Annotated in this window: 51 protein-coding genes (1 of these 51 running past the window's edge); 36 read left to right on the plus strand and 15 right to left on the minus strand. The window is 42.0% G+C overall.

What is annotated here, in order from left to right; genetic code table 11:
• The 6 genes from hutU to B2727_RS10840 form a co-directional block, all read left to right on the plus strand.
• The coding region (gene hutU / locus B2727_RS10815; RefSeq protein WP_291349011.1) for a urocanate hydratase at positions 1-1,657 on the plus strand (1,657 nt) is incomplete at its 5' end.
• Positions 1,658-1,741: 84 nt separating this feature from the next.
• Positions 1,742-3,280 carry a histidine ammonia-lyase gene (gene hutH / locus B2727_RS10820; protein ID WP_004806245.1) on the plus strand — a complete coding sequence of 513 codons (1,539 nt, stop codon included), beginning with the start codon at positions 1,742-1,744 and terminating at the stop codon, positions 3,278-3,280.
• 64 nt (positions 3,281-3,344) lie between these two features.
• Entirely contained in the window at positions 3,345-4,757 is a 1,413-nt protein-coding gene (locus B2727_RS10825) for an amino acid permease (RefSeq protein ID WP_004806247.1), read from the plus strand.
• Positions 4,758-4,808: 51 nt separating this feature from the next.
• Positions 4,809-6,014 carry an imidazolonepropionase gene (hutI, locus tag B2727_RS10830; protein ID WP_033134061.1) on the plus strand — a complete coding sequence of 402 codons (1,206 nt, stop codon included), beginning with the start codon at positions 4,809-4,811 and terminating at the stop codon, positions 6,012-6,014.
• Positions 6,015-6,048: 34 nt separating this feature from the next.
• Positions 6,049-6,969 carry a formimidoylglutamase gene (gene hutG, locus B2727_RS10835; RefSeq protein ID WP_005204519.1) on the plus strand — a complete coding sequence of 307 codons (921 nt, stop codon included), beginning with the start codon at positions 6,049-6,051 and terminating at the stop codon, positions 6,967-6,969.
• Between the two features lie 32 nt (positions 6,970-7,001).
• Positions 7,002-8,273 carry a Glu/Leu/Phe/Val family dehydrogenase gene (locus B2727_RS10840; protein WP_004654197.1) on the plus strand — a complete coding sequence of 424 codons (1,272 nt, stop codon included), beginning with the start codon at positions 7,002-7,004 and terminating at the stop codon, positions 8,271-8,273.
• A gap of 63 nt (positions 8,274-8,336) precedes the next feature.
• Here B2727_RS10840 and B2727_RS10845 read toward each other — a convergent pair whose 3' ends face one another.
• Together B2727_RS10845 and B2727_RS10850 are read right to left on the minus strand one after the other, a co-directional pair.
• A complete protein-coding gene (locus tag B2727_RS10845; RefSeq protein WP_033134060.1) occupies positions 8,337-9,164 on the minus strand; it encodes an SDR family oxidoreductase in 828 nt (275 codons plus the stop codon).
• A 37-nt stretch (positions 9,165-9,201) separates the two neighbouring features.
• Positions 9,202-9,918, minus strand: coding sequence for an enoyl-CoA hydratase/isomerase family protein (locus B2727_RS10850; RefSeq protein ID WP_033134059.1), 717 nt, complete (start codon positions 9,916-9,918; stop codon positions 9,202-9,204).
• Between the two features lie 119 nt (positions 9,919-10,037).
• Between B2727_RS10850 and B2727_RS10855 the strand changes: the two genes are divergently transcribed.
• Positions 10,038-11,120: a helix-turn-helix transcriptional regulator gene (locus B2727_RS10855; RefSeq protein ID WP_033134058.1), complete on the plus strand. Its 1,083-nt coding sequence runs from the start codon at positions 10,038-10,040 to the stop codon at positions 11,118-11,120.
• On the opposite strand, the gene B2727_RS10860 is transcribed toward B2727_RS10855, so the two are convergent.
• From B2727_RS10860 to B2727_RS10875, 4 genes are read right to left on the minus strand one after another with little or no spacing between them, the layout of a single operon-like run.
• Complete coding sequence (locus B2727_RS10860; protein WP_033134072.1) at positions 11,081-12,511, minus strand: PLP-dependent aminotransferase family protein; 1,431 nt, start codon at positions 12,509-12,511, stop codon at positions 11,081-11,083. The two genes, B2727_RS10855 and B2727_RS10860, sit on opposite strands and share 40 nt — an antisense overlap.
• Positions 12,512-12,571: 60 nt before the next feature.
• Positions 12,572-12,694, minus strand: coding sequence for a hypothetical protein (locus tag B2727_RS10865; protein ID WP_004654187.1), 123 nt, complete (start codon positions 12,692-12,694; stop codon positions 12,572-12,574).
• Between the two features lie 13 nt (positions 12,695-12,707).
• Positions 12,708-13,712, minus strand: a complete 1,005-nt coding sequence (cydB, locus tag B2727_RS10870) for a cytochrome d ubiquinol oxidase subunit II (protein WP_004806263.1) — start codon at positions 13,710-13,712, stop codon at positions 12,708-12,710.
• A complete protein-coding gene (locus tag B2727_RS10875) occupies positions 13,705-15,153 on the minus strand; it encodes a cytochrome ubiquinol oxidase subunit I (RefSeq protein WP_033134057.1) in 1,449 nt (482 codons plus the stop codon). Before B2727_RS10875 ends, cydB begins: the two co-directional genes overlap by 8 nt.
• A gap of 363 nt (positions 15,154-15,516) precedes the next feature.
• Between B2727_RS10875 and B2727_RS10880 the strand changes: the two genes are divergently transcribed.
• The 5 genes from B2727_RS10880 to B2727_RS10900 all read left to right on the plus strand — a co-directional run bounded on the left by B2727_RS10880 (position 15,517) and on the right by B2727_RS10900 (position 21,051).
• Positions 15,517-16,335, plus strand: coding sequence for a hypothetical protein (locus B2727_RS10880; RefSeq protein WP_201772400.1), 819 nt, complete (start codon positions 15,517-15,519; stop codon positions 16,333-16,335).
• A gap of 43 nt (positions 16,336-16,378) precedes the next feature.
• Complete coding sequence (locus B2727_RS10885) at positions 16,379-16,552, plus strand: cbb3-type cytochrome oxidase assembly protein (RefSeq protein ID WP_016164067.1); 174 nt, start codon at positions 16,379-16,381, stop codon at positions 16,550-16,552.
• A 228-nt stretch (positions 16,553-16,780) separates the two neighbouring features.
• A complete protein-coding gene (locus tag B2727_RS10890) occupies positions 16,781-19,189 on the plus strand; it encodes an FdhF/YdeP family oxidoreductase (protein ID WP_162180592.1) in 2,409 nt (802 codons plus the stop codon).
• Positions 19,190-19,237: 48 nt separating this feature from the next.
• Complete coding sequence (gene fdhD / locus B2727_RS10895; RefSeq protein ID WP_033134055.1) at positions 19,238-20,026, plus strand: formate dehydrogenase accessory sulfurtransferase FdhD; 789 nt, start codon at positions 19,238-19,240, stop codon at positions 20,024-20,026.
• A gap of 83 nt (positions 20,027-20,109) precedes the next feature.
• Positions 20,110-21,051 carry a Dyp-type peroxidase gene (locus B2727_RS10900; RefSeq protein WP_033134054.1) on the plus strand — a complete coding sequence of 314 codons (942 nt, stop codon included), beginning with the start codon at positions 20,110-20,112 and terminating at the stop codon, positions 21,049-21,051.
• 45 nt (positions 21,052-21,096) lie between these two features.
• On the opposite strand, the gene B2727_RS10905 is transcribed toward B2727_RS10900, so the two are convergent.
• The 4 genes from B2727_RS10905 to B2727_RS10920 form a co-directional block, all read right to left on the minus strand.
• On the minus strand, positions 21,097-21,492 hold the full coding sequence (locus B2727_RS10905; protein WP_033134053.1) for an acyl-CoA thioesterase: 396 nt from the start codon (positions 21,490-21,492) through the stop codon (positions 21,097-21,099).
• Positions 21,493-21,576: 84 nt separating this feature from the next.
• Positions 21,577-22,977 carry an AdeC/AdeK/OprM family multidrug efflux complex outer membrane factor gene (gene adeC, locus B2727_RS10910; protein WP_033134052.1) on the minus strand — a complete coding sequence of 467 codons (1,401 nt, stop codon included), beginning with the start codon at positions 22,975-22,977 and terminating at the stop codon, positions 21,577-21,579.
• A gap of 79 nt (positions 22,978-23,056) precedes the next feature.
• On the minus strand, positions 23,057-26,167 hold the full coding sequence (locus B2727_RS10915) for an efflux RND transporter permease subunit (RefSeq protein WP_033134051.1): 3,111 nt from the start codon (positions 26,165-26,167) through the stop codon (positions 23,057-23,059).
• Positions 26,167-27,312 carry an efflux RND transporter periplasmic adaptor subunit gene (locus B2727_RS10920; RefSeq protein ID WP_033134070.1) on the minus strand — a complete coding sequence of 382 codons (1,146 nt, stop codon included), beginning with the start codon at positions 27,310-27,312 and terminating at the stop codon, positions 26,167-26,169. The genes B2727_RS10915 and B2727_RS10920 overlap by 1 nt, the downstream gene beginning before the upstream one ends.
• A 143-nt stretch (positions 27,313-27,455) precedes the next feature.
• On the opposite strand from B2727_RS10920, the gene adeR reads away from it, so the two are divergent.
• Complete coding sequence (adeR, locus tag B2727_RS10925; protein WP_033134050.1) at positions 27,456-28,184, plus strand: efflux system response regulator transcription factor AdeR; 729 nt, start codon at positions 27,456-27,458, stop codon at positions 28,182-28,184.
• 29 nt (positions 28,185-28,213) lie between these two features.
• On the opposite strand, the gene B2727_RS10930 is transcribed toward adeR, so the two are convergent.
• Positions 28,214-28,480: a transporter suffix domain-containing protein gene (locus B2727_RS10930; RefSeq protein WP_033134049.1), complete on the minus strand. Its 267-nt coding sequence runs from the start codon at positions 28,478-28,480 to the stop codon at positions 28,214-28,216.
• Between the two features lie 146 nt (positions 28,481-28,626).
• Between B2727_RS10930 and adeS the strand changes: the two genes are divergently transcribed.
• The 16 genes from adeS (at position 28,627) to B2727_RS11010 (ending at position 45,995) form a co-directional block, all read left to right on the plus strand.
• Positions 28,627-29,697 (plus strand): two-component sensor histidine kinase AdeS, encoded by a 1,071-nt coding sequence (adeS, locus tag B2727_RS10935; RefSeq protein ID WP_033134048.1) that lies wholly within the window; start codon positions 28,627-28,629, stop codon positions 29,695-29,697.
• Between the two features lie 236 nt (positions 29,698-29,933).
• Positions 29,934-31,289, plus strand: a complete 1,356-nt coding sequence (locus B2727_RS10940) for an LLM class flavin-dependent oxidoreductase (RefSeq protein ID WP_033134047.1) — start codon at positions 29,934-29,936, stop codon at positions 31,287-31,289.
• Positions 31,290-31,378: 89 nt separating this feature from the next.
• On the plus strand, positions 31,379-32,428 hold the full coding sequence (locus B2727_RS10945; RefSeq protein ID WP_241345078.1) for an NADP(H)-dependent aldo-keto reductase: 1,050 nt from the start codon (positions 31,379-31,381) through the stop codon (positions 32,426-32,428).
• A gap of 432 nt (positions 32,429-32,860) precedes the next feature.
• Positions 32,861-34,384, plus strand: a complete 1,524-nt coding sequence (locus B2727_RS10950; RefSeq protein ID WP_050511477.1) for a hypothetical protein — start codon at positions 32,861-32,863, stop codon at positions 34,382-34,384.
• Positions 34,385-34,408: 24 nt separating this feature from the next.
• A complete protein-coding gene (locus tag B2727_RS10955; protein WP_033134045.1) occupies positions 34,409-35,476 on the plus strand; it encodes an ABC transporter substrate-binding protein in 1,068 nt (355 codons plus the stop codon).
• 77 nt (positions 35,477-35,553) lie between these two features.
• Positions 35,554-36,807 carry an MFS transporter gene (locus B2727_RS10960; RefSeq protein ID WP_033134044.1) on the plus strand — a complete coding sequence of 418 codons (1,254 nt, stop codon included), beginning with the start codon at positions 35,554-35,556 and terminating at the stop codon, positions 36,805-36,807.
• A gap of 1 nt (position 36,808) precedes the next feature.
• Complete coding sequence (locus B2727_RS10965; RefSeq protein WP_033134043.1) at positions 36,809-37,648, plus strand: ABC transporter permease; 840 nt, start codon at positions 36,809-36,811, stop codon at positions 37,646-37,648.
• Positions 37,649-37,661: 13 nt separating this feature from the next.
• Positions 37,662-38,450 carry an ABC transporter permease gene (locus tag B2727_RS10970; protein WP_033134042.1) on the plus strand — a complete coding sequence of 263 codons (789 nt, stop codon included), beginning with the start codon at positions 37,662-37,664 and terminating at the stop codon, positions 38,448-38,450.
• A gap of 12 nt (positions 38,451-38,462) precedes the next feature.
• Positions 38,463-39,548 (plus strand): ABC transporter substrate-binding protein, encoded by a 1,086-nt coding sequence (locus B2727_RS10975; RefSeq protein WP_033134041.1) that lies wholly within the window; start codon positions 38,463-38,465, stop codon positions 39,546-39,548.
• Positions 39,545-40,375: an ABC transporter ATP-binding protein gene (locus B2727_RS10980; RefSeq protein WP_033134040.1), complete on the plus strand. Its 831-nt coding sequence runs from the start codon at positions 39,545-39,547 to the stop codon at positions 40,373-40,375. Before B2727_RS10975 ends, B2727_RS10980 begins: the two co-directional genes overlap by 4 nt.
• Before the next feature lie 41 nt (positions 40,376-40,416).
• Positions 40,417-41,274, plus strand: coding sequence for an ABC transporter permease (locus B2727_RS10985; protein WP_005204470.1), 858 nt, complete (start codon positions 40,417-40,419; stop codon positions 41,272-41,274).
• Between the two features lie 16 nt (positions 41,275-41,290).
• Positions 41,291-42,313, plus strand: coding sequence for an ABC transporter substrate-binding protein (locus tag B2727_RS10990; protein WP_033134039.1), 1,023 nt, complete (start codon positions 41,291-41,293; stop codon positions 42,311-42,313).
• 138 nt (positions 42,314-42,451) lie between these two features.
• Positions 42,452-43,579, plus strand: a complete 1,128-nt coding sequence (locus B2727_RS10995) for a sigma-54 interaction domain-containing protein (protein WP_005187522.1) — start codon at positions 42,452-42,454, stop codon at positions 43,577-43,579.
• Between the two features lie 197 nt (positions 43,580-43,776).
• The gene (locus B2727_RS11000) at positions 43,777-43,992 is read left to right on the plus strand and encodes a TOBE domain-containing protein (RefSeq protein ID WP_004654121.1); all 216 of its coding nucleotides are present in this window, start codon (positions 43,777-43,779) and stop codon (positions 43,990-43,992) included.
• 70 nt (positions 43,993-44,062) lie between these two features.
• Positions 44,063-44,887: an ABC transporter ATP-binding protein gene (locus B2727_RS11005; protein WP_033134038.1), complete on the plus strand. Its 825-nt coding sequence runs from the start codon at positions 44,063-44,065 to the stop codon at positions 44,885-44,887.
• A 175-nt stretch (positions 44,888-45,062) separates the two neighbouring features.
• Positions 45,063-45,995 (plus strand): TauD/TfdA dioxygenase family protein, encoded by a 933-nt coding sequence (locus B2727_RS11010; RefSeq protein ID WP_033134037.1) that lies wholly within the window; start codon positions 45,063-45,065, stop codon positions 45,993-45,995.
• Positions 45,996-46,024: 29 nt separating this feature from the next.
• Here the strand turns inward: B2727_RS11010 and B2727_RS11015 are convergent, their stop codons facing one another.
• On the minus strand, positions 46,025-46,642 hold the full coding sequence (locus B2727_RS11015; protein WP_004806319.1) for a TetR/AcrR family transcriptional regulator: 618 nt from the start codon (positions 46,640-46,642) through the stop codon (positions 46,025-46,027).
• Between the two features lie 487 nt (positions 46,643-47,129).
• On the opposite strand from B2727_RS11015, the gene B2727_RS11020 reads away from it, so the two are divergent.
• From B2727_RS11020 to B2727_RS11040, 5 genes are all read left to right on the plus strand, one after another.
• Positions 47,130-48,089 carry a metal-dependent hydrolase gene (locus B2727_RS11020; protein ID WP_005187540.1) on the plus strand — a complete coding sequence of 320 codons (960 nt, stop codon included), beginning with the start codon at positions 47,130-47,132 and terminating at the stop codon, positions 48,087-48,089.
• A 204-nt stretch (positions 48,090-48,293) separates the two neighbouring features.
• The gene (locus B2727_RS11025) at positions 48,294-49,268 is read left to right on the plus strand and encodes a metal-dependent hydrolase (protein ID WP_004806323.1); all 975 of its coding nucleotides are present in this window, start codon (positions 48,294-48,296) and stop codon (positions 49,266-49,268) included.
• A gap of 38 nt (positions 49,269-49,306) precedes the next feature.
• The gene (locus B2727_RS11030) at positions 49,307-50,131 is read left to right on the plus strand and encodes an SDR family NAD(P)-dependent oxidoreductase (RefSeq protein ID WP_004806324.1); all 825 of its coding nucleotides are present in this window, start codon (positions 49,307-49,309) and stop codon (positions 50,129-50,131) included.
• 93 nt (positions 50,132-50,224) lie between these two features.
• On the plus strand, positions 50,225-51,745 hold the full coding sequence (locus tag B2727_RS11035; RefSeq protein WP_033134036.1) for a flavin-containing monooxygenase: 1,521 nt from the start codon (positions 50,225-50,227) through the stop codon (positions 51,743-51,745).
• Positions 51,746-51,840: 95 nt separating this feature from the next.
• Entirely contained in the window at positions 51,841-52,713 is an 873-nt protein-coding gene (locus B2727_RS11040) for a class I SAM-dependent methyltransferase (RefSeq protein WP_033134035.1), read from the plus strand.
• 74 nt (positions 52,714-52,787) lie between these two features.
• Here B2727_RS11040 and B2727_RS11045 read toward each other — a convergent pair whose 3' ends face one another.
• Positions 52,788-53,564 carry a M48 family metallopeptidase gene (locus tag B2727_RS11045; RefSeq protein WP_004806331.1) on the minus strand — a complete coding sequence of 259 codons (777 nt, stop codon included), beginning with the start codon at positions 53,562-53,564 and terminating at the stop codon, positions 52,788-52,790.
• 200 nt (positions 53,565-53,764) lie between these two features.
• Positions 53,765-54,472, minus strand: coding sequence for a cAMP-activated global transcriptional regulator CRP (gene crp / locus B2727_RS11050; RefSeq protein ID WP_033134034.1), 708 nt, complete (start codon positions 54,470-54,472; stop codon positions 53,765-53,767).
• Positions 54,473-54,620: 148 nt separating this feature from the next.
• Between crp and B2727_RS11055 the strand changes: the two genes are divergently transcribed.
• A complete protein-coding gene (locus tag B2727_RS11055) occupies positions 54,621-55,043 on the plus strand; it encodes an OsmC family protein (RefSeq protein ID WP_005313099.1) in 423 nt (140 codons plus the stop codon).
• A 72-nt stretch (positions 55,044-55,115) separates the two neighbouring features.
• On the opposite strand, the gene B2727_RS11060 is transcribed toward B2727_RS11055, so the two are convergent.
• Complete coding sequence (locus B2727_RS11060; protein WP_033134068.1) at positions 55,116-55,916, minus strand: M23 family metallopeptidase; 801 nt, start codon at positions 55,914-55,916, stop codon at positions 55,116-55,118.
• 263 nt (positions 55,917-56,179) lie between these two features.
• Between B2727_RS11060 and clpB the strand changes: the two genes are divergently transcribed.
• Positions 56,180-57,671, plus strand: partial view of an ATP-dependent chaperone ClpB gene (clpB, locus tag B2727_RS11065; protein WP_004806339.1) — the 5' portion only. 1,088 nt of this gene lie beyond the right edge of the window; the window shows 1,492 of its 2,580 coding nt (coding positions 1-1,492); its start codon is at positions 56,180-56,182; its stop codon lies beyond the right edge, outside the window.

The following is a 57,671-nucleotide window of genomic DNA, read 5'->3' on the forward strand; positions in this document are numbered from 1 at the left end:
ATTTCGTGATGTAGAAATTCGCGCACCACGTGGTACAAAGCTCAATGCAAAAAGCTGGTTAACAGAAGCACCGTTACGCATGCTGATGAACAACCTTGACCCTGATGTTGCAGAGAATCCAAAAGAGCTTGTTGTTTACGGTGGTATCGGTCGTGCTGCACGTAACTGGGAATGTTTTGACAAGATCGTTGAAACGCTAAAGAATTTAGAAACTGATGAAACCTTGTTGGTTCAATCTGGTAAGCCTGTGGGTGTGTTTAAAACCCATAAAGATGCACCGCGTGTTTTGATTGCAAACTCGAATCTTGTTCCACATTGGGGAACGTGGGAGCATTTCAATGAATTGGATGCGAAAGGTTTGGCAATGTATGGTCAGATGACAGCGGGTTCTTGGATTTATATTGGTAGCCAAGGCATTGTGCAAGGCACTTACGAAACGTTTGTAGAAGCAGGTCGCCAACACTATAACGGTGATTTGACAGGTCGTTGGGTCTTGACTGCTGGTTTAGGTGGTATGGGCGGTGCACAACCTTTAGCTGCAACATTGGCAGGCGCATGCTCACTCAATATCGAATGCCAACAAACCAGTATCGATTTCCGTTTACGTACGCGTTATGTCGATGAGCAAGCCACTGATTTAGATGATGCTTTGGCGCGTATTGAAAAATATACCAAAGAAGGTAAGGCTGTTTCGATTGCATTACATGGCAATGCAGCAGAAATCTTACCTGAATTAGTCCGTCGTGGCGTACATCCAGACATGGTGACTGACCAAACCAGCGCACATGACCCATTAAATGGTTATTTACCAATTGGCTGGACATGGGAAGAGTACCGTCAGCGCGCTAAAACTGAGCCAGAAGTTGTGGTTAAAGCAGCGAAACAGTCGATGGCGCAGCATGTTCAAGCGATGCTGGATTTCCAGAAAATGGGTGTTCCAACTTTTGACTATGGCAACAACATCCGTCAAATGGCACAAGATGAAGGCGTAGCAAATGCCTTTGATTTCCCTGGCTTCGTTCCTGCTTATATTCGTCCATTGTTCTGTCGTGGTGTTGGTCCATTCCGTTGGGCTGCACTTTCAGGTGATCCAGAAGATATCTATAAGACAGATGCCAAAGTAAAAGAACTCATTCCAGATGATGAACATTTACATCGCTGGTTAGATATGGCGCGTGAACGTATTAGCTTCCAAGGTTTACCAGCGCGTATTTGCTGGGTCGGCTTAGGTTTACGTGCAAAACTCGGTTTGGCATTTAATGAAATGGTTCGTAGTGGTGAACTTTCAGCACCTATCGTGATTGGTCGTGACCATCTGGATTCAGGTTCAGTGTCTAGTCCAAACCGTGAAACAGAATCAATGAAAGATGGTTCAGATGCCGTATCTGACTGGCCGTTATTGAATGCCTTGTTGAATACTGCTGGCGGTGCGACTTGGGTGTCATTACATCACGGCGGTGGTGTAGGTATGGGCTTCTCTCAACACTCAGGTGTGGTGATCGTATGTGATGGTACAGATGAGGCAGCAGCACGTATTGCACGTGTATTGACCAATGACCCTGCAACAGGGGTAATGCGTCATGCTGATGCAGGTTATGACATTGCGATTGATTGTGCCAAAGAGCAAGGCTTGAACTTGCCGATGATCACACAATAAACAGACAAGGACATTACGATGCTTTTTGCAATTGTGTAAGCGGCATCGTAAGCGAACAATAGAGTGCAAAACAGGACGCCAATAATGGAACTTCTAATTCAACCCGGCAAACTTAGCTTAGCAGATCTGCGCCACGCTTATTTAAATCCAATCAAAGTGAAACTCGATGACAGCGCTTCTGCTGGCATCAATGCGAGTGTTGCTTGTGTCGAACAAATCGTCAACGAAGGCCGTACTGCTTACGGGATCAATACGGGTTTTGGTTTACTTGCATCAACTAAAATTGCACCAGAAGACCTAGAGCAATTACAGCGTTCTTTGGTGCTATCACACGCTGCTGGCGTGGGCGAGCCGCTTGATGATGCGATGGTTCGTCTGATTATGTTGCTTAAAGCAAATAGTTTGGCACGTGGCTTTTCGGGGATTCGCCGTAAAGTAATTGATGCCATTTTGGCGTTGATCAATGCAGAAGTTTATCCGCATATTCCATTAAAAGGTTCTGTTGGTGCTTCAGGTGACTTGGCACCACTGGCACACATGTCTTTGGTGTTATTAGGCGAAAGCAAAGCGCGTTATAAAGGTGAATGGTTACCAGCGGTTGAAGCACTTAAAATTGCGGGTTTAGAGCCAATTTCTTTAGCTGCGAAAGAAGGTTTAGCACTTTTAAACGGGACACAAGTTTCTACAGCATACGCATTACGTGGTTTGTTTGAGGCAGAAGATTTATTTGCTGCTGCAACGGTGTGTGGTGGTTTAAGTGTTGAAGCCATGCTGGGTTCTCGGGCACCATTCGATGCACGTATTCATGAAGTTCGCGGTCAACGTGGTCAAATTGATGTTGCTGCTGCATATCGTGACTTACTGACTGAATCGAGTGAAATTTCTCATTCACATGAGGACTGTAGCAAGGTTCAAGACCCATACTCACTGCGTTGCCAACCTCAGGTGATGGGTGCTTGCTTGACTCAAATTCGTCAAGCCGCAGAAGTGTTAGCAATTGAATCAAATGCGGTATCTGATAACCCATTAGTCTTTGCTGCTGAAGGTGATGTAATTTCAGGTGGTAACTTCCATGCTGAACCAGTGGCTATGGCTGCGGATAACCTTGCATTGGCAATTGCCGAAATTGGTTCACTGTCTGAACGTCGTATTTCGATGATGATGGACCGTCATATGTCACAATTGCCGCCATTCTTGGTTGCCAATGGTGGGGTCAATTCAGGCTTCATGATTGCTCAAGTAACAGCCGCTGCGTTAGCAAGTGACAATAAAGCACTTGCACATCCTGCCAGTGTTGATAGTTTACCGACCTCTGCAAATCAGGAAGACCATGTTTCTATGGCGCCGAATGCGGGCAAACGTTTGTGGTATATGGCTGACAACGTTCGCGGCATTCTTGCAGTTGAGTGGTTAGGGGCATGTCAGGGTCTTGATTTCCGTGAAGGTTTGAAGAGTTCTCCAAAACTTGAGCGTGCGCGTAAAGTGCTGCGTGACCAAGTGCCTTATTACAGTGAAGATCGTTTCTTTGCGCCAGATATTGAGCAAGCGAGTGAATTGCTTGCAAGTGGCTGCTTGAACGAATTACTCATTCCACAGCTATTACCGAGTTTGTCTGAAGTGTGATCAATAAATCGGTCACATGGAGTGGCCGAATCTAACTAAATTTCCTCAAGGATTGGAGATTATAATGTCACAACACTCCACATTACAGCGGGGGTTAAACACCCGCCATATTCGTTTTTTGGCATTGGGTTCAGCCATTGGGACAGGACTCTTTTACGGTTCGGCAACAGCCATCAAAATGGCAGGTCCGTCTGTATTAATCGCATATATCGTTGCAGGGATTGCAATTTATATCGTGATGCGCGCATTGGGTGAGATGGCTGTACATAACCCAGTATCGGGTTCATTCAGTCACTATGCCTCACAATATATTGGTCCACTTGCAGGTTTTACCACAGGCTGGACCTACGTTTTTGAAATGATCATTGTGGCTTTGGCCGATGTCACCGCCTTCGGGATTTATATGGGGTTCTGGTACCCCGATGTGCCGCGCTGGATCTGGATTCTGTCGCTGATTATGTTCCTTGGGGCAATTAACCTGATTCATGTCAAAGTCTTTGGTGAACTGGAATTCTGGCTTTCAATTGTCAAAGTGACGGCGATTGTTGCGATGATTGTCGGTGGTTTAGGTTTAATGTTCTATGGCTTCCATGCGGATCATAGTGGTTTTACCACTGGCATTCAAAACTTATGGATTCACGATGGCTTTATGCCAAATGGTATTGCTGGTTTAGTTGCCTGTTTATCTGTGGTGGTATTCGCTTTTGGTGGGATTGAAATTATCGGGATTACCGCAGGTGAGTCGCAAGACCCGAAAACCTCGATTCCTAAAGCAATTAATGCGGTGCCAGTACGTATTCTGTTGTTCTATGTCATGACGATTTTTGTATTGATGTCGATTTTTCCATGGAATCAAATTGGTAGCCAAGGCAGTCCATTTGTACAGATCTTTGAAAATCTTGGGATTGGATCTGCGGCAACCGTTCTCAATATCGTGGTGATTACCGCGGCGATCTCTGCGATCAATAGTGATGTATTTGGTGCTGGACGTATGCTGTATGGCATGTCGAATCGTGGACAAGCACCGCAAGTATTCCAAAAAATCTCCAAAAATGGTGTGCCTTGGATGACAGTTGTGGTGATGGCAGGGGTGTTATTGATCGGCGTATTGCTGAACTATCTGATTCCTGAAAATGTATTCATCATTATTGCTTCAATTGCGACTTTTGCTACGGTTTGGGTGTGGTTGATGATTTTAATTGCTCAAGTTGCGATGCGTCGTAAGTTGTCTAAAGCAGAAATCAAAGCCCTCGATTTCCCAGTGATTGGCTGGCCGTATGCACCTGCATTTGCAATTGCGTTCATGTTGTTTATCTTGGCGATGATGGGCTATTTCCCAGACTCACGACCTGCAATTTATGTTGGCGCAACCTGGTTAGTTTTACTTTGGATTGCTTATACCATTTGGGTGAAGCCCAAGCAAAACACGGTAAAAGAAAATCAAAGCATGCAACAAAATATCGAAATGGAAAGTTAAATATCAAGCTGCTCAGGTGTCATCCCGCCTGAGCAGTGAGAGGAACTGTGAATGAAAAAGCTTTGGAAAAACTGTCATATCGCCACCATGCAAAATGGGCAATATTCCAGTATTGAACATGCTGCAATGGTCACTTCAGGGCAGCATATCCACTGGATTGGAACATTTGAAGATCTTCCTGCCGATGCTTATTCCGAAACCATCGATTTGAATGGCGCATGGGTCACACCGGGTTTGATTGATTGTCATACCCATAGCGTGTTTGGTGGCAACCGTAGTGTTGAGTTTGAAAAACGCCTGCAAGGTGCTAGCTATGCTGAGATCGCAGCTAGCGGTGGCGGGATTGCCAGTACGGTTCGTGCCACGCGTGAAGCGAGTGAACAAGAGTTGCTTGCATCAGCTTTGAAACGAGTTCGCTGCTTGCTTAAAGATGGTGTCACCACTATTGAGATTAAGTCAGGTTACGGTCTGGACTATGCTAATGAGCGGAAAATGCTGCGTGTGATTCGTCAGATTGCAGATACTTTGCCGATGACAGTTCGCAGTACCTGCTTAGCAGCACATGCTTTACCGCCTGAGTATCAAGATCAAAGTGATGCTTATATCGAGCATATCTGCAATGACATGCTGCCAAAACTACATCAAGAAGGTTTGGTTGATGCAGTCGATGCCTTTTGTGAATATTTGGCATTTTCGCCAGCTCAAGTCGAACGTCTATTTAAAACAGCGCAGTCTTTAAATCTACCGATCAAGTTACACGCTGAGCAACTGTCTGCATTGGGTGGATCGAGTTTGGCGGCACGTTATCATGCCTTATCGGCAGATCATTTAGAGTTTATGACTGAGGATGATGTTAAGGCGATGGCTGCTGCTGGAACGGTGGCGGTGTTATTACCGGGCGCATTCTATTTCTTGAGAGAAACCAAATATCCACCTTTAGACAGTTTGCATCAACATGGGGTACGCATTGCACTATCCAGTGATTTAAATCCAGGCACATCACCAGCCTTATCTTTACGGTTAATGATGAATATGGGGAGTACCTTATTCCGTCTAACACCTGAACAGACTTTGGCGGGTGTGACGACGCATGCGGCACATGCATTGGGTTTACAAGAGACTCACGGCACTTTAGAGACTGGTAAAGTTGCAGACTTTATTGCGTGGGATATTGAGCATCCATCCGAGATTGTTTACTGGTTGGGTGGCGATTTACCGAAGCGGATTATTCAGCATGGCAATGAAATCTCAATCTAACAGCGAAGCTCATTTTTAAAGGACGCTAGACATAATGAATCATTCATTTACATGGCAGGGGCGTAAAGATGGTGAGGGTGCTGAACACTTAAGGATTCACCAAGTCGTCAATACCACACCACGAGCTGATTATGCCTTGATTGGCTTTAGCTCGGATGAGGGCGTTAAGCGTAACAAAGGGCGCTTGGGTGCAGCAGATGCACCTGACAGTATTCGTGCGCAATTGGCTAATTTACCTGTGCATCAACCAGTCACGATTACCGATATTGGCACAGTGGTATGTGACGGCTCCAAACTGGAACAAGCACAGGCTGAATTGGCTGAACAAGTTGAAAGAAGCCTCAAACAGGGCATGAAGCCGATTGTGTTAGGCGGTGGCCATGAGGTGGCTTTTGGTAGCTTCTCAGGTCTGTTTCAATATCTGCAAAATCATGAGCCGAATAAGAAGATCGGCATCATCAATTTCGATGCACATTTCGACTTGCGTGAAGCTGAACAGGTGACTTCTGGCACACCTTTTTTAAATGCAGCAAAACTGTCTGAACAGCATCAACAAGAATTTAATTATTTGTGCATTGGCGTAGCGAAACATTCAAACACCAAGGTTTTATTTGAAACCGCAGATCGGCTGAATTGTACTTATATTTACGATTATGAGTTGCAGCAACAAAATGTTGAAACTTTAATCGAAAAGTTGACAGCTTTTACCGGAAAAGTTGACTATTTGTATATTACAGTTGATCTTGATGTATTTAGTGCTAGCATTGCGCCAGGTGTAAGCGCACCTGCGGTTAAAGGGATTGATTTATCCGTCTTTGACCCATTACTAGAGGCCATTAAGGAAACCGGAAAGATTAAAGTTTTTGATGTGGCGGAATGTAATCCACGGTTTGATTTGGATAGTAGAACTGCCAAATTAGCCGCTTATATAATTTTTAACTACATATTTGATTGATGGATCATGTGAATTCATCAAAAGGTTAAAACATGTCTAATTTATCTTATGTCTCTCAAAATGACGGTCCATGGGCAACTTATCTTGAACAGATCGAGCGTGTTGCTCCATATCTAGATGGTTTAGAAGACTATGTGGACACATTGAAGCGCCCAAAACGTGCTTTGATTGTCGACGTGCCAATTGTTATGGACGATGGCACAATTCGTCATTTTGAAGGTTATCGTGTACAACACAACTTGTCACGTGGTCCGGGTAAAGGCGGTATTCGCTATCACCCAGATGTAGATTTAAATGAAGTAATGGCTCTTTCAGCATGGATGACAATTAAAACTGCGGTGGTAAATTTACCATTCGGCGGTGCAAAAGGTGGCATTCGTGTTGATCCGCGTCAACTTTCACCACGTGAATTAGAACGTTTAACACGTCGTTATACCAGTGAAATCAGCCATATCATTGGCCCACAAAAAGATATCCCTGCCCCAGACGTGGGGACTAATCCAAACGTAATGGGTTGGATCATGGATACCTATTCATCTGGTCAAGGTCATACGGTGACGGGTGTTGTAACAGGTAAACCGGTACACCTCGGTGGTTCTCTTGGTCGTATTAAAGCAACAGGCCGTGGTGTATTTATCACAGGTCAACAAGTTGCTGAAAAAATCAAATTACCTTTAGACGGTGCGAAAATTGCGGTTCAAGGTTTTGGTAACGTCGGTAGCGAAGCTGCATATTTGTTTGCAGACTCGAAATCGATCATCGTGACGATTCAAGATCACACAGGTACGATTTTCAACCCTGAAGGGATCGATCTTGCTGCATTAAAAACTCACATGGAAACTCACCAAGGTGTGGGTGGCTTTGCTGGTGCGCAAGTGATCAGTGATGAAGAGTTCTGGAATGTAGAGATGGATATTTTGATCCCTGCTGCATTGGAAAGCCAAATCACAGTTGAACGTGCTCAAAAATTAACTGCGAAGTTAGTGCTTGAAGGCGCGAACGGCCCAACATTCCCTGAAGCGGATGATGTTTTGGTTCAACGTGGTATTACGGTTGTTCCTGACGTGATCTGTAATGCGGGTGGTGTAACCGTATCTTACTTCGAATGGGTTCAAGATATGTCGAGCTACTTCTGGTCTGAAGAAGAAATTAATGAAAGACTGGATAAGTTGATGATTCAAGCCATTAACGATGTATGGCACAAATCAAGCGAAAAAGAATGTACTTTACGTACAGCAGCCTTCATTTTAGGTTGTGAGCGTATCTTAAAAGCACGTAAAGAGCGTGGTATTTTCCCAGGCTAATTTTAGCTGTGCTTTTGAAACGACCTTAAGGTGTAAACTTTAAGGTCGTTTTTTATTGCTGAATCAATCCAGAAAGAAATCTTTTTGTAGCTGGGTGTTGCCACTGACACAGGCATACTGAGCGAAATCAGTGATCCCGATCCGTGCCAGTGCTTGTTCATCTGTGAGGCTTTGTCCCGTTAGTTCACCTTTGACCGTACTGTAAATTGCAAAAGCAGCGTCCGCCATGATCTCCGGTTTACGACTCAATTGACGCGTATTTTCCTCACCTAGGTTCTTCGAAACTGCTGCTGTAGCGATATAGGTTTCAGGCCATAGCGTATTACAGGAAATACCATAGTGACGGAACTCTTCTGCCATACCTAGCGTCAGAATCGTCATACCATATTTAGATAAGGCATAAGGCGAGAGCATACCCAACCATTTTGGTGACATATTTACAGGTGGCGATAAGCTTAAAATATGCGGATCTTTTGCTTGTTTGAGATAGGGTAAAGCGGCCTGTGCACAAATAAAGGTTGCACGGTGGTTAATGGTTTGGATCAGGTCATATTGTTTTAATGAAGTGGCTTCGACACCTGTGAGTGCAATCGCACCTGCATTATTTATTAATACATCAATACCACCAAAGTTCTTGGCTGCTTGTTGCATGGCAGCATGAATCTGCTGTTCATCTCGTACATCTAACAGTAAGGGCAGTGCTTTGCCACCAGCAGCTTCAATTTCTTCGGCGACGCTATAAATTGTGCCTGTTAATTTTGCTGTTTCCACTTCAGTTTTTGCCGCAATAACAACATTTGCCCCAGCTTGTGCTGCTTTCAGCGCGATGGCTCGGCCAATTCCGCGGCTGCCACCAGTAATAAAAATGGTTTTTCCTTGCATATTACTCATGTCAATGTCCTATATTCGAGTTGTTATAAAAGCTGATTTAAATCATAAACGGATGTGAAAATTTTTCTGGATTGTATAGCTGTCGTTGTTTGGCAATCTCAACAATGCGATGGCGTAACTGACGTTTGATTACAGCATAGGTCAGACGATGCTTTTGTGACATCTCCTCAGCAAACTTAAATACCTCTGTATTTAATGATTCGGCAGGATGAATCTGATGGACCACTTGTGCGTCTAAGCACTCAATCCCTGTCATGGATTTTCCTGTTAAGGACATCTCCCAGATCGCATGTTGATTGGGAAGGAGTTGCACAATTTCTGCAATACAGTCAGTAAAAGGAATGGTCAGTTTGACTTCGGGGAAGCAAAAGCGTCCCTTATCTGCCCGCATCAAGCGGAAGTCACATGCAGATGCCAAGATTGCACCACCTGCATAAGCATTGCCATTAATCTCAGCAATCACTGGTATGTTGAGTAAGGCCAAACGCAGTAGCATATTTTCCAGTTCTAAGGTAAAAGCTTTTTTATCTTGCATGGATTGCTGCATTAACCAAGCGAGGTCTAAGCCATTGCAAAATGTTTTAGGATGGTCGCTTTGAATGACTAGGCAAGCATTATGCGAATGACGCTCGATTTCATCAAAGATCTCGATATATTCATTTAGCACATCTTGATTTAAGACATTGTCCTGATCGCCATTGGTTAATGTCAAAACATAAATGGACTGCTGTTGATCAAGCCTCATGGTGGTCATTGAAGCGCTTCCTCATTCTGCGATGGTTGATTGATTGCAGTCATTATTTCGAATAAAACACTCGCACAATAGGTGTGACTATGCCATATTGATGATCATTTTAGGACAGTGGATGTGCGATGCGAGATCCTTTTGGATTGTTTCAAGAAACCATCTCGGTTTCTTATGCACATTTATTATTAGAAATTGTGCATGATTATACCATTGATATTGAAACAGTTTTATCTGGCACAGGATTGGTGCTGGCAGAAATGAAACAAGCTGATGCCAAAATGAGTGCCCATCAATGGTCAAAGCTGGTGGTGAATGCTTTAAGGCTGACGGGGAATCCACGGCTTGGGATTGAATATGGTTTTAAATTACGTCCCACTTCGCATGGAGCCTTAGGTTTTGCATTTCTGAGCTGTACGGATGTTGAAACTGCATTAACGTTGTGCCAGCAGTATTTCTGTACACGAATCCAAAACTTTACCCCTGAATCGTATATTGATGAAGACTTTGTCTATGTTTATTTGGATGGTGTACATCCTGTTAAATTTGGCAATGAGCAGCAATCTGATCAATTACGGCAGTTTATGATTGAAAGTTTGCTCTTTGGGGCGATTCATTTTTTAGCTTTGTTTTCTGAAAAAATTGTTGAACGTTGTGAGGTCTTTGTTGATTGGGCCGATGCACAGAATTATAAACGTATCGATTTATCTCAGATCAAGATTCATTTTAATCAGCAACGCAATGGCCTACGCTTCCCCAAGCAATATCTGCATTGTAAAAATCCAAATGCAGATCAAGTCGCATTCCAACAGGCATTATTGTATTGCGAAAATGACAAATTGAAGTTACTCAAAGAATCGACGCGCGACCTGCAGAAAAGCATTCGTTCTGAGTTGTTGTATCGAGCTGGCAATACTTATCCGACATTAGCGTTGATTGCACAGCGGTTGAATATGTCTGAACGAACCATCAAACGACATTTACAAGCACAAGGGACCACTTTCTTGCAGATTTTAGCTGAGGTACGTTTTAGTCAAGCCAAGAAGTTACTGCAACAGCCACAATATAGTATTCAGGATATTGCAGCTCTGGTGGGTTATGAAGAAGCCACAAATTTTATTCGCGCCTTTAAAAAGATGTTTGGGGAAACACCGAGTCAGTATCGGAAAGGCTATTTGTCCAAGGCCGATTCATCCGACATCGCCAACTGAACCGTTACAATAAAAAGTTCTAGCGAATGCTGAATCTGTTCTGTCCATTCAAAGGAACAATTCATACGAATAAAATGTTGATGTGAGGGCAACACATTAAATAAAGGGCTTGGCGCAACTCCGATCTGATGTTGAATCAGCTGCTCATAGATTTGCATACTGCTGACTTTGTCTGGTAACTGAATCCAGAGAAAATAGCCACTTGGATAGTTATAGACCTTACAGTCTTTCGGTAGATGTTGTTTGAGATATTGAAAGAATTGTTTTTTATTCTTTTCCAGAGCCCGTCTAAGCGTTCTTAGATGCTTTTCATAATGATGATGGGAGAGAAACTCCACCAGCGCATTCTGGATCAGCGCATTGGCTGAAATGGTGCTCATCAATTGCAAATGCTGAATATGTTCGGAAAATTTGCCAGCATAGACCCATCCCATACGGAACCCCGAACCCAAGGTTTTGGAAAAAGAAGAGCAGTGCAACACCAGATTTTGCTGATCGAAATACTTCATGGGTAACGGCTTTTGATTGCCGTAAAACAGTTCTTCATAAACATCATCTTCGATCAAATGAATTTGATGTTCATGCAACAGCTTGGCAATTTTATATTTGATCTCATCGCTGACGGTAAAGCCAATCGGGTTATGTGCGTTCAACATGAACCAGCAGACTTTGATCGGATAGTTTTTAATGACTTGTTCAAAAGCTTCAATATCAAAGCCATGTTGTGGATGTTCTGGGAGGGTAATCACCTTGAGTCCCAAACGTTCAGCTGCCTGCCATGCGCCATAGAAGATGGTTTGCTGCAATAAAATATAATCGCCTGGTTGAGTAATCGCTTGCAGGGAGAGATTTAAAGCTTCTAAACCACCAGATGTAATGACAATGTCATCTGCATCGGTTGGAATCCCTTGCATACAATAGCGTTGCGCGATGAGTTTTCTGAGGGCTAAATTTCCAGGCGGCAGGTTGGTGGTCTGATCATAACTATGGCGATTGCGGGAAAGTTGCCCCATGATCTGAATCAGTTTGGGTGGATAGAGTAACTGACTATCTGGAAATGCAGAACCTAGTGGGCTGACCTGTTTGGATTGAATCGACTTCAGGTATTTAAACACCAAGGAGTTAATTTCAATTTTGGGGTTTAAAGAGACCACCGAATAAGCTTGTGGAATTTGGATATTATTTTGCTCAGCGACAAAATAACCTGACTTTTCTTTTGAATAAATCAATCCTTGCGCTTCCAGTTCTTGGTAAGCGTTCATTACGGTAATTAAGCTAAACCCTGATCGTTGCACTTGCTCACGTAAAGAAGGAAGTTTGCTGTGCGGTTGCCATGATCCATTTTCAATGAGAAGTTTCAGGTTGTGCGCTAATTGTTCTGATTTATACATAAAGTAAAGTGAATCCATCTTGATGGAACAGCTTGGTATGCAAGCTGCTCCATCTCTTTTTTAATAAGCAAACATCAATAACAGTCTAAATAGGCCTGCAATGATGGCGAGTGCAAAAAATCCAAGTAACCACAGTATTATAAACCATTGAGTTTGGCTTAAATGCAGAGATTTAATTTTCATGCAAAGCTGCTCCTTAGTGATAACCCGTATCTCCAACCCGTACTTTATCTCTAAACACCCAGTACGACAGGATGGTATAGGCGATAATGATTGGGATGAGAATTACTGCACCAACCAGTGCAAATTTCTGGCTAGAATGCGGTGCGGCCGCTTCCCAAATCGTGACCGATGGTGGAATGATATTCGGCCAAAGGCTGATCACAAATCCAGTAAAGGCCAAGAACACGAGTGCCAAGGTATAGATAAAAGGTTTAAAGTCCTGACGCTCTTTACAAGCTTTTAAAATCAAGAATGTAAACAGTAGTACTAAGATGGGCACAGGACTAAAATACAGCAGATTCGGCAAGGCAAACCAACGCGCTGCAATTTCAGGATGGGTCAGTGGGGTATAGAGACTGACACCTGCAAAAACCACAAATAGCAGCATGATCAGTTTAGGCATCAGTGCATACATCTGATCTCGTAGCTCATGGTCGGTTTTCATAATCAACCAGCCACAACCGAGCGCTGCATACATGGCAACTACACCCAACCCGGTAAATAAGGCGAAAGGAGTGAACCAATCTAAACCTGAACCAGAGAAAATACCATTGGTGGTTTGGATGCCTTGAATATAAGCGCCTAAAATCACGCCTTGCAGAAAGCTGGATAGAATTGAACCCCAAATAAAGGCCTGATCCCATAAATGCTTGGTGCGATTGGCCTTAAAACGAAACTCAAAGGCAACACCACGAAAAATCAGTGCAATTACCATCAGGGTAATCGGCATATATAAGGCTGAAAGAACGGTTGAATAGACCAATGGGAAGGCCGCAAACAAACCTGCACCACCAAGCACCATCCATGTTTCATTACCATCCCAGACCGGTGCGACAGTATTCATCATCACATCACGTTCTTCACGGCTTTTGATGAAAGGGAACAGAATGCCAATACCGAGATCAAAACCATCCAAAATGACATAGATCAATACACCAAGACCGATAATGCCGACCCAAATCAGAGATAAATCAATCATGGCGGTTCTCCTCTTTGGTCTGGTCTTGTTGGTCAATGCTTTCATCGACCGCACTTAATGGACGCATTGGGGTCTTGAAGTGACCATGGCCAGCTGGCTCAAGATCAATCGCTTCAATAAATTCAGGACCTTTTTTCAATAGTTTCAGCATGTAGTAAATACCGCTACCAAACACGATGGCATAGACCACCACGAAAATGATCAAACTGATACCGACTTGATCGGCAGTCACGGTATGCGACAAACCATCTTTGGTACGCATCACCCCATAAATTACCCAAGGTTGACGGCCAACTTCGGTCGTCACCCATCCCGCCAGTAAGGCGACATAGCCTGTAGGCCCCATGACAAAAGCGAATTTATGAAACCAAGATGATCCATAAAGCTTGCCTTTTTTACGCAGCCATAAGGCAACGAAAGAGAGCAGTACCATTAACATGCCAAGTCCGACCATGACACGGAAACTCCAAAACACAATGGTTGAGTTTGGTCGGTCTTCTGGGGCGAAGTCTTTTAAGCCTTTGACTGTACCATCCATAGAATGAGTCAAAATCAGACTGCCTAGATTTGGAATCGCAATTGCGTATTTGGTACGTTCTTCTTGCATATCTGGAATGCCAAATAAGTACAGTGGCATTCCTTCATCATAATTGGTCTCCCAATGACCTTCCATTGCGGCCAATTTTGCCGGCTGATGCTTCAAGGTATTTAAGCCATGATTATCACCAATCACCACTTGCAAGCAGGAAGTGACCAGCACCATCCAAAGCCCCATTGAAAATGATTTTTTGATCAGTTCATCACGACGCCCTTTGATCAGATGCCATGCAGCAGTACCCACCACCAGTAAGGAAGACACTAAAAATGCTGCAGCGGCCATATGCGCAAAGCGATAAGGGAAGGAGGGATTAAATACGATCGCCCACCAATCGGTTGGCACAATAATACCATTCTCGATTGCAAAACCTTGCGGCGTCTGCATCCAACTGTTGGAGGATAGAATCCAGAACATGGAAATACAGGTGCCGATGGCAACCATCAAGGTGGCAAAGAAATGGGCTTTGGGGCTGACTCGTCCCCAACCGAACAGCATGATGCCCAAGAAGCCCGCTTCTAAGAAGAAAGCACTCAATACTTCATAAGTGAGCAAAGGGCCAGTTACGCTTCCCGCAATACGGGAAAATTCACTCCAGTTGGTACCAAACTGGTAGCTCATCACCACGCCAGATACCACACCCATCCCAAAGGCCACCGCAAAGATTTTGATCCAGAATTTGAATAAATCTTTATAAATGGGGTTTTGAGTACGTAGCCATTTCCATTCCAGCATGGCAAGAAAACAGGCGAGACCAATCGAGGTGGCGGGAAAGATAATGTGAAATGAAACAGTAAATGCAAACTGTATTCGGGCTAATTCTAAAGCAGTGAGACCGAGATCCATATATCCTCTCCTATAACAGACCAGCAAAAGCAGTCGCTAGGAAAATGTGAAAGAATGGACTTAAATGTTTGAAAATAAGCAGAACCTGAAAAAGCTGCGGTTTGGATATTTAAAAGCGATTTAAGTTTTATTCATCATCTAATCTTCTGTTGTATATGAGTAGGTACAATTTCTTTTTGTTTTTTTATAACAGATGGGGTGTCCATAAATGATCTGTTATATTTTTTTAGCGAAACTCTGTAGCTATTCAGTTGTTTGTACCTGATTCAAAATAGCATCAAGCAACGATGCAGTGTGTTAAATATTGATCAAGCATTGTAAGTCGTTTGAATGACACTAATTCGGACTGAATGGCGTATGACTATGTTTATCACGAAAGAACTTAATGCGTTGACTCAGCTTTTTCAAAGTAAAGTGCCTTCGCAAGCAGTACAACAACAGCTAAGTCTTGAATATGTAAATCTTGAAGCAACCTTATTAAGAGGCAAGGTATTGAGAGATTTTTCTAAGGAGAAGGTCGCTTATATTGCTCAAGCTGAAATAGTGGAAAATGACAATAATCTCGCCTATTTATTTGCAACATTTATGATTGCCAATTTAAATCAGCCAGTGATTTATACCACGCCAGTCTCGTCCTCTGTACTTAAGATATTGAATCAATACTATCAAGCCGATAAAAGCGTCAATCTTAAAATCGAAGATGTGATTCATAGCCTCAAGCTATATATCGAGCTGGTCGATGATGCAAAAGCAGAGCAAGATTTTCTGTTCCGTTGTTTAGTCAAGGCACTGTGTCGTACAGATGTTTTTCATATTTTTTTGGTCACGCATTTATCCTTAGATCAGCAACAGATTCAGATCCTAGAAGAGTATTTTGATGTAAAAATTGATGTGATTGATGCTGATCGTAGGCCAAGCATGCTCAATGATGAATTGATTAATACGCGCAAGCTGCTATTTAAAAACAAAGATGAAGCACACAAAAGCTTATGTACTTTGTTTTCCAGTCTTAATGCAAATCTAGTCGCGAAGATTGGTCAGTTTAGCCCAGCCCAAGCGGCTCATTTAATCGAGGATATGTTCTATTCGGAACATATTTTTGAAAAGTTATCGGTCTATGCCGAATACATGCAAACCCGTATTCAAAATGGCGCTAGTTTTAAGGCTTTATCCACCATGTAATTGTTATGAATTAAGTTTTAGTCTTTCAATAGGAGCAGAGCTCATGTCTCAACAGCAATCAAAATTCCCATACCTTGCGGTTGGAATCAGTATTTTATTGGGGTGTTTATTCTTAGTCTTTTTCTTTCTGGCTGTGAGTAATCAACCCGATTATATGCCATCGCAACAGAAGCAGAATGCTGCCCATGTACAATCAACAGTTCAAGCGAATAAATAACTGATATTTTTCTTATCCGAAGCTTGTTTTTTTCTCTCTTACTGGTGATTTTGAGCACTTGCCAGTAAGTTTTTTTTATTTTGGGCTTGGTTGTAATTGTTAAAATCAAGAGAGATTTTAACGCTCTAATTGATCGAATGAGACAAATCAAGAATAGAAAAGAAGCACAATTCATGTTAATCCTATCTGTAGTAAATGTTAAAAAATAGCTCAGATGAGGGCAACATGATGGATAACTCAGAACAAACCATTCATAAGCAAGAAAATACCAGTTTTGCCAGAATTGAACCCTATACCCAACCCGCAGGTGGATGGGGCGCATTACTGAGTGTCGCCCGAAACCTAAAAAGGCAAGATATTTTAAAAAAAGGTTCAATCACCTTACTCAATATTAATCAGCCGACTGGTTTTGACTGTCCGGGCTGTGCATGGCCTGAGAAGAAAGATGCGCATGCCTTTAACTTCTGTGAAAACGGTGCCAAGGCTGTGGCTTTCGAAGCAACCAGTAAAACGGTAACACCTGAATTTTTTGCACAGCATACCGTGAGCTGGCTCGCTGAACAGAATGATTTCTATCTGGAAGATTTAGGTCGTTTAACTGACCCGATGCGTTATGACCCAGTCTCGGATAAATATGTACCGATTTCTTGGGATGAAGCTTTTCAGTTAATTGCCAAACATCTACAGGCGCTTGATCATCCTGATCAAGCGGCATTTTATACCTCTGGTCGTGCCAGCAATGAAGCGGCTTTTTTGTACCAATTATTTGTCCGCAGCTTCGGGACCAATAATTTTCCAGACTGTTCCAATATGTGCCACGAAACCACCAGTGTTGGCTTAAAAGATGCGATTGGTTTGGGTAAGGGCACGGTCATTTTGGATGATTTCGATCAAGCAGATGCTATTTTTAGCTTTGGGCATAATCCAGGCACCAATCATCCACGGATGTTGGCAACCTTAAGAGAGGTTTCGCGTCGTGGGGGTAATATTGTTGCCATTAATCCTATTAAAGAGCGTGGTTTAGAGCGTTTTCAAGACCCACAAGCGCCGCTAGAAATGATGACCAATGGCAGTACTCCAATCAGCCGTTATTATTTCCAGCCCAAAATTGGAGGGGATTATGCCCTGATGTTTGGGGTGATGAAGCATTTACTGGAATGGGATAAAAAGGCACTTGCGAAAGGGAAAGCAAGCGTTTTTGATCGTAGCTTCATTGAAATGAATACCATTGGTTTTGATGAGATGCTGGCGGAGATAAATCGTACTGAATGGTCTGAAATTCATAAACATACTGGACTTTCACCTGAGCATTTAGAATCGATTGCCAAGATGTATCTGGATGCAAAAACGGCTATTTTTTGTTGGGGGATGGGTATTACCCAACACCGTCATGGTACAGCCAATATTCATATGTTGGCGAACTTGATGCTGGCACGAGGACATATTGGTCGTCCAGGGGCTGGTCTTTGTCCAGTGCGTGGGCACAGTAATGTGCAAGGCGACCGAACCATGGGAATTAATGAAAACCCAAGTGATGCCTTGCTAGATAGTATTGATCGGGTATTTGGCATCAAGTCACCGCGTAAACATGGTTTTGGTGTGGTGGATACCATTAAGGCGATGTATGAAGGTGATGTAAAAGTCTTTATTGGTTTGGGCGGAAACTTTGCGGTCGCAACGCCTGATACACCTTATACCCAAGAAGCGTTACGCCGTTGTAACTTAACCGTTAACATTACCACCAAGTTGAATCGTAGCCATCTGGTCTGTGGCAAAGATGCGTTGATGCTACCTTGCTTAGGGCGTACCGAAGTAGATATGCAAGTGCATGGCGCACAAGCAATTTCGGTGGAAGATTCGATGTCGAATGTGCATCTTTCAGCAGGACGTAATCCACCGATCTCTGAAAATATCTTGTCTGAACCTGATATTGTGGCGCGTATGGCAGAAGCAGCATTGCCTGAAAGTAAGGTGAAATGGCGTTGGTATATCGAAAGTTATGACCGTATCCGTGATTCGATTGCCGATGTTTTTGATGAATTTCATGATTTCAATCAACGGGTCTATCAACCAAGTGGTTTCCATTTGGAGCATCCTGCCAATCAGCATGTCTGGAATACACCAAGTGGTAAAGCCCAGTTCTTGATTACACCACTGGCCGAAGTTTACGAAGATAAAGAAAATCAATATGCGGCTGCTTATAGTGAACAGCAGGTGTATACCTTGATGACCACTCGTTCGCATGACCAGTACAACACCACGTTATATGGTTTGGATGACCGTTATCGCGGTGTATTCGGGCAACGCCGTGTGTTGTTTATGAATCAAACCGATATTGATGCAGCAGGCTTTGAAGCAGACCAATGGGTTGATATTGAGAGTGTATTCTCGGATGGTGTGAAACGGATTGTACATAGTTTCCGTATCGTACCGTATAACATTCCACAAGGTAGTCTGGCGGCTTATTATCCAGAAACCAATCCCTTAGTGGCTTTGGGTAGCCATGACAAATACGCCAAAATTCCGGCGTCTAAAAGCATCCCTGTGATTTTGCATGCAGGTAATGCACCAGCACATTTTAATTTGAATGTTGAAGTTGACCCTGAGCATGCCAATGAACGCGTCAGTAGTGCATAACGGATAGGAATCTATTTTTTTCGAATCAGTGATGCAAATGAGGTAAGTGTGGACACAAAAACACGAGGTTATGAAACGATGCAAGTGCATCGTTTCCATCGCGAGATTTCTGAAAATGAACTGGATTATATTGTTCAGGAGTATCCTGTTGCCTTAATTTATAATGGTATTTCGCATGCCGTCATGATGGCAACACCATCGGATCTAGAGGTCTTTGCCAAAGGCTTTAGTCTCTCGGAAGGAATATTACAAAATTTAAGCGAGCTGTATTCACTCGATATTCGTCAAAATGAACTGGGGGTTGAAGTGGATATGACTATTTCATCCCGTGCTTTCATGGCTCTAAAAGCACATCGACGTATGATGGTTGGGCGTACAGGTTGTGGCTTATGTGGTATTGAAAGTCTAAAGCAACTCTATGCAAATCTACCAGCGGTCAGTACCCATATTTCTTCAACATGGTTAAGCCAAATTCCAAATGCAATTGCCCAATTAAAAGTCAGACAAAAAATCAGTGAGCTCACTGGTGGAGCACACGCTGCAGCATGGGTGGTGAAAGGGCAGATCGTAGCATTATTTGAAGATGTTGGTCGGCATAATGCCTTGGATAAATTATTGGGCTACTTGGCTGAACAGAAAATGGATGTGGCGGAGGGTTTTGTGGTGATGACCAGCCGTGCCAGTTATGAGTTGATCCGTAAATGTGTGCAATCCAATATTGCTCTATTGGCGACCATTTCTGCACCCACCAGTATGGCCATTGAGATGGCAAAACAATTAAATCTCACCTTAGCCAGTTTTTGTCGCGGTGAGAGCTTTGTTTTATATACCGAATAATGGTAAAAATTTGTGATTAGGTCGATATCTAATGCATTGATTTGTGTAGGATATGAGCATTAAGTTTTTTATTCTAAAATATTATGAATACACCTTTAAGACCTCAGCCTGTAATCAATAATCTTTCAGGTGAGAATGCATTATTTATTGTGCTTGGAATCAATAGCAATCCTGATCATTCAGGGGTAATTGATTTTCTTGCGAATTTTTCCGCATTGGTACGCAGTCTGACCAATCGTTTTCCGAATAGTAATTTTAGTGCCTCTGTAGGGATTGGTTCGAATGCCTGGGACTTACTGTTTCCTGAGTTAAATAAACCGAAAGAGCTTGCGCCATTTCAGGAAATCAAAGGGCCAAAATATACCGCCGTTGCAACAGCTGGGGATTTGTTTTTTCATATTCGCGCCAATCAAATGGCGATCTGCTATGAACTTGCCTCGATTTTGCATGAGCAACTCAAAGAGGATACCTATCCAATTAGCGAGACCAAAGGCTTTCGTTACTTTGATGGTCGTGCCATTCTTGGTTTTGTGGATGGTACAGAGAATCCTGAGCATGAAATTGCCAAAGAAATTGCCTATGTCGGTTCAGAAGATGCTGAGTTCTTAGGTGGCAGTTATGTATTTATTCAAAAGTATTTACATAATATGGAAATGTGGAAGGGCTTAACTACAGAAGAACAGGAAAAAGTGATTGGTCGAAAGAAATATGATGATGTCGAGCTGGGCGATGACGTTAAACCGCAAAGTGCACATAATGTCGCAAGTAAGGCACATGATGCGGACGGGAACGAACTTAAAATTTTAAGAGCCAATATGCCATTTTCCAATCCAACAGAAGGGGAGTATGGCACCTTCTTTATTGGCTATTCACGTTCTTTTAATATCACCAAAACTATGCTTGAGAATATGTTCTTGGGTAAAGAAACTGGACATGTCGATCGTTTACTTGATTTTAGTACCGCAGTTTCGGGCAGCTTATTTTTTGTACCAACCTTTGATTTTCTCGAAGATTTAGGCGAGTAAGGATGATCCGCTGAAATGAATGCGTTTATTTCAGCGGGAAATTGTTTATGGGGAAATCAGATATTGCTGTAATAGGACACGGAACTGATCTGGGATACGACCTGATTTTTGCGTGCTGAAATCGAAATACACTTGAACCGCTTTGCCACGTGCAACACAGTGCTCATTTTGCCAAGCTTCATGCGCCACAATAAAAGAAGAATTGCCGATATGCTCAATCCATGTTTTGACCTCGATATCAGCGCCGTAATAGATTTGTGCAACAAAATCGACTTCCACCCGAGCGAGAATCAAAGGCAGATTTTTGATTTCCATACTTGGGTTGAATAAGCGAAAAACAGGTTCACGTGCAGTTTCAAACCAGCCTGTAATGACAGTATTGTTGATATGTCCAAAAGCATCAGTTTCATAGAATCTGGGTGTAATCGAAAGTGTAAACATAGATCAACTGTTATTTTTCATTTAAAGCTCAATACTATAAGGGCTGAATATGTAAAAATCAGCCCCAATAACAGACTTAAGCGTTTATGAATGCTGAGATAGCCCACCACCTAAAGCTTTATACAATTCAATCTGATTATTCAACTTGCTTTGTTCAAGCATCAGTAAGCCTTGTTGTGCTGCATAAGCAGAACGTTGTGCATCCAACACGGTCAGATAACTATCAATCCCCGCTCTAAATCGAGCCGTAGATAATTTATAAGTGGTCTCAGTGGCAGAGACCAAACGACGTTGTGCTGCTAAACGCTCGTCAATATGGGCATGTGCAGCCAACGCATCATTGACCTCACGAAAAGCGGATTGAATGGCTTTTTCATAATCTGCCAGTGCAATTTGTTGTTCAGTTTCTGAAATTTTAATATTGGCTTTACGCGTCCCCCAATCGAAAATAGGCAGGTCGATACTTGGCCCAATTGACCAAGAAAAACCACCTGATTTAAATAAATCTTTAAGATCTGTCGATGCATAGCCAACTGGACCTGTCAGGCTAATCGTAGGGAACATACGTGCTTTGGCTGCACCAATATTGGCTCCAGCAGCACGTAATTGATATTCAGCAGCTTTCAGATCTGGGCGGTTATTCAGTAAATCACTACTTAAGCCCGTTGCCAAGCTGCGTTCAACACTAATCGTTTTTACGGCTTGATTCGGCAGGAGATTTTGAGGAACCGATTGACCAGCCAATAGATCCAGTAAGTTTTGTGCTTGTGCCACTTGAGTCTTATAGGCGGCAACATCATTTCTTGCAGTTTCAACCGATATCTGTGCTTGACGCAGCGGAACCTCGCTATCAATTCCGACATCAAAACGTTTTTTATTCAGATGATAGGAATCGAGCTGTGCTTTTAAGGTCTGCTCAGCCAGATTTAAATTGGCTTTTGCATAGGCATAATCTAACCAAGCTTGTGAGACTTGGCCGACTAAACTGATCTGTGAGGCTTCTCTTGCACTCTGGGTTGCAAAGTAATTATTTAAGGCCACATCTTTTAAGCTTTTGACTCGGCCCCAAAAATCCAGTTCATAAGCCGTCATTCCTAGTCCAACTTGAAAAGTTGAATAAGGATTGTTTGGGTTCGCAGATGGATTCACCTGTCGAACAGCACTGCCATTTGCTCCAATAGTAGGTAACTGGTCATTTTTACTGATCTGATATTGCTGTTGTGCACGCTGAATATTGAGTGTTGCAGTACGTAAATCACGGTTGTTATTTAAGCTGATTTCAATCACTTGTAATAGGCGTGTGTCGGCAAAGAACTGTTTATAGCCCTGAGTTGCAATTGAGTTGCCTGTGTTTGCGAGGGCAAAATTTTGTGGAATATCCGATTTGATCGCAGGTTTTGGTGCCTGCAGATTCATACATGCGGTTAAGGCAATCGAAAGTGTAGAGACAAGCAGGCCACGAGATAAGACAGTCGCTTTAGACATGGTCTTCTCCAAATAAGATGAGGATAAATACTGAGGAGGAGTCAGAGGAAACCCATTGATTCCCTCTGCTCTATGTCATTTAAGATGGATTTTTTTGTTTCGATGAAAACAGCTTTTCAACTGCACCCAGAATGAAAATAAAGAACACTGGGACAAAGAAAATTGCCAGAATCGTCGCTGAAATCATGCCGCCAAATACACCTGTACCTAAGGCATGCTGTGTTTCTGAACTTGCCCCTGAGGCGATGACCAATGGAATGACACCACAAGTAAAGGCTAAGGAGGTCATCAGAATCGGGCGTAAACGAAGTTTGGCTGCGGCAACGGTGGCCTCGACTAAACTCATGCCTTCTTCTTTCAGCATCTTGGCAAATTCAACAATCAAAATCGCGTTCTTTGCAGATAAACCAATAATGGTAATCAGACCAATTTTAAAGAACACATCATTCATTAAGCCACGAGACATAATCGCAACCACAGCGCCAAAAATACCCAATGGGACCACCAGCATCACTGAAAGCGGAATTGCCCAACTTTCATAAAGTGCAGCGAGTACGAGGAATACCACTAGCATAGAAAGGGCCAGCAGGAATGCCATCTGAGATTCAGATTGTTTTTCCTGCAAGGAAATACCTGTCCATTCATAACCAATGCCTTTTGGCAATTTGGCAATCAGGTGCTCCATTTCACGCATAGCATCGCCTGATGAGGTATCAAAATTCGGGATACCTGCAATACTTAACGATGGGCGACCGTTATAGCGGTTATATTGCTGGGGTGCTTTATTCCATTGCGGTGTCACCACTTCAGACAGAGAAACCAACTGCCCATTTGAACCCATCACTTTCAGATTCAAAATATCTTTGAGTTGCATACGTGATTTGGCATCGACCTGAACGATCACTTGTTGCATACGTCCCTGATTTGGGAAATCGTTGATATACATCGAACCCATTGAAGTTGAAATAATGTCGGAAACATCAGAGAACTTCACACCCAGAACATTCAATTTTGCACGGTCAATTTTTAAAGAAATATTGTCGCCTTGCGGTAAGCCTTCATTCCAGACCATATAGAACTTTTTGTTCTTGGCAGCCATTTCCATGAGCTGGTCTTGTGCAGCTAAAAGTACAGGCATGCCCAAGTTGGCACGGTCTTGCAAGCGTAAGCTAAAGCCTGAAAAAGTCCCAAGTTCATCAATGGCAGGAGGTAGTACCGCCATTGTTGCACCTTCTTTACTATGTGCCATCGTGGCATTAACCGCATTGGTCATTTCAGTTGCTGTCGAAGTACGGTCTTTAAAGTCGGTTAATGTGGTAAAAGCCACAGCCACGTTTTGACCTGCACCACTAAAGCCCCAACCCATGATGGTCGTGTTACTTTTAACATTTGGATTGTCTTTTAGACTGCTTTCAAATTCATTGACCACACCTCGCGTTCTTTCAGCAGTGGCGTCCGATGGCAATTGGAACGACGTCAGGAACCAGCCTTGGTCTTCTTCTGGCATAAATGCTGTAGGCCAATACTTCATACCTGCAAAGGTAAGGCCTGTAATCACTACAAAGATCACCATCATTGGAATAGTATGTTTAATCACTTTAAGCAGGATCAATTCATACTTTTTAGTGACTTTGTCGAAGCTGCGATCAAACCATGCAAAAAAGCCTTTCTTCTGATGATGGCCATCAATTGGTTTAAGAATCGTGGCACACAATGCAGGCGTTAAGATTAATGCCAATAATGCTGAGAACAGAATTGAGACTGACATGGTTAAGGTAAATTGTTGATAAATAATACCGACCGAACCACTGGCAAAGGCCATCGGTAGGAACACCGCTGCCAAGACTAAGGTAATCCCAATAATCGGACTGGTAATTTCCTTCATAGCCTTGGAAGTTGCTTCTTTTGGAGGAAGCCCTTCAGTCGCCATAATTCGTTCAACGTTTTCGACCACCACAATCGCATCATCGACGATGATACCAATCGCAAGTACCATACCAAACATGGTCAGTACGTTAATCGAGAAACCTGCTAGTAGCATCACCGCAAATGTACCGAGTAGCGCAATCGGTGCAACAATCGCTGGAATTAAGGTATAACGAACATTATGCAAGAATAAATACATGACAATGAAAACCAGTACCATGGCTTCAAGTAAGGTATGAATCACTTTTTCAATCGAAATTTTGACAAAAGGTGCGGTGTCATAAGGAATACTGAAGTGCATGCCTTCAGGTAAGTTGAGTTTTAATTCCTCAATTTTTGCTCTTACACCTTCCGCTGTTTTGACAGCATTTGCACCAGGACTGAGCTGAATCGCAGCAGCCGTTGCAGGTTTGCCATCTTCTAAAATCGCAAAGTTATAGGCCTGTGAACCCATTTCAACTTCAGCCACATCAGAAAGTTTAATCACGCTGCCGCTGGTTTTACTTTTTAGGCTGATATTTTTAAATTGTTCAACATCGCCTAATTGACCTTGTGCCGATAGTGGGACAGTAATCAATTGACCCTTTGCTGCAGGGAGATCACCTAATCGTCCTGGTGCGATCTCGACGTTATTTTCACGGATAGCATTATTAACGTCACTAATTGATAAACCATAAGACACCAGTTTATTGGGATCAACCCAAATACGCATGGCTTTTTCAGCACCGAAGGATTGAACTTTACCAACACCTTCAACACGTTTCAGTTCTTCGACCACGTTACGGACCAAATAATCACTCAGATCAACTTCGGAATACTGTCCATTGGGTGAGTTGATTCCGACCAACATCAAGAATCCCGATGACGATGCCTCAACCTGCAAGCCTTGTTGACGAACTACTTGCGGTAAACGTGCTTCAATGGCTTTGATTTTGTTTTGTACATCAACCTGTGCCATATCCACATCTGTACCCGGTTTAAAGGTCGCAGAAATCTCTGCAGTACCTGAGGTATCAGTAGTTGAGCTATAGTACAGTAGATTTTTCACCCCTGACATTTCACGCTCAATCAAGGTAACTACACTGTCATTAATGGTCTTGGGTGTAGCACCTGGATAAGTCGCACTAATATTGACTTGTGGTGGTGCAACACTTGGAAAGCGGGCAATCGGCAATTTCGGAATACTGAGTACCCCAAATAAAATAATGAAAATCGCAATCACCCATGCGAAGACAGGGCGGCGAATGAAGAATTGTGACATCATCATTGAGCTCCTTGTGTTGCAGGTACTTTCCACATGCTTATTTCAAGTTTTTGATTCGGCTGAATACGATCAACACCTTCTACAACGATTTTATCGCCTGTTTTAAGGCCTTTATTGGCGATGTAGAACTGATCATATTGTTGTCCCAGTTCAATCGGGCGAATATCTGCGGAACCTTTGGCATTGATCACATAGACTTGCGGGTCGCCATTGATATTGCGTTGAATTGCTTGAGCTGGGACAAGCAAAGCTTGAGGCACTGAAGCGCGGTCGATATTGACGCGGACATACATGCCTGGGAGGAGTTTTCGTTCAGGATTCTGAACTTCGATACGGATGGTGACATCACCTGTTTCAGGGTCAACATTAATGTCCTCAAATAGCATTTTGGCAGTGACGTTATACGCTTGACCATGGCTATTAGAAATACGTACAGTTTTTTCATTATTGGCAGACAACTCACCACTTTGTAGCGCAGCTTGCAAACGTTCGTATTCACTAATCGACTGTTTTACATCAACATAGACTTTATCGATCTGCTGTACCGTTGCCATAGTATTGGCATCACCTTGGCTGACCAATGCACCTTCAGTGACAAAAGACTGTCCGATCCGACCTGAAATTGGTGCGCGTACCGTGGCGTATTGCAAATTCAAGTTTTGACGCGTAAGCAGGGCCTTCATTTGCGCAACATCAGCCAAAGCTTGACGATATTCGGCTTGCGCATTACTGACTTCTTGTTTACTGATGGCATTGCTTGGCAGTAATTGTTCATAGCGTTCTAATTGAACTTTTAAACGGACCACTTCAGCTTCGGCCTTATTGAGAGAGGCTTGGTTACTATTCACATCAGCCTGAAAAGTTTCCGCGTTAATTTTATAAAGTGCTTGACCTGCTTTAACTTCACTGCCTTGTTTAAATAGCACTTTTTCAATAATGCCACCGACTTGTGGGCGAATTTCAGCAGTTCGGAAAGCCTGTACCCGTGCTGGCAAGTTTTCGCTAAAGTTCACCGATTGCGGCTGAATATTTAAAACGCTCACTTTGGCAGGGGGTGTTTCTGCTGGCTTTGCCTCCTCAGAACCACAGCCTTGTAGAACAAGTCCGATAGATAAAAATAATGGAAGTAATAGATGCTTTTGCATTCTGTCCAAACCTTGGGAGTTTTTGATGCTGGCATTATTTTCGAACTTTGTGTAACGATCATCGCTGAAGTGTGGAAAAAGTGTGGAGATCAACAGATAAATCATCGTATGATGAATCGATTGTTTTATTGATCTAAATCCTTATGTTTGAGCACTCTTTTTCTTTCGATTGCCATGACAAACTTATTCTTGTCGTAGAGGATGAGTATGATATTGGGGACATTATTGAGCACTATCTTAAGCGTGAAGGGATGCGCGTGATTCGGGCAATGAATGGTAAACAGGCGATTGAAATCCATGCCGCACAAACAATCGATCTGATTGTCTTGGATATTAAATTACCTGAACTGAATGGCTGGGAAGTATTAAGCAAAATTCGTCAAAAGGCGCAAACCCCTGTGATTATGCTCACCGCATTGGATCAGGAAATTGATAAAGTCATGGCATTACGGATCGGTGCCGATGATTTTGTCGTCAAACCATTCAATCCGAATGAGGTGGTGGCGCGTGTTCAAGCGGTGCTGCGACGCGCTCAGCAAAGCCAGCAGGTACCCAATAAAAATCCAAGTTATAAAAATATTGAAATTAATACCGATATTCATAGTGTCTATATTCATCAGCAGCATAAGAAGGTGATGCTGAATTTAACCCTGACTGAATATAAAATCTTGCTACAAATGATTGATCATCCTCATAAAGTATTTACCCGAAGTGAACTGCTGAATCATTGCCTACCAGATAGTGACGCTTTAGAGCGCACCGTTGATAGTCATGTCAGTAAGCTCAGGAAAAAACTGGAAGAACACGGTTTGCAACAGATGTTGATTAACGTGCGTGGGGTCGGTTATCGCCTCGATCATCCTGTGGAATGAGCGTGTTTTGAATGTTGATGGCTTTAATTCTAGTGATCAGATTTTCTCTTCTGTGACTTAAAGGATGTAAACAAGCGTTTAAATCCATTTTTGATTTTTGCCCAATATTCTTTACCCAATAAGGCAATCACGATTAACAGTAGAATTTCACCCCCAATCGCCATTGCTGTCATGATCAATGCTTTATGCGGGATGTCTAAGAATGGAACGATAGGAAAGGCAAGCCAGTAAGCGATGACTATGGCCAAAAGCACGAAGCCTATTTTCTTGCGTAGATTGAGTTTTGGTTTTTGCATTTTGGTCACATCAATAAAATTTTGATGCTGCTATTTTTGGAAAGGTTCGAGGAGCAATGATCTTGAATGTGTGGAAAAGTGTGTAAATCACTAAAAAAATCAGCGTATCATGTGAAAAATTTAGGTTAATTGATTGGACAAATCCAATGAAGAATAAGTCAGGTATTAGTAAACAGTTGTTTATCGCATTAAGTATCGTGAACTTAAGCGTGACGCTGTTTTCTATTTTGCTTGGCTATTTTATTTATAACTATGCCATTGATGTGGGCTGGATCACTTTAAGTTCCTTGCAGGAAGATTGGACCGAATTTCATTTTGTAGACTGGATTTGGCTATCTACAGTGATTTTTTGTGGGGGTGTCATTTCGATCATTATCGGGATGCATTTGGCCCAGCGGTTTATTAAGCCGATTAATTTCTTGGCAGATGCAGCAAAGAAAATCAGTCAGGGTGATCTTTCCGCACGGGCAGATGATAGTCAAATTCATTCCACTGAAATAGCTGAGTTGATGCAGAATTTTAATCATATGGCGCAGCAACTAGAAAGCTCGGTTGAAAATGCACAGGTCTGGAATGCCGCAATTGCACATGAATTGAGAACACCAATCACGATTTTGCAAGGCCGCTTACAAGGCGTTTTAGATGGGGTGTTTCAACCTGATGAAGCATTGTTTAAAAGCTTGCTCAATCAGGTGGAGGGATTATCACATTTGGTTGAAGACCTGCGGACACTCAGTTTGGTGGAAAATCAGCAGCTGAGATTAAATTATGAAAAGATTGATTTTAAATTGCATGCGGAGAAAGTTTTAAAACTGTTCGAAGATCGCTTGGCAAAAGCGCAACTTATTCCTGTATTGGAGGTCAGCGCCACATTTATAAATTGTGATCGTCGGCGTATCGAGCAGGTTCTGATTGCCTTGATTGAAAATGCAATTCGCTATGCCAATGCAGGCACATTAAAAATTTCCTCAAAGCAAGTCTCGGATGAATGGATCTTACAAATCGAGGATGAAGGACCAGGTATTGCGCAGGATTATCAACAGGATTTATTCAATCCTTTCTTTAGATTGGAACAGTCTAGAAATAAAGAATTTGGTGGGACTGGCTTAGGTTTAGCTGTTGTACATGCGATTGTCATTGCACATAAAGGTGCAATCGAATATAGCAACCCGAATCACAATAGTGTATTTACGATCCATCTGCCTGTTCACGTTTAATCTAAGTGATTTAGGTGATTGTTAGCGTTCGACTATGCTCATAAAGATCTGCTATGAATAAAAGAAGAGGTGTTGATTTAGCACCACCTCCTCAACAGAATCGTGCTGTTGCTGAAACATTGATAAAATTAATAATTTTTAATTGATTGATATTTATAAATAAAAAACATGGCATTCAATTTGTATTAACCACAGTGAAAGATAAATTGTGTTTAACAACAAATTTGGAGCAAAACATGAGTAGAAAAATTCGATTAGGTGCATTTATTCCAGCTACTGGACAACATGTCGCTGCATGGCGACATCCTGAATCGCAACCGACCAAAGCAGTGGATTTTGATTTTATTAAAGAGCAGGTACAACTTGCTGAAAAAGGCTTATTTGATGCCTATTTCTTGGCAGATGGTCTCGCCGTTAATTTCGGACAAGCTGAGAAAACAGGCTATAGCGATAAGGTAGCGGGCTTTGAACCTGTCACCTTGTTCGCAGCTTTATCAACGGTGACCAAACATATTGGTTTTATTGCAACTGCATCAACCACCTATGAAGAACCGTATTTATTGGCGCGTAAATTTGCTTCTTTGGACCATCTCAGCCATGGTCGAGCAGGATGGAATGTAGTGACCTCTGCTTCGGAAGCTGCCGCGGCTAACTTCGGTTATGAACAACAAATTCCACATGCAGAGCGTTATGAGCGCGCACAGGAATATGTTGATCTGATTAAAAAACTTTGGGACAGCTGGGAAGATGATGCCTTTATTCATGACAAGGCATCAGGTGTGTTTTATGACCCTGAGAAAGTGCATAACCCGAACCACAAAGGCAAATACTATGCGGTAAAAGGTGCTTTGAATGTGCCGCGTACACCACAAGGTTATCCTGTGATTGTACAAGCGGGGCAGTCAGGGCCGGGACGTGATCTAGCAGCTCGGTATGCCGAAGTTATTTTCACGGCCAATCAAAAGCTGGAAGATGCGCAAGAGTTTTATCGTGATGTAAAAAGTCGTTTGGCCAAATATGGGCGTTCAGCCGATGAGCTTTTAATTTTACCGGGCGTTTCTGCGTTTGTGGGTCGTACTGAAGAAGAAGCGCGTGCCAAATACCAACAGCTTACAGACCTGATTCACCCAGAAGCAGGGCTTGCCTTGTTGAGTGGGTTAAGTGGCGGCTTTGATTTTTCAGGCTATGATTTGGATGGTCCATTCCCAGAATTGGGTGAAGGCCAAGGCATGGTGAGTCGTCCTGCTCTAATTGCAGATATTGCCAAGAAAAACAATTTCAGTATCCGTCAGCTGTATGAATGGGTGGCGGGTGCACGAGGACATTGGCAATTGATTGGTACACCTGAGCAGATCGTCGATCAATTACAACAATGGTTTGAAAATGAAGCCGCGGATGGTTTTAATATTTTGCCACCAAGTACACCTGCTGGGTTAAATGATTTTGTTGAATTGATTGTGCCTGAGCTACAACGCCGTGGACTGTTCCGTACTGAATATGAAGGAACGACCTTACGTGAAAACCTAGGCTTGGCACGTCCAGAAAATCAATATGTCCTTGCCCGACAAGCTGAAAAAAACAAAGCCAGTTAAAATCATGTTAAAACTAAATCATGAATCAAAGTAACAAGAGTGACTTTTAAGCGTCACTCTTGTGTTATCACAATTGAATTGAGTGAAAAATGCAATATAGAAAATTAGGTCAAACTGATATTGATGTTAGTGTCATCGCCCTCGGCACCATGACTTGGGGCGAGCAGAATTCTGAATCCGAAGCGCATGAGCAGTTGGATTATGCAGTGGAGCGCGGCGTAAATCTGATTGATACGGCTGAAATGTATCCCGTACCACCGAAACCCGAGACACAAGGCTTAACTGAACAATATATTGGGACATGGTTAAAGCAGTCACAGAAACGAGACCAAGTATTGATTGCAACCAAAGTGGTAGGCCGTTCAGGGAAATTAACCCAAGCCTCGTATTTTCGTTCGGGTCAAACCAAGTTGGATCGAGCCAATATTGAAACTGCGCTACATGATAGCCTGAAACGTTTACAGACGGATTATGTTGATCTATATCAGCTTCATTGGCCTGATCGCAGTACCAATCATTTTGGTGAATTGGGCTATACGCATGTTGAAAATGAAGAAACGGTTCCAATTGTAGAAACCTTGACAGTTTTGTCCGATTTGATTCGAGCAGGCAAGATCCGACATATTGGCTTATCCAATGAAACACCCTGGGGCGTGAGTCAGTTTTTAAAGTATTCCGAAACATTGGACTTAGCGCGGGTTGTTTCCATCCAAAATCCATATAACTTATTGAACCGTAGTTTTGAAATTGGCAATGCCGAAATCGCCATACGAGAACAGGTCGGATTACTGGCTTACTCACCTTTGGCTTTTGGTGCTTTGACAGGAAAATACTTAGATGGTGCACAACCAGCAGGCGCACGTTTAACCTTATGGGAACGCTTTGCCCGTTATAAAGGGCAAGCCTCTGAAGATGCAATTCGTCGTTATGTAGCATTGGCCAAACAATATGATTTAGATCCTGCCCAATTGGCTTTAGCCTATGTAAATAGTCGCCGTTTTGTCACCAGTAATATTATTGGGGCGACCAATTTAACTCAGCTTAAAACCAATATTGAAAGTATTGACCTACAGTTAACTGATGAGGTCATTCAGGGAATTGAGCAAATCCATCAAGCCCATCCTAATCCCGCACCTTAAGGCATAGATAATCTCCTATAATTTAACTTTGGTTTTGTTCAGGACAGTTGAGTCAATCCAACTGTCTTTTTTTATTTTTAGAACAAAGCGACTGAGTCTCTATATCAAAAAATAAGAAATAGAAACCTTGAAATGTGCTGTTTTGGTATAAGCAGGGTGTTGGAAAATCAACAGTGCTTCAACAGAGAGAAGTGGATGTGTTTTTATAAATATCAATATAAAACAATTGCTTAATAATTGGCATGCTGCTTGCAAAGATCAAAGTATATAAATCAAAGATTGATTTTATGCAGGCTGAGGAGCACAGGATGAAGATGTTGCGTTGTTGTATGGAAAGTTAATTTCTCTCTCATTTTTTAATTCATTTAGTTCGAATCTTTTTCGGTGTGATTGCTTATTCAGTCACACATAGGATTTTTTTACTCAAATTTTATGGTTTTAGTTTTAGGGGTTTTATTGGTGAAAAAACATTATCTCTCTTTATCGATTGCTTTGAGCATTGCAACACTGTTGGGAAGCGGCACAGCTCAAGCAGCAGAAGATATTGATACAACATTAGCGCAATTACAGGCGCAATTGACTGCTCTACAGCAGCAGGTCAATGCATTAAAGCAAAAGAAGCAAGCTTCAACGGAGCTGAGTGAGACAGCGCAACTTACAGCCCAAGATGATGCATCGGCAGAGGCTCAGGAAGAAAATACGGAGCATAGTTTTGCGACTCAAAGTGAGCTGGCAGGTTTCCGAAGTGATTTAGAAAACTATAAATATGATCAATCACGCCAATATGAGCGGACTTCGGTGAAGTCGACACGAGATGCAACTTTATATGGAACTGTGCAAGTTCGGGCACAAACACAAAGTCGAGATACCTCTGCTGGGAACCCTGCACCAGTTACACCTCGTCGTAATACGTTTGATATCCCTACGGCTTTATTCGGGGTTAGAGGAAATTTATATCGAGATTATAAAGAAGGCAAAAACTTAGATTACCAATTGTCTTTTAGCTACGGCAAGCGTACGGGTACAGCAGGCAGTGCCAGCGATTTGAATTTGGCTGATGCTTTTTTACGCTATAACTTTACTTCAACCAATGGTGGTCCTGAAGTCCCACGTTTAAACGTGACGCTGGGGCAACAATTGATTCCCTTTGGCTTAGACCCACAATCTCCAGAGGATTTACGACCGACCATTAATGTTGCAACAGGATTGGCGCAATTGGGGCTATTCAATCGTCAGACAGGTCTGATAGTTCGTGGTGATGTAAAACCATTTGTTGATTATTCATCAAACTATCGTGCACCGTTATTTGAATATGCTTTGGGGGTGGTCAATGGCAATGGCACCAATAAAGTCGATGACAATGACAAGAAAGATTATATCGGACGAGTGGCTTTTACCTTACCCGTTGATTATGCCAGTTGGTTCCGTGAGTTGAAATTTGGTGCTTCCTATCTCAAAGGCAGTAAAAACGTTATCGCAGGCAGTAATGTTCTCGATGGTAACGGTCGCAATGATCGTCTGGGCTTCGATATCTACTATAACCATGCACCGTTTGGCGTGACTTATGAATATGTCAAAGGACTCAGTGATTATGCAACTGCGACAGGTTCAAGCTCAGAAGTAAAGTCTGAAGGGCATACCGCAACCCTGTTTTATACCTTTGGCGATCAATTTTATAACAGCGTGAAATCCGTTGCCAAGTTTGATGACTTCTGGCCGAAATCAATTCAGAGCTTCTATCGCTATGACAGCTATAACCCAAATAAAGGCGCAGATGTGATCGGCATTGCTGGGCATGGACTCGGCAAAGTCGATATTCATACCTTGGGGCTAAATTTCTTCTTCGCACAAACCACCAAATTCCAATTAGGGCTGAATCGCTGGAGCTATGACCACGAGACAGCTGCGCAGAAAAACTTCTCAGAAGTACAAGCGCAATTCCAATACACCTTTTAATTTTCCAATATGAGTAATGACACAATGAAATTTTTGACGAAACATTTATTTATTGGTGCAGCGGCAGGTTTGCTGGTTGCCACCAGTTTCTCAGCTTTTGCTGAAACCAATCCCACAGAAATCCGACTGGGGGTTCCCGGTGCAGGTGTAGGTGGAAAACCTAAAGTCGGAGGAAGTGCTTATGCAAGTGCCAATCTACGCGGCATTTTGGAAAAAGAATTTGCCAAAGATGGCATCAAGGTGAAATGGTCATTTTTTCCAGGTGCAGGACCCGCGCTAAATGAAGCTTTAGCCAATAAAAAGGTCGATTTTGGTATCGGGCATGGCGATCTACCTTCGATTGTCGGACGTTCAACGGGTTTGAAATCCAAACTTTTATTTGTGACGGGACGTTTTGGACCTGTGTATTTTGCAGTGCCATCAGATTCAGGTGCGAAAAGTCTGGCGGATTTAAAAGGCAAAACCATTTCTGTGTTTAAAGGCACCAATCAACAGCTAATCCTCGGTCGTTTATTACGGAAATATGGTTTCACTGAAAAAGATTTCCGTGTGATCAGTCAGGACTTTTATTCAGCTCAAACCTCGCTTTCCACGGGTGATATTGATGGTTTGATTACCAGTCCTTGGACATTAGAAGCACGTGGTGTGGCAAAGCGTATTTTAGAAGTACGTAAAGATCCAAATCTGAATGGCCCATTGGTGGCATGGGTGAGTGAGGATTTTGAGAAGAAATACCCACAAATTGTGCAGCGTGTGGTGACCACATTTATTAAAGATAACGTGTGGAGCTCCGATGAAAAGAATCGTGATACCCAATATAAACTCTGGGCGCAAAGTGGCGTGCCTTATCTAGACTATAAAAAAGACTGGGATGATTACTCGCTGAAAGATCGTAACTCACCATATTTTGATGATTATGCAGTCAATTCTTTAAAGAAATCGGTTCAGCAATCGATTGATTACAAACTGATTCGCCGTCCAGTGGATGTGGATTCTTGGATTGAACCGAAGTATCTGAACAGCGCAATTCAAGAGCTCAAACTAGAAAACTTCTGGCCAAAATTTGATGTAAATGGCAACCGTAAAAAGTAATTGTGATTTGGGTTAGACCAAGGGTGTGTATGCCTTTGGCTAGCCAGTTTATTTGTTCACCATTTTAGGAATGACCTATGCGTCAGGAATCGGTTGCTCAGGTCGAACTGGGTCAGGGGCACTTTGTATTGGGCTTTATTGGCTTAGCATTGTGCGCAGGCTTGGGGATTGGAATTGCGAAAATCGTCACTTCTTTATATGCGGTGCAGTTAGCTGCGAATGAGTTTGAAATGGGGTTGATTGCCGCGGTACAGAGTCTCGGTATTTTGCTGATCGGATTGCCAATTGGTCTCTTAGTACAACGCTATGGGCCTAAGACAATGTTTGTATTAGGAAGTTTTCTCGCAGCGCTGGTGTATGTCACGGTGCCATTTTATCCAGCTATTTGGTATCTGATTTTAGCTACTTTCTTGGTTGGGTTATGCATGCCGATGCGGTTTGTTTCACTCAATACAGTCTATATGCAGCATTTAAAAAGCATAGGTGCTGCTCGGGCGGGATGGTTTAGAGGCACACATATGATGGGGTTCTTTCTGGTTGGCCCTTTACTGGCAGTGAGCTTGGTAAGTGCGGTGGGATTCTCAGGTGCGTTTTGGTGGATTGCTGGACTTTTTCTTTTACCGATATTGTTTACACCCTTGGCCTTTGGCGTAAGCCCAACAGGAATTAGTCAGGCAGAGCGAGATGAGGCATTTAGCCTTGCTGTTATTGCCAAGCAATTGGTTTTATTAAAGCAAGATCAGGCTTTACGCCGCACCAGTTTGATTGAAATGGCGAGCAATGCGGTGATGGCGTACTACGGCTTTTTCATTATTGTTATTGCAATCAAGGATTTTGGCTTGAGTGAAACGATTGCTGCCAGTTTGGTAACGCTACAAGGAGCTGTGTTTGTCGTAGCCTTATTTACGACGGGAGCTTTGCTGACACGATGGGGAATAAAACGCTTTTATCAAACGGGTTTTGCTTTTGTTGCGGTGGCATCTGTGATGCTGGGCATACCTAAAATTTCCGTGCTGCTTTGGGTGGGTGCTGTGATTCTGGGCTTGGGTCTCGCGATGCTGCATATCGTCAATTTCACCATGTTTGCCAATGTGGGTGAACGCTTGGGAATGGCAAAGGTTTCAGGATTAACCGCGATGGCAGGACCCGCAGGTGCGTTATTGGGAAGTATTGTGGGAGGCTGGTTGGGTCACTATTGGGGCTTACAGTCGATGTTTCTTATTTCAGCGGTTTTATTTGGCGGGCTGATCGGTTTTTCTCAGCAACTTACACAAGTTTTTATAGCACCGCCGCTAGAGATTGAAATGTATTCGGAAATAGAGGGTCAATAAAATGAGTAGTATCGAAACTCAATTAGAAAATGAACACACTTGGCAGCGAATCAATTTAGCCCCTTATTTCAAGCAAATTGGCCTATGGGCAGTTCGTATTGTATTGGCTTTGGTTTTACCTGCGATTGCATTGGCGGTTTGGCATTATGCCTTTCAGAAGCAATGGTTACCTGAACAAATTTTGCCTAGCCCAGCCTTAGTTTGGCAAACCACGTTGGAGCTCATAGATACGCATGAGTTACAGGATAATTTATGGATCAGCTTAAAACGGGTTGCTTGGAGTGTCTTGGTCGGGGGGAGCGTCGGGTTGTTCTTAGGTTTCCTGATTGGATTATCACGTATCGCACACAAGTTTATTTATCCCACTTTTAATCTGATTGCGCAATTTCCAGTGATTGGCTGGATTCCATTACTGATGATTTTTTTAGGTATTGATGAAAGTCTAAAAATTGCAGCGATTTCACTGGCGGTATTTGTACCTGTGCTGGTTGCGACTTATCGAAGTGTCTTGAATGTACCTCCGCATTTATTAGAAGTCTCTCAGGTGTATCGCTTTAGTACATGGCAGCGATTTCGCCGTGTCATTTTGCCTTCTGCATTACCGAATATTGTTAGTGGCTTACGTCAGGGGATTATGCAAGCGTGGTTGTCTCTGGTTTTTGTCGAGCTGTTAGCCAGTAGTGAAGGAATTGGCTATCTGATCGTGTGGGGACGGCAACTGATCCAACCTGACATTATTTTTATGGCTGTCATTGTGATCGGGATTGTTGGTTTTGTTTTAGATCATATCTTGGGCTGGGTTGAACGCTGGTTTAGCCATTGGCAACGCAGTGCATTTTAAAGAGGGATTGAATATGTCTATTAGGTCTACATCAAAACCAAGATTTAATTTCAGTTATTTAAACGTTTACGGTTTGGTGCTGCCGATTGCTTTCATTATGTTGTGGGCGATCGCATCCAAGTTGAATTGGGTCAATCCTAAACTCATTCCAGCACCATTTGAGGTGGTGCAGATTGCAATTCATCAATTTCAGCAGCAAGAGTTTTGGACAGGTTTAGGCGCAAGTCTGTTCCGTGATCTGACGGGTTTTGTCTTGGGCAGTATTCTAGCCATTATTTTTGGCATTGTCGTAGGGGTCTCACGCTGGGCCAATTATTTATTTTTACCTAGTTTTAATGTATTACGGCAGATTTCTTTGTTTGCTTGGTTACCGTTAATCACCACCTTTTTAGATTATGGCAATAGCGCAAAAATCTTATTTATTGTGCTTTCCGTCTTTTATCCAGTGGCCTTACATACCATCGATGGGGTAAGACAAATTCCATTGCATCAATACGAAGTTGCCAAAGTCTATCAATTTAATGCTTGGCAGACCTTGAGCAAACTGATTTTACCTGCGGCAGCCAGTCAAATCTTTCTGGGATTACAACTCGGTTTGATTTTCGCTTGGGTGGCGACCATCGGGGCAGAGTTCCTGTTGGCTAACTATGGTGTTGGACTAGGCAATATTGTGATTCGTGGGCGGGCTGCTTTAGATGTCGGTCTGATTGTATTTGGTTTAATTGTGATTGGTTTTATCGGTGTGGCGTGGAATAGCTTAGCCAATATAGCTGAGCGTCGTATTCTGGTTTGGCGACGTTAGGAGAATAATAAAATGAAACAACAGAATTTTCGGCAGTTTTTCAAACGTCGCTTTAAATCGCTTGGGCAGCTCAGTGTATTCAGTTTAATGGCATTCAGTCTCATGGCATGTAGTAAACAATCTGACACTCCAGCCAATCAGGTACATGAACTCCGCTACCAATCTTTAACCAGTGTAGTGTCATTGCCTGAGCTGGCTGAAGACTTGGGTTATTTAGGTGACTTAAAGTTGAAATATGTGGGGAGCGTGCAAGGTGGTCCGCAGGACTTACAAGCATTAACCACGGGCGATGTAGATGTGGCAACTGCTTTTGATGGTGCAATCATTAAGCTTGCTGCGGCAGGGATTAAGATCAAAGCAGTGGTTGCCTCCTATGGCAGTGATGACAAAAGCTGGGTGGGCTATTACGTCCCGAATAATAGTCAGATTCATTCAGCGCGTGATTTGATCGGCAAAAAAGTGGCAGTAAACACTTTGGGTGCACATTATGAATTTGTTTTAAAAGACTATTTAGCTCGCCAAGGTTTAAGTAATGATGAAATCAATCAAGTTGAATTCGTAGTGTTGCCTCCCACCAATACCGAACAAGCTTTACGTGCTGGACAGGTAGATGCTGCAGCACTGGTTTCTATTTTCCAAGACAAGGCCTTGGAACGCGGTGGTCTAAGAAAACTGGTCTCAGATACGGATCTGTATGGCAGTTTTACCGCAGGCAGTTATGTTTTCACTGAAAAATTCATCCAGCAGCATCCAGAAGTGGTCAGGCAATTTGTCACAGGTGTTGCCAAAGCTGTGGAATGGACTAAGCAAACGCCTCGTGAACAAGTCTTAGCCCGCTTTAAAAGCATTATTGAAAAAAGAAAACGCAATGAAAGCGATGTATTGATGCAGTACTGGCGCAGCTATGGCGTAGTGAGCCAAGGTGGATTGTTAAACGCAGCGCAATATCAACGTTGGATTGACCTATTTGAGAAACGTGGTGAGTTTAAACCGAATCAGGTTAAGGCGGATGCTTTATTCACTAATCAGTTTAATCCCTATGCAAGTGAAAATAAAAATCTAGCTGACGGTCAGCACAGTAAGGAGCATAGCCAATGAGCACAAAATTAAAAATTGAAAATGTTTATAAGTCTTTTGCTGCCAAAAAAGTCAAAGGCGCAAAAGTCCAAGCAGAAGATTTTGTAGCGGTTGAAAATCTGTCTTTAGATGTCAAGGCGGGTGAGTTTGTTGCCATTGTTGGTCCGAGTGGATGCGGAAAATCAACATTGCTAGATCTTTTGGCTGGTTTAACCACACCAAGCTCAGGCCAAATCACTATTGATGGGCAAGCGATTAAAAAACCGGGGTTGGAGCGTGGCATTGTCTTTCAGCAATATGCACTGTTTCCGTGGTTAACGGCCCTAGAAAATATTGAGTTTGGCTTGGATGCAAAAGGTGTTGATAAACAACAGCGTTATCAAACGGCAAAGTATTTCCTAAATTTAGTGGGGCTGGCGGAGTTTGAACATCATTATCCCAATGAACTTTCAGGTGGCATGAAACAGCGGGTCGCAATTGCACGGAGTCTGGCCTATGACCCAGACATTCTATTGATGGATGAACCTTTTGCCGCACTCGATGCGCAGACCCGTGAAACCTTACAGGCTGAATTGGTCAAAATCTGGCAACAGACTCAGAAGACCATCATTTTTATCACCCATAGTATTGATGAAGCCATTTATTTAGGGCAGCGCATTGCCATTATGACCTCACGTCCGGGGCGAATCAAACAGGTGATTGAAGTTCCTGCTGAGCTACGAAGCGATCAGGAGGATGTACGTTCCAGCCCAGAATTCAGCCAATTGCGTCATCAGATTTGGAGCTTGTTACGTGAAGAAGTATTGAAGGCTCAAGAGCAGGAAAAACAGAAGCAGTTGGTTGCTTAAGCACAACGTATTTTAAAGATTAATAAGAAGCAGAGGTGATTATGTCGAGTACAAAAGAGACATTAACGTTTCCAAAAACAATTCAGTCCAGTTCCATTTCTTCTCCACCTAAGATCAGTTCTTTGGGGGATGGTTTTAATCTAAGCTGGCTTTCCACAAGTTTTAAACGATCAGCTGCGATTTTACTCTTTTTAGCCATCTGGGAAATCGTACCGCGGATTGGTTTGGTCGATTCCGCTTTCTTGCCAGCATTTTCCACCGTGTTGCTCAGTGGTTGGGGCTTGATCCAAAATGGACAACTCTTGACGCATTTGCAAGCCAGTTTAATCCGTTCTCTCAGTGGTTTTATTTTTGCGATCATTGTCGCGATTCCTTTGGGGCTGGCAATTGGTTGGTACACACGCTTTTCCGAGTTTCTGAGTCCTTTATTGGAAGTGTTCCGCAACACGGCTGCATTAGCTTTATTGCCTGTGTTTATTCTTTTTCTTGGGATTGGTGAAAGTTCGAAAATTGCATTGGTGACCTATGCCTGCACATGGCCAATTTTGCTGAACACGATTAGTGGTGTTCGAAATGTTGATCCATTGTTGATCAAGTCTGCACGAACCATGGGGCTGAGTTCGATTCAGTTATTCCGTAAAGTGATTTTACCCGCAGCGATTCCAACGATTTTTGTGGGGGTGCGTTTGGCAGGGTCTTTTTCAGTATTGATGCTGATTGCGGCTGAAATGGTTGGGGCAAAAGCAGGTCTGGGTTATCTGATTAATTATGCGCAATATAACTTCCAGATTCCTGAAATGTTCTTTGGCATCATAAGTATTACTACCATTGGCTTGCTGTTTAATTACAGTCTGCTTGCGATCGAAAAGCGTTTGACCGCTTGGAAAATCGAACGCTAGTCAGGAGTAGATTAACATGTTTAAGCAAGGCTGGGGAAAGCATCTATTTGATCTGAGTTGTATGGTGACAATGTCACTCATCTTGTTGGGATGTGCGAAACAAGAATCGAAACTGGACACATTGGATGGACCTGAATCTTTAGAATTTAAATATCTCGGTTCGCCAGGCATCGTTACTCCCTTAGAGCTGGCTGAAGATTTGGGTTATCTTGCGCCAATCAAATTAAGCTATCAGGGTGTTTCCACAGGCGGGCCACAAGGTATTCAATCTGCTTTGTCAGGTGATAGTGATATTAGTAGTCCAAGTTTTGCAGGTTCAGCGGTTAAAATGGTCGCCAGTGGCGTACCCGGCACTGTTGTGATTGCTGCCTATGGGACTTTCGATGATCCTTTTGCTGGCTATTATGTTCTTGAAAATAGTCCAATTCATTCAGCCAGAGATTTAATTGGTAAAAAGGTCGGCACCAATATTCTGGGTGCACAAGTGGAATATATGCTCAAGACTTACTTAAAAAAAGGAGGACTCAGCCCTGAGGAAATCAATCAGGTCACGCTTGTGGTCTTGCCACCTGGTTCTTCAGAGCAAGCACTAAGAAATGGTCATGTGGATTTAGCACCATTGACAGGCCCATCAATCGAACGGGGTGGTGTACGTCGTCTTTATCGTGATTATGACCTTGTTGGCGATCTGACAACTGGAACTTATGTCATGGCAAATCGCTATATAGCTGAACATCCGAATACCACACGTAAAGTGGTCACTGGCATTGCCAAAGCGATTGAGTGGTCTAGGCAACAACCGAGGGATCAGGTGATCGCACGCTTCGAGCAGATTTTGGAGAGGCGTAAACGCCCTGAAAATAATGCCATGTTAAAATATTGGACACAGTGGGGAATTCCAAGTACTGCTGGAAAATTTAAAAATAATGATTTTAAAATATGGGTGGATAATTTAATTGAAGAAGGTCAGTTAAAACAAAATCAGATTGATTATAAAAAGATATATAGCAATCAATATAATGAATATAGTCAAAATTAAATCATCTTTGTAGTTTAATTAACTGACGTTTATTTCTATTTTAATAAATGGAAATAACAAAGGTGAATTACTGATTTCTATTTAAGCAAATAGTCATGCAAGATAACTTCTCTTTTAGAACAATAGGGAAGTAAATGCATGTCATTCATTACTTATCCACAAAATCAGACTTTAACGCGTACTGAGCGTGCCACAGCAATGGTTTTTGAAGATCAAAAATCAAGAGATTTGCTGGATCGTATCGAACAGATTGCACCAAGCGAGGCCAGCGTCCTGATTATTGGCAATACTGGGACGGGGAAAGAACTGGTTGCCCGTCAGGTGCATATGATGAGCCAGCGTAGTCGTGGTCCTTTTGTGGCAGTAAATTGTGGTGCATTTACAGAATCATTGGCGGAAAGTGAACTTTTCGGACATGAAAAAGGTGCATTTACTGGTGCGATCAATAGCAAGGCGGGTTGGTTTGAAGCGGCGAATCATGGCACATTGTTTTTGGATGAAGTCGGTGATTTATCTCCTGCGATGCAGGTGAAATTGTTACGGGTCTTGCAAGAGCGTGAAATTGTTCGCGTCGGTTCACTCAAGCCAATTAAGCTGAATGTACGTGTCATTGCCGCAACCAATGTCCATCTCGATGAGGCAGTTCAAGCTGGTAAGTTTCGTGAAGATTTATTCTATCGTCTGAATGTGGCATTGCTGAAAGTGTCACCCTTGGCAGAACGTCCAGGGGACATTCTGCCGTTGGCTAATTTTTTTATTGCCCAATATTGCAAGCGTTTGGGTTATCCCATTGCGACACTGAGTCCAAGCGCAGTTCAGAAACTATTGACCTATGGCTATCCGGGTAATATTCGAGAACTGGAAAATGCCATTCATCATGCCTTACTGGTCTGCAAGAACCATCAAATTCAACCTACGGATTTTTGCTTTGCATCCTTATCCAGTAGCCTAAATTTACGACAAATTTCTGACTTGGAAAAAAGTACGCAAACCATTCCACGAACAGATTTATTGCCTAAACAAATGTTGCAGCATGCGCTTCTTAATTTATTTGAGTCCTCCCATGCCTTGAAAAATGAAAATCTTGATCGCTTGATTGAGGAAGCCACGATTCGTATTGCTTATGAATATTGCCATCGTAATCAGGTGCAAACAGCAAAGCTTTTAGGGATTAGTCGCAATATCGTGCGTGCACGATTGGTCAAATACGGCTTAGTGGGAAACGATAAAGTAGTCAATATTATGTTGGAAGAGTTATTAGGCTAGTTGTATTAAATAATCAGGTGACAGAAGTTCACCTTTTTATTGGTTGGAAATTACTTTGCTAAAAAAATAATAATCAATGATTGAAAATAAATATATTTTTTTAATCAAAAAGTATTCAAAAATAATAGTTCTAAATATTTATGATTTGCCTAATATGTGAGTACATAATTTAATAAACAGATGCAAAGTGGTGAAAGATGAGTATTCCTCAAATTAATGTGCGTAATCAATTTCGTGGTGTGGTTAAAGAAATTATTGAAGGAAGTGTAGTTTCTGAGGTGGATGTAGAAACACCTGCGGGAGTTTTTACTTCAGTGATTACGACACGATCAGTTAAAAATCTAAATTTAGAATTAGGTAGTGAAGTCATTGTTTTAATTAAGTCTACAGAAGTTGCTTTGGCAAAACTATAGAAAGTCATATCGAAAATATAGTAAGGATTGATCTTATTATATTTTTGATTTCTATTTTAGGGGGGCTAAAATGACATCATTAAATGTTGGTTCAGTAAAAATTAATCATCTCAATAAATCGTATGGACAGTATCAAGAGCATGCCTTAACTGTATTGGATGATATTTCTTTGGAGATTAAATCGGGGGAATTTGTCAGCATCGTTGGCAGTAGTGGCTGTGGAAAATCAACTTTATTACGGTTACTCGTCGGCTTGGATGATCAATTTGAAGGTAAGATTCTAGTCGATGGACAACCGATTCAAGGTACCAGTCTAGAGCGAGGTATTGTCTTTCAAGATCATCGATTATTTCCTTGGCTGAATGTACAAGATAACATTCGGGTTGCATTGTTAAATCGTAAATTAACGGTTGCGGAACAGAATCAGTTGATTGATGAGCATATTGAGTTGGTTGGTTTGACTAAGTTTAAAGATGCTTATCCAGCACAGCTTTCAGGGGGCATGAGTCAACGTGTTGCGATTGCGAGAAGCCTGATTAATCGACCTAAAATATTGTTGCTAGACGAACCCTTTGGCGCACTAGATGCACTAACACGCGCCAATCTACAAAAGGAATTACAACGGATTTGGCAAGCCGAAAAAATTACCATGATTATCGTAACGCATGATGTGGAAGAGGCAGTTTTCCTCGGTGATCGTGTTGTGGTGATGCAACCGAATCCAGGTCGAATCAAGCGGATTGTTCCTGTTCATTTGCCACACCCACGTGTTCGTGAAGATGTCCGACTTGCTGCAATTAGAAATGATATTTTGACTGATTTTAGTCATGCAGTCGAAGATTATTTAATTATCCCTGTTGTTAACGATTTTAATCAGTTTCAGTTTGCTTGGTAATCCCAGGTAAGCTGAATTTTATAATCATAAAAATAAATAAATTAATATAAAAATATTGGTTCTTATATTTCACGGTTTGCATATATTTAACTGAATCACTATTTTTTGTGATTGGGGAATCATGAATAAAGCTCGATGCTTTGAAAAATATAATGAATGATCTATAGGAAAGAAAATGACCGTACTCACACAGCTTTCAGCCGCGATCGAAAATGCACCGCGTTGGCATGAATACAAGAAACATAGTTTAGATACCGTACAAATCACACCAATCGAAGGCGCATTGGGAGCGATTGTAACTGGTTTAGATGCCAGCAAACCACAAAGCGGGGAAGTGATTCTCAAGCTGAAAAAGGCATTACATGAACATTTAATTCTGGTTATCAAGGCGCAAGACTTGCAAGACAATGACTTACTTGCTTTTGCCAGTTACTTTGGCGGAATTTTCCGTCCACCAACAGATGTACCTGTATTGGCAACGCGCAACGATACCAATGCACCACCTGATATCGTGCCGGTATCCAATGCGGTTGGAGAAGGCGATTATACCGGTCATGGCGAACTCACCCCGCATAGTGACCATCACTGGACACCGCAGCCTTCTAGTGGATCCTTGCTTTACGCAATTGAACTTCCAAAAGATGGAGGCGCGACCAGTTGGTATAATACTGTTCAGGCCTATGAAGACCTAGATCAGGAAACCAAAGATGAGATCGAAGGGCTGCAACTGATTACGTATAATCCATTTTTACGCTTAAAGGATAAAAGCCCAATTCCAAAATATCGCTTTTCTGATCAACCGATATTAGGCGCTGCATTCCCGCATCCATTAGTTCGTACCCATTCTGAAAGTGGTCGTCGTGGTATCTATCTGGATGCGCAAACCGAAGTGGAAGTCGTAGGCTATGACGATCAAAAGGGTGCTGCATTGATCGACCGCTTAAGAGCCCATATTGTGCAACCTCAATATCGTTATGAACATCAGTGGGAAATTGGGGATATTGTCTATTGGGATAACCAACTGACCTTACATTCGCGCACAGCCTTTCCAGCCGAGCAACGTCGTTTATTGAAACGTGTTAGTTTGGCGGGTGCAAGACCATTCTAAAGTTAAACTGAGCCAGCGAAAGCTGGCTTTTAATTTCCTGCTTTTGCCAATTCTGCTTCGATATAACTAATAATCATGGTACTTAAACCTTTGACCATTTCATCAAAGCTAATTTGTGGATTGGGTAAGATCAAATGACGAGCGACATTGAAAATACTACTATTAATACTGATATAAGCTGTCACGCTAAGATTATTGACCTTTAGGTAACGAGGGTGGCGAATCATATACTTCATCAAGACTTCCATCAGTGCCATCTCAATTTGACCGATATATTTTTCATATTTGAGTTCTGTCGCATAGCGTAGGCAGATCAGATAGCGGTCATCATCGCGTGTCAGCAGATCACGGAAGGTATAGAAGATCATTTCAAATAAAGGTTCGAGTTCCTGCTCAATCATGATCGGTGTGAGTTCTTTCACCATATCCAAGACTTCTTTGACAAAAGTTCTGGCCATCGCATCATAAATTTCTTCTTTGTTCTTAAAATATTCGTACAACGAGCCAACGCTGACACCTGCAATATCAGCAATATGCCGCGTGGTGGTGCCGCTGGTACCATTGGTTGCTACTGCAATAAAGCCTGCTTCAATAATGGTATCTACTGTGACTTTAGAACGTGACTGACGTGGTTTACGAGTTGCCATAAAATCTTATTATTAAAATCCGAACATAACTTCAGATTAACATGCGGTTGAAAGCAGGGGAAGTCAGAGTAAATTAATCCGAACAAATAAAATTACATACATTTTAATATTTATATTTTATCTGTAATAAAATCTGTCTTCTTAAAGACAGATACGGATTTACATCAATAATCTTTGTTTTTAATTTTAATTATCTATTTGATATTCAATATAAAAGTTAAAATTAAGTTTTACTTATTTCTATTTTAAAAAATGAACAACGAACAACTTTTATGAAAAATCTACCTGTTAAAACGTCGAAAATTACCCGAATTGAATCCGAACATAAGATCGGTTTAAAGTAATTTCATATTAGGATCAGGTTCAAAAAAATCTCCCGAATATTTTTTCAGACTTCTCAAATGAGGAGAAGGATGAAAAGAGATGAACCCGATGCAACGCATGTCAAAGGGCAAATGACGCTCAAGTGAAGTAGGTAGGTGTAGCCATGATTAGCAGCACATTAAAGAAAGGTTTAAGTTTATTTAAATCTAACCCAATAACTGAGCAAATTGATTTTGCGAGTAAAAAAAGTATTCCAATTCGTCACTTGGCCATCGGATTTGAAGGGAAACAAGTTGATCTCTCATTCTATATGAATAATCAATTCGCTACGATTTTCTTCGCGACCCTGTCAGTATTTTTAACTTATGGCGAAGACTTGGTGATTGAAACAGCACGTCACCACCGTGATCAATTGAAAGACCCGATCTTAAGACAGCGTGTGACTTCATTAATTGGTCAGGAAGCAATTCACTCCAAACTACATAATGAGTTTAATGATGCAATTGTTGAACTGGATTATCCAGTAAGACTCTATCGTTTCTTGGGTGAACAATTTTTTGATCACATTTTCTTGAAATTCCCTCAACCTTTGAAGCTGTCATTAATGGCTGGGATTGAGCATTTTACTGCTGTACTGGCAGAGTACATGATGGCGCATGAGCAGAATTTCTATTTCTCTGATGATGCGAAAACACGTGCATTATGGATGTGGCATATGCTTGAAGAATCAGAGCATAAAGATGTTGCCTATGATGTCTATCAAACACTGAATGGAAACTATGCCTTACGTATTTCAGGCTTCTTCTTGGCTTATTTCACTATTCTTGGATTGATCCCGTTTTCGGCAACCATGGTACCTATTTTACGTAAGCCACAAGAAATGTTGACTTCGAAATTCTGGAAAGATGCACGACGTGGTGTCAAGCTCATCTTTAGTCCGAAAGATGGTGTTTTTGGAAGTACGCAAGGCCGTATTTTTGATTATTTACGGACTGACTTCCATCCAAATGATCATGATGCAACAGCTTATTTTGAATATTACGAAAAGAAACTTTTATCCGAGGGTGGTGCATTGCATCCATTCTTTGTGAAGGAATTTACACCAAAGGTACAAGCTGCTTAATGCTGAATTAAGTATGCACAGTATGCATGCCATTGCGCGCTGAATTGGCAAAAAAGCTCAGCGTGCGATGAGCAGTTTGGTTCTTGTTGCCTATATTGTCGTCATGCACTATGCAACCAAGCAATCTTATCCAGTCGCTGTATGTAGAGATATACAAATTGGCTAAGCCTTTTAAGTTGTAATGCAGTTTTAGGGGATCAAGATATGGTCGCTCAAGTTCTTCGAAATGTCTTCTCAGACAAACTCAGTACCAAATATCAGGGCATTATTCAAAATCTTGCGAATAAGTCACCGATTCCAATTCGCCATTTTGATTTCAAATTCAACCCAGCAGAATTGGATGAAAGATTCTTTTTAAATAAAGAGCTTGCAACCTCTTATTTTCATGCTTTATCCATCTTTCTCACTTTTGGTGAAGATGTAGTAATTGATACTGCACGTCATCATCGTGACTTTATTGAAGATCCGATTTTAAAACAACGACTCACATCTCTGATTGGACAAGAAGCGATTCATTCAAAAATCCACAATCAGTTTAATGATGAAGTCTTGAAAGAAAATGGTTATCCAGTTGAGTTGCTGCGTGCTATTGCAGGGAAAGTTTTCGAATATGGCATCTATAAACTTCCACAATCGTTACAGCTTTCATTGATGGCAGGCATTGAACATTATACCGCTGTACTTGCCGAATTCATGATGCAGCACGAAGAATACCTGTTGGGTTCTCAAGATGAAAGACAGCGTGCCATGTGGATGTGGCACATGTTGGAAGAGTCTGAGCATAAAGATATTGCGTACGATGTCTTTCTTGAGCTATCCGGTAATTATTGGCTCAGAATTACAGGTTTCTTGTTGGCAAGCTTAACCATCCTAGGTGGTGTGTCATTGGGTGGTTATCTAATGCCGTTTGTCCGTAAGCCAAGTAACCTGATTAATCCTCGTTATATGAAAGATATTGTGGAAAGCACAGCTTTACTGTTCGGTAGCGAGCGTGGCGTATTTGGAAGTAGCTTTATGCACATTCTTGAATATTTACGTCCAAGTTTTCATCCCAATGACCATGATACCACCGCGTATATGGCGTATTACAAAGAACGTTTATTAAACCCTGAAACTGGTTTATTAAGCCCTTATTTCCTTAAAGAGTTTGTACCACCTGTACGTGCAGCGACTGCATAACTTGGTCCATATCCATACGAAAAGATTGGAAAACAAAGATGAAATTATTCGGGAAGAAAACTAAGCCAAGCCAAAAAGCATTTGCTGTGGTGACTGGTGCAGGAAGTGGGATTGGTCGTAGTTTTGCACTTGAACTGGCAAAACGTGGCGGCACAGTGGTGTGTTCGGACATTAACCTTGATGCAGCAAAAGAAACAGTCAGTTTAGTTGAGGCCCTTGGAGCCAAAGCCTTTGCTGTGCAATGTGATGTGGCCAAAGAAGAGCAAGTCAATCAGTTGGCTGAGCAGGCCCAACAATTGATGCAGAATCCAGTCACATTAGTGATTAATAATGCAGGGATTGGTCTAGGAGGCAAGTTTGATGAAATGTCTTCTGAAGATTGGCATTGGTGCATGAATATTAATTTATGGGGTGTGATCCACGGCTGCCGTGCTTTTGTACCGAAGTTTAAACAACTTGGACATGGTGCAATTATTAATGTGGCTTCCGCTGCATCTTATACTGCCGCACCAGAAATGACCGTCTATAACGTCTCTAAAGCAGGTGTTCGTGCCTTGTCAGAAACACTTTCGGCTGAACTGCGAAAATCGAATATCAAGGTCAATGTGCTTTGTCCAACCTTAGTACCGACCAATATCATTAAAAATGGCAAAGTCCCGCATAAAGGGCTTTTAGATTATGCCTTAACTAATTTGGCTTTTACCACCAGTGACAAGGTGGCCAAACTGACCTTGGATCGTTTGGATAAAGGTGAGCTTTATACCATTCCACAAATCGATGCCAAGTTGTTTTGGTTAATGAAACGTACTGCACCGAATTTGTATGCAAAATTCTTAGGCACATCGTACCGATTTATGAAGTAATTGCCTCGGATAAAAGATTTTAAATACTGAGATAAGACGAAACTCGGTTAGCGACAGGCTTATTTCAGTTGTATGAATAAAGGATATTTTTAAATGACAGCTCAAGCAAAAAAATTAAACTCAGCTGAAGGAAAGGCTTTACCACAACACATCTATGATAGTTTTATCGTAGGCGCGGGGATTTCGGGTATCGCAACTGCAATTCGTCTTGATCAAGTAGGTTATAGCAACTACAAGATCATTGAGAAAGCGGCACGCGTAGGGGGAACTTGGCGCGAAAATACCTACCCAGGTTGTGGCTGTGATGTACCATCGGCGTTGTATTCATATTCATTTGCGCCAAGCGCAAAATGGAGTCATTTGTTTGCTCGTCAGCCAGAGATTCTGAGCTATTTAGAAGAAGTGAGCGAAAACTTTAATGTCAGCTCAAAAATTGAATTTGGTACAGAGCTATTGAATGCAGCATGGGATAAAGAGCGTAATCTATGGGTGATTGATACCAATAAAGGTCAAAACTTATCCAGAACTGTGGTTTTTGCAACGGGTCCAATTACCGAGGCGCAAATTCCAAAACTTGAAGGGTTGGAAACCTTTAAAGGTGAAATGTTCCATTCTGCGAAATGGAACCATGATTACGATCTAACTGGCAAGCGTATTGCTGTGATTGGAACAGGAGCTTCTGCGATTCAGTTTGTTCCTCAGATTCAGCCTTTGGCGAAAGAATTGTATGTCTATCAACGTACAGCTCCTTGGGTGGTACCAAAGCCCGACACTGATTTAGGTGATGTTAGTAAAGCCTTGATTGAAAAATTCCCATTGATTCAAAAGACATGGCGTCAAACGGTTGCTCAGTCTTTAAATGCGATCAATTTTGGTTTACGTAACCCAGCAGTACTCAAGCCTGTTGGAGAGTTGGCGAAATTGATTTTACGTTTCCAAATTGAAGATCCTGAATTACGTAAAAACGTAACTCCGAACTTTACTATTGGTTGTAAACGTCTTTTATTCGCTAACAACTACTATCCAGCCTTACAGCAGCCGAATACCAAACTGATTCCACATGGATTGGTGAAAGTAGAAGGTAATACTGTGGTGTCTGCGAATGGTGAACGTCATGAAGTCGATGTGATTATTTGGGGAACAGGCTTCGAAGTATCGCATCCACCGATTGGTAAACGTGTCTCAAATGAGAAAGGTGAATGTCTGAATGATCTTTGGAAAAGTAGTTCACCAGAAGCTTATTTGGGTACCAGCATTGAAAATGTCCCGAATGCTTTCTTGGTTTTAGGACCAAATGTCTTGGTGTATGACTCCTTCATTGGTTTGGCTGAAGCACAGCTCGATTATATTGTGGATGGTCTACTCAAAATTAGAGACAAAGGCATCGCCAAGCTGAACATCAAGCCTGAAGTGATCAAGCATCATAATGAGCTCGTGCAAAAACATCTTAAAACTACCGTGTTTAATGCCGGTGGATGTAAGAGTTACTACTTAGATGCCAATGGCCGTAACTTTGCTGCATGGCCGTGGTCATTGAAAAAGTTAAAGCAACGTTTGAAACGTATGGACTTAAATGATTATCAAGTGACGTATCAAACTGAAAAAACTAAATAATTTTTAATTTGGTCATTAATAAGCAGTAAATTTTGTCTAGCGATGGAATTTGCTGCTTATTTTTTGCAAGATAGTAATAAAAATGGGGAATCAAAATGAAAGAAGGACAATCGAGTCGTACGGCTGAAGCAGCTGCAGCATTACGTGCCAATCATTTTCAAAATGCTGAAAATCCAGTCTTTTCCGACCCTTTTGCTTTTGAGTTAACCAGTACGGGCTGGAAGAAACTGTTAACCACTTCGTTAACTGTGAAAGTGATGAATTCATCGGTGTTTAACCGTACTTTTGGCTTATTGACTGGACAGGTGGTTGGGCGTTCACGCTACGCCGAAGATCAGCTCCAGGCAGCGATTGAGCGGGGCGTAGTACAATATGTATTGGTCGGGGCGGGATTAGATTCATTTACCCTGCGACAATCACAGCAGTATCCACAGCTGAAGATTTATGAAGTGGATCATCCAGATACCCAAGCAGCAAAACAACGTAAACTACGCCAATATGGCCCGCTTCCAGCGAATGTTGAATTTGTTGCGATTGATTTTGAAAAAGAATCGATCGCAGATGCTCTAGCTCGAAGTTCTTTTCAGCAAGATCAGGTGGCTTTTTTTTCATGGTTGGGGACAACCCATTATCTAGAACCAGCAACGACCTTAAATACTTTGGCAAGTATTGCACAGATTGCCACACAGGGGAGCGAGGTGGTCTTGGACTACTCGGTTGACTATCGTGAGTTGGAGGGCATAGAGCGTTTAGGCACCTTGTTTGTGTCGCAATTTACTCGGTTTTTAAAAGAACCCTTAAAAGGGCAATTTAGACCAAAGACACTGCATCAGGCAGTAGAACAAATGGGGTATATCGTTACTGAGGATTTATCAGGTGATGGTTTAAGTGAGCGTTATTTTCATGCTCGACCTGATCATATCCGTCATACCATCGCAACGCATATGTTGCACTTGCGATTAATGTGAGCTTGATTCAGTAATAAATGAGTTGATACGAAAAACCCCTTAAATCCGAACTTAAGAATTTAAGGGGCTGTTGATTAACGGCGTTGGTTATAAACAGCCAAAGCAGCTGGTAAGTTTTTACGCATATCACCAATACGTTGAGTATTTGATGGGTGAGTTGATAAGAATGAACCACCACCAGCGCCATCTAAACGATTCATTTTTTCCCATAGACTGATTGCTGCATTCGGGTTATAGCCTGCTTTCGCCATGAGCATTAAACCACCATAATCGGCACGGCTCTCTAAATTACGTGAGTATGGTAAGCCGATCCCCACTTGACTGCCTAAATCGATTGCTGCGCTGCCTAGATCACCTATGCTGCTACCTGCATACGATTTACCAATGCCAATCGCAAGATTTGTTAAAGCTTGAGCACCAATTTTACTTTTGGCATGTTCTTCGAGCGCATGGGTCATTTCATGGCCCATTACCGCAGCAATTTCATCATTGGTTAAATTAAGCTTGTTCACAATCCCTGTATAGAAAACAACTTTACCACCTGGTGCTACATAGGCATTAACAGTATCCGATTTGAGTACTGCAAGTTGCCATTGAAAACGTTGACCAGTCTGGTTCATTTGATCAGCATACGGTTTTAAGCGATTAAATACAGTATTGATACGCTGATAAGTACTTGAACTACTATCCAGTTGGTTCTTAGCACGTGCTTCTTGCGTCATTTTTGCGAAGCTCTGTGCAGATTGAGCATTTAAAGTTGCGCTATCTGCGCCAGCCATGTCCGCGAAAGATGCGCAGCCAGAAATTGTCATTACGGTCATGGCACAAAGGCTTAAAGCTAATTTCTTCATACTTATTCTCTCCAAATCAGTATCTTATGAATATAGTCTTGATTAGGGTGGATTATAGAAAATGTTGGCAGCAGTTAATATTCTGAATATCTCTATAATCATTGTAATTATGTAATCAGTAAGGCTTATTCTTTGTTAAAAAATGAAAGCCAGTGACGAGCACTGGCTTTGTTTAAGAGTTAATTCGATCTTAGATCAAATTAGTCTTCGTCATCGTATTCTTCTTCTGTAAAATTATTTTCTTCTAAAGAAGCATTAAAAATTAAGATTGCTTTACCATCAGTTTGAATCATACCTTGATCTTCAAGTGTCTTGAGGACACGTCCAACCATTTCGCGAGAGCAACCCACGATACGACCAATCTCTTGGCGAGTGATACGAATCTGACGACCATTTGGCAAAATCATTGCTTCAGGTAGAGCCGATAAGTCAATTAAACAACGCGCAATACGACCTGACACATCAATGAAGGCTAGATCAGTGACTTTACGTGTAGTATTTTTAAGACGACGGACCAGTTGAGCAAACACAGCGTAACTTAGATCTGGGTATTGTTTACTTAACTCGTGGAAATTGTCGTAAGAGATTTCTGCAATTTCACAGACATCTCGTGTACGTACTTCTGCAGTACGTTGAGGGTTCTTTTCAAAAAGCCCCATTTCACCAAAAAAATCGCCTGGGTTTAGGTAGGCAACTACAATTTCACGTTCGTCATCTTCACGTAAGATAATTGACACTGAACCTTTTAATATTAAATACAGTGATTTTGATTCCGTTCCAGCGTCAACAATCGTGGTGCGTTTAGGGTATCTATTAATATGAGCACGTTTTAGCAAAGCTTTAACTGATTCAGGTAGTTGACCTGGAGATAAAGCATCAGTGCTAAGTTGTGAAAAATTTGAAGTCATGCTTAAAATTTCCGAATTTGGATAAAACCGATCGCACAGGCCCTTGGTAGAGCCTTTTCTACACAGAAGAGATGAAATTCCTTATCAACTCATTTTATGTTAGTGTACAAGAACAGAGTAAATTTATAACGTTTTTCGGGTAGTTGCAATGCAAACAAGTGTACATTGGTTAGAGAATGTTGCTTTTGAGGCAAAATCAGAAAGTGGCCACACTTTGGTGATGGATGGTTCTGCTGAATATGGGGGTGAAAACCGTGGTCCACGTCCTATGGAATTGATTTTAATGGGACTTGGTGGGTGTGCTTCGTTTGATATTGTGACCATTTTAAAGAAATCTCGCCAAGATGTGACGGATGTTGTATGTCACCTCAAAGCAGAAAGAGCAGACTCCATTCCTGCGGTGTTCACTAAAATCCATTTGCATTTCGTAGTGACAGGTAAAGCCGTGAAAAGTAAGCAAGTTGAAAAAGCTGTTGAACTCTCTGCAGAAAAATATTGTTCAGCCAGTAAAATGCTTTCAGATGGCGGTGTTGAAATTACTCATGATTTTGAAATTGTTGAAGCTGCTTAAACAATAAATTATTAAGTTTTTCTAAAAAGTGATCTATTTTTATAGATCACTTTTCTTTATAAGCTTTTCTTTTTATTTTATAAATAATTGTGGGTCTACTCGCGCATTATTCAGGCTCATTCCCCAGTGTAAATGTGGTCCAGTGACTCGACCGGTTTTACCAACCAATCCCAGTGTTTCACCCTGATGAATCTGCTGTCCCTTTACGACATTAATTTTACTCAAATGACAGAACATACTGATTAAGCCTTGGCCATGATCAATCAGTACAGTATTGCCATTAAAGAAATAGTTTCCTGTTTGTACGACGACCCCATCAGCAGGCGCTACTACTTTTTGTCCAACAGGCGCAGGAATGTCTAAACCGGAGTGAGGAGCTCGTTCTTCGCCATTGAAAAAGCGTTTTCTGCCAAATGAATTACTAAATTTACCTGCCGTAGGTCGAATAAAGTTAGGAAACTGGGTCCAGTGGCTTTGGGAAAAAGAGCTATAAATATCATTTTGCTCTTTTGCTTCTTGAGCATAACGGTCGAGTTGATCTTGAGTGGGATTGACATAGTCTTGGTTTTTAACCGTTAAACGTTGTTCGGCATATTGATAAGGCTTTACTTCGATTTGAATTGGTGTGGTATTGCTTGTTAAGGTCAAGCCACCTAAGGGAGCGGAAAGTGGAATGCCAAACACGGCATAGCGTTGTGTCCCTTGTTGTGTAATCAAGACGGGTTTTTGTTCATAAAAAACTTGTGTGGTGTTTGCTGGAAGCGGGATCACAGCAACACCACCAGCACGTCTTGAGTCCTGTGGTAGTTGTGCAAAAGTAGCATGAAGTGGAAGCAGGGAAGCAACACTGAGCAAAATTGTTTTTAGAGACATGATGGGCATTTTTAATTGAAGCAAAGGGTTAAACTAAAAGGTTCACCTTAAAATCACAATAAGGATTTTGTGCAAAACCGAATAGACAGAAAAATTATACAAAATATACTTGAAATGGATCGTTTATACACCCATATTAATACTGAGTTTTATTTCTTTAAATTTTTATAAAATATTGAAAAATATATAAATTTTATTTGAAATTTTAAAAAGCGTTCCCATCTAAGTGATAAGTTAAGAATTTGTTGTGAGGAATAACAAGAATGCGATTTGAAAAATTTACAAACCGTTTACAGCAAGCACTCTCAGACGCGCAATCATTGGCAATGGGTCAGGATCATACTGCGATTGCAGGGATTCATATTTTGTCGACTCTTTTGAAAGAACCTGCCAATCTGAGTTTATTGCAACAAGCGGGCGCACGTTTACCAGAGTTAAAGCAAAAACTTGAACAAGCGTTAGAGAATGCACCAACGTTGGCGAATCCTACTGGTGATATCAATTTGAATCCTGAAGCGGTAAAGGCACTGAATTTAGCTGACCGCTATGCACAAAAAGCAGGTGATGAATTTTTATCAACCGATTGGGTGTTGTTGGGGCTGACAGAAACAGGTGAAACCAAAAGCATTTTAAATAGTGTTGGTGTAACACCAGAAAGCTTACGCAAAGTAATTGAAAATATTCGAGGAAATGACAAAGTTATGAGCAATAATCACGAAGATCAACGTGACTCACTCAATAAATATACCATTGACTTAACTGAGCGTGCTTTAGCGGGCAAGCTCGATCCTGTGATTGGTCGTGATGATGAAATTCGTCGTACCATTCAGGTTTTATCACGTCGTACCAAAAACAATCCTGTCCTGATTGGTGAACCAGGGGTAGGTAAAACAGCAATTGTGGAAGGTTTAGCACAACGTATCGTCAATGGTGAAGTGCCTGAAGGCTTGAAGAATAAGCGTGTACTGTCATTAGACTTGGGCTCATTGCTTGCAGGTGCAAAATATCGTGGTGAGTTTGAAGAGCGTTTAAAAGCGGTTCTCAAAGACCTTGCTAAACATGAAGGTGAGATCATCCTGTTTATTGATGAGTTACATACTCTCGTCGGTGCTGGTAAGGGTGATGGCGCGATGGATGCAGGTAATATGTTGAAACCTGCTTTAGCGCGTGGTGAATTGCGTTGTGTAGGTGCAACGACATTGGATGAATATCGTCAATACATCGAGAAAGATGCTGCACTTGAACGCCGTTTCCAAAAAGTGCTCGTTGATGAGCCGAGTGTAGAAGATACTATTGCGATTTTACGTGGTCTAAAAGAAAAATATGCAACCCATCATGGGGTGCAAATTTTAGACTCAGCCATTATTGCTGCGGCGAAAATGTCACATCGTTATATCACGGATCGTCAATTACCTGACAAGGCTATTGATCTGATTGATGAAGCGGCATCGCGGATCAAAATGGAAATCGACTCGAAGCCTGAAGCTTTGGATAAACTTGATCGTCGATTAATCCAATTGAAAATGCAATTGGAAGCGGTGAAAAAAGATGAAGATGCTGGCAGTAAAGCCGAGGTCAATCATCTTGAACATCAAATTGCTGAAAAGCAAAAAGAGTACAACGATCTAGAAGAGATCTGGAAAGCTGAAAAAACGCTGGTTGAAGGTGATAAAAAAGCACAAGTTGAACTGGATCAAGCACGTGTTGCTTTAGAAAAAGCAAAACGAGAAGGTGATTTGGCGGAAGCTGCACGTT

It is taken from the genome of Acinetobacter sp. UBA991 (assembly GCF_002292065.1).
Taxonomy (GTDB): domain Bacteria; phylum Pseudomonadota; class Gammaproteobacteria; order Pseudomonadales; family Moraxellaceae; genus Acinetobacter; species Acinetobacter higginsii.

Bases quoted from the DNA above. Each gene is read 5' to 3' on its own strand.
- hutH (WP_004806245.1), top strand. From the start codon at position 1,742: ATGGAACTTCTAATTCAACCCGGCAAACTTAGCTTAGCAGATCTGCGC.
- B2727_RS10825 (WP_004806247.1), top strand. From the start codon at position 3,345: ATGTCACAACACTCCACATTACAGCGGGGGTTAAACACCCGCCATATT.
- hutI (WP_033134061.1), top strand. From the start codon at position 4,809: ATGAAAAAGCTTTGGAAAAACTGTCATATCGCCACCATGCAAAATGGG.
- hutG (WP_005204519.1), top strand. From the start codon at position 6,049: ATGAATCATTCATTTACATGGCAGGGGCGTAAAGATGGTGAGGGTGCT.
- B2727_RS10840 (WP_004654197.1), top strand. From the start codon at position 7,002: ATGTCTAATTTATCTTATGTCTCTCAAAATGACGGTCCATGGGCAACT.
- B2727_RS10845 (WP_033134060.1), bottom strand. From the start codon at position 9,164: ATGAGTAATATGCAAGGAAAAACCATTTTTATTACTGGTGGCAGCCGC.
- B2727_RS10850 (WP_033134059.1), bottom strand. From the start codon at position 9,918: ATGACCACCATGAGGCTTGATCAACAGCAGTCCATTTATGTTTTGACA.
- B2727_RS10855 (WP_033134058.1), top strand. From the start codon at position 10,038: ATGCGAGATCCTTTTGGATTGTTTCAAGAAACCATCTCGGTTTCTTAT.
- B2727_RS10860 (WP_033134072.1), bottom strand. From the start codon at position 12,511: ATGTATAAATCAGAACAATTAGCGCACAACCTGAAACTTCTCATTGAA.
- B2727_RS10865 (WP_004654187.1), bottom strand. From the start codon at position 12,694: ATGAAAATTAAATCTCTGCATTTAAGCCAAACTCAATGGTTTATAATA.
- cydB (WP_004806263.1), bottom strand. From the start codon at position 13,712: ATGATTGATTTATCTCTGATTTGGGTCGGCATTATCGGTCTTGGTGTA.
- B2727_RS10875 (WP_033134057.1), bottom strand. From the start codon at position 15,153: ATGGATCTCGGTCTCACTGCTTTAGAATTAGCCCGAATACAGTTTGCA.
- B2727_RS10880 (WP_201772400.1), top strand. From the start codon at position 15,517: ATGTTTATCACGAAAGAACTTAATGCGTTGACTCAGCTTTTTCAAAGT.
- B2727_RS10885 (WP_016164067.1), top strand. From the start codon at position 16,379: ATGTCTCAACAGCAATCAAAATTCCCATACCTTGCGGTTGGAATCAGT.
- B2727_RS10890 (WP_162180592.1), top strand. From the start codon at position 16,781: ATGGATAACTCAGAACAAACCATTCATAAGCAAGAAAATACCAGTTTT.
- B2727_RS10900 (WP_033134054.1), top strand. From the start codon at position 20,110: ATGAATACACCTTTAAGACCTCAGCCTGTAATCAATAATCTTTCAGGT.
- B2727_RS10905 (WP_033134053.1), bottom strand. From the start codon at position 21,492: ATGTTTACACTTTCGATTACACCCAGATTCTATGAAACTGATGCTTTT.
- adeC (WP_033134052.1), bottom strand. From the start codon at position 22,977: ATGTCTAAAGCGACTGTCTTATCTCGTGGCCTGCTTGTCTCTACACTT.
- B2727_RS10915 (WP_033134051.1), bottom strand. From the start codon at position 26,167: ATGATGTCACAATTCTTCATTCGCCGCCCTGTCTTCGCATGGGTGATT.
- B2727_RS10920 (WP_033134070.1), bottom strand. From the start codon at position 27,312: ATGCAAAAGCATCTATTACTTCCATTATTTTTATCTATCGGACTTGTT.
- adeR (WP_033134050.1), top strand. From the start codon at position 27,456: ATGTTTGAGCACTCTTTTTCTTTCGATTGCCATGACAAACTTATTCTT.
- B2727_RS10930 (WP_033134049.1), bottom strand. From the start codon at position 28,480: ATGCAAAAACCAAAACTCAATCTACGCAAGAAAATAGGCTTCGTGCTT.
- adeS (WP_033134048.1), top strand. From the start codon at position 28,627: ATGAAGAATAAGTCAGGTATTAGTAAACAGTTGTTTATCGCATTAAGT.
- B2727_RS10940 (WP_033134047.1), top strand. From the start codon at position 29,934: ATGAGTAGAAAAATTCGATTAGGTGCATTTATTCCAGCTACTGGACAA.
- B2727_RS10945 (WP_241345078.1), top strand. From the start codon at position 31,379: ATGCAATATAGAAAATTAGGTCAAACTGATATTGATGTTAGTGTCATC.
- B2727_RS10950 (WP_050511477.1), top strand. From the start codon at position 32,861: ATGGTTTTAGTTTTAGGGGTTTTATTGGTGAAAAAACATTATCTCTCT.
- B2727_RS10955 (WP_033134045.1), top strand. From the start codon at position 34,409: ATGAAATTTTTGACGAAACATTTATTTATTGGTGCAGCGGCAGGTTTG.
- B2727_RS10960 (WP_033134044.1), top strand. From the start codon at position 35,554: ATGCGTCAGGAATCGGTTGCTCAGGTCGAACTGGGTCAGGGGCACTTT.
- B2727_RS10965 (WP_033134043.1), top strand. From the start codon at position 36,809: ATGAGTAGTATCGAAACTCAATTAGAAAATGAACACACTTGGCAGCGA.
- B2727_RS10970 (WP_033134042.1), top strand. From the start codon at position 37,662: ATGTCTATTAGGTCTACATCAAAACCAAGATTTAATTTCAGTTATTTA.
- B2727_RS10975 (WP_033134041.1), top strand. From the start codon at position 38,463: ATGAAACAACAGAATTTTCGGCAGTTTTTCAAACGTCGCTTTAAATCG.
- B2727_RS10980 (WP_033134040.1), top strand. From the start codon at position 39,545: ATGAGCACAAAATTAAAAATTGAAAATGTTTATAAGTCTTTTGCTGCC.
- B2727_RS10985 (WP_005204470.1), top strand. From the start codon at position 40,417: ATGTCGAGTACAAAAGAGACATTAACGTTTCCAAAAACAATTCAGTCC.
- B2727_RS10990 (WP_033134039.1), top strand. From the start codon at position 41,291: ATGTTTAAGCAAGGCTGGGGAAAGCATCTATTTGATCTGAGTTGTATG.
- B2727_RS10995 (WP_005187522.1), top strand. From the start codon at position 42,452: ATGTCATTCATTACTTATCCACAAAATCAGACTTTAACGCGTACTGAG.
- B2727_RS11000 (WP_004654121.1), top strand. From the start codon at position 43,777: ATGAGTATTCCTCAAATTAATGTGCGTAATCAATTTCGTGGTGTGGTT.
- B2727_RS11005 (WP_033134038.1), top strand. From the start codon at position 44,063: ATGACATCATTAAATGTTGGTTCAGTAAAAATTAATCATCTCAATAAA.
- B2727_RS11010 (WP_033134037.1), top strand. From the start codon at position 45,063: ATGACCGTACTCACACAGCTTTCAGCCGCGATCGAAAATGCACCGCGT.
- B2727_RS11015 (WP_004806319.1), bottom strand. From the start codon at position 46,642: ATGGCAACTCGTAAACCACGTCAGTCACGTTCTAAAGTCACAGTAGAT.
- B2727_RS11020 (WP_005187540.1), top strand. From the start codon at position 47,130: ATGATTAGCAGCACATTAAAGAAAGGTTTAAGTTTATTTAAATCTAAC.
- B2727_RS11025 (WP_004806323.1), top strand. From the start codon at position 48,294: ATGGTCGCTCAAGTTCTTCGAAATGTCTTCTCAGACAAACTCAGTACC.
- B2727_RS11030 (WP_004806324.1), top strand. From the start codon at position 49,307: ATGAAATTATTCGGGAAGAAAACTAAGCCAAGCCAAAAAGCATTTGCT.
- B2727_RS11035 (WP_033134036.1), top strand. From the start codon at position 50,225: ATGACAGCTCAAGCAAAAAAATTAAACTCAGCTGAAGGAAAGGCTTTA.
- B2727_RS11040 (WP_033134035.1), top strand. From the start codon at position 51,841: ATGAAAGAAGGACAATCGAGTCGTACGGCTGAAGCAGCTGCAGCATTA.
- B2727_RS11045 (WP_004806331.1), bottom strand. From the start codon at position 53,564: ATGAAGAAATTAGCTTTAAGCCTTTGTGCCATGACCGTAATGACAATT.
- crp (WP_033134034.1), bottom strand. From the start codon at position 54,472: ATGACTTCAAATTTTTCACAACTTAGCACTGATGCTTTATCTCCAGGT.
- B2727_RS11055 (WP_005313099.1), top strand. From the start codon at position 54,621: ATGCAAACAAGTGTACATTGGTTAGAGAATGTTGCTTTTGAGGCAAAA.
- B2727_RS11060 (WP_033134068.1), bottom strand. From the start codon at position 55,916: ATGTCTCTAAAAACAATTTTGCTCAGTGTTGCTTCCCTGCTTCCACTT.